This is a genomic window from uncultured Methanobrevibacter sp. (assembly GCF_947169325.1).
Classification (GTDB): Archaea; Methanobacteriota; Methanobacteria; order Methanobacteriales; family Methanobacteriaceae; genus Methanocatella.
Genome location: NZ_CAMVPN010000007.1, coordinates 1 through 54287, shown reverse-complemented (window position 1 = coordinate 54287; position 54287 = coordinate 1). Strand labels below are relative to the sequence as shown.

The window sequence follows — 54287 nt, the reverse complement described above, 5'->3', positions numbered from 1 at the left end:
TTTGGAATAAAGGCTCACTTCAATATACTTCAATGTTCCGTCATCGGTTTTAATTCTAACGACTGCTTCGTAGTTACTTCTTTTTTGGTCCATGACCTTGAGCATTTTTTCAATAATTGGTCTGTCTTCGGGAATGACCAAATCGAAGATGATATTGTAGTATTCGTCGTTTTCTTCACGTGCACGGTTAATGATATTGTAAACACCTTGGGTCCATGAGTATCTGTCTTTAATCTTATAGTAACTTCCTGTTTGTGAGAAGTATTCAATAAGGCTGGCTTTCTCATCGTATTTGTCATCGTCTGATATGTGCAAATTGGTTTCACGATTGTCCCTATGGTCTGAAATTAAAATCAATTTGTCCATGTCATAAAGAATTGTGACATTTGAAAATCTGGCCAGTTTTTCATGGAAATGATAATAAAATCTCATTTTCTTAATGTTTTTGGTTTCAAAAACTTCTTTTAAAGGCTCTTTTAAAACGCTATAAAAACCGGGGGATGTTTTACTGAGTAAACGTCCCGCAACATCGCTCTGTTTGATATGTCCTCGTATAAGGGCGCTCAATCCGAGCCGGTGGACAATAAAGTCTTCACCGTTATTAATCGGCACGAAAATGTCTATATCGTTATTAATTAGATTTAATGTCTTTTCAAAGGGAGTGTATGGCATTTCAAATTCCTGAGGAACCTGTTGAAATAGCTCACTTTCTTTAATATCGTAGATGTTTACTTCTTCAACATCTTCTAGCTTACGATATGTTTTTTCGATTCTCATTAGAAGTCACCTCCTGTTTCGCGATGGTAATCAAGGGTATGGTCAAAGTTCACTGGGAATATTATTCTGAATCCAGTTCCAACTTCACAGTCTAAAATTTCTAGTTCTCCATTAATCTGTTTTGTTAAGTTTTTAACTATCTCCCCACCTAAATTGTGATTTATTAGGGAGTTAGGGTCTTTTACACCAACTCCGTTGTCTTTCAGTACTAATTCACATATGTATTCATCAATAAACCTGATTGTTTTGGATATTGTTTTGTTTTCCATGTCAGGGTCTGGAAATGCATGTTTGATAGCATTCATTGTCAATTCATCAACAATTAAAAGCAATGGGGTAATTACGTCCATTGAAAGATGGATTTCTGGGTCAACGTCTGAAGTGAAGTTGATGTCATTTGCTCCGAACAGCATATGCAATGTGGAGTCCTGGTCCTTCATGTAGTCTTCAAGGTTGATGTTGATGAAGTCTTCTGTATTGTATGTCTTTTCGTGAAGTAGCGCCAGTGAAGATAAACGGGCTTGCATGTTGTCTAAAATACTGTTTGGATTATCTCCATAAGCTCTTCTTTCAAGATTCAGGAAACTGTTCAATACCTGAAGGTTGTTTTTTACCCTGTGGTGAACTTCTTTAATCAGTATATTTTTGGTCGCATTTGACTTTATCAGTTCCTGCTGCTTTTTGCGTGAAAGGGTAATGTCTGTTAAAAATCCAATGCTGTGCTCCTGGTTTCCATATTTGAAACGTTCAATAAATAATTCACATATTTTCAAATTGTCTTCATCACCATTGACCTTATAGGTGAATACCTGATTGACTTCGTTTAATTCGCCTTTAATCAATCTATTAATTTCTTCCCGGACATTTTCTTCGATAATGTTGTCAAGAATCTTTTCATTATGGATATATTCGTTTTTTGGAATTTCAATCATTTTATAGAATCCTTCACTGAACTCGTAGCGTTTGCTTAAAGGTTCAACAAGCAGGGACAATTTTGAGTTATGATTGAATCCGTTCAGCATGAAGTCGACCGGTCGAGTCATGTGTTTGTGGGAGTCAACACTTATGTCCTTGAACAATCCGTAATGGCTGATTTCTTCGCCGTTTTCATCAAATTTTGAGTAGAGATATGTGTCGAGGTATTTGATGTGTCCTCCAGGGGTCTTGATACGTATGATGTTTTCGTAGGTGTCGGTTTCAGGGCTCATTGTATCAAGCAATTCTTCCACCAAAGGTTTGTCTTCAGGTATTACCAGATCGAAGATGATGTTGTAATAGGCATCGCTTGTCTCTTTTGACCGGTTTATTATATTATATATTCCAGGCGTCCATGTAAACTCATCATGGGTTTTGTAATAGCTTCCGGTTTGTGAGAAGTATTCTATTAAAGTGGCTTTGTTTTCTTCCTCTTCTTTTTGCTGCTCTTCTGGAGATTTATCATCTGTATCTGCTTTTTTCAAATCGGAAATTGCAAATATTTCATCTTCGTCCCGAATTATATGAATATTTGCAAGGGTTCGAATTTTATCGCTGAGGTAATAAAAAATTCTCATGGCTTTGGTTTCACCAGTTTCATAAACCTCTTTAAAGCTTTCACTAAATATTTCATAGTAAAATGGGGATACTTCGCTAAATAAACGACCTTCAACATCTTCTAATTTCAAATTCAGTCTTTCAAGAAGATTCCATCCAATCCTTTGAACAATAAAGTCTTCGCCACCATCTACAGGTAAAAAGACGTTAATGTCGGAAGGAACGTGCTTCATAACATTGCTGAAACGAACTTTTTCAGGTTCCTTTACGGGGGGAACGTCAATGAAAACCTCGTTAGGGTCAATATTATAAACTCGTATCTCCTCGATGTCTTCTAATTCTCTATATTGTTTTTCAACATGCATGTGAATTACCTAAGTTTATAATTTATATGATTAATATTTTGACTTATATTATATTTAATATTATATGAATATTCAATTGAAATTATCAAAATTTAGGTGTCTTGAAATGAGTATATTCATGACAATCGGATTTTTGATATTTAATTAAATATTAAAACTATTATTAAATTGATGTAAATTTGAATATTTTACAATGTTTTGAAAATAACATGAAGAAAAATATAAAAAGGATTATATACTCACATGCTAAAAATAATATTTGATGGTTCCCTCAAAGATTAAAGAATTATTTAGTAACAAAATATTTATTTTCATTTTCACATTTTGCGTGGAATTGGTATTCAACTATCTTTTTGAGTGTATGCGTATTGGTGGAAATTATATATTCGTGGACATGGCTTTGGCCCCGACATTCGGTTTGATGTTCGGTCCAGTAGGCGCTTTTGGTTTTGCATTTGCAACATTAACGGGGGAACTGATTGAGGGAATCGGATTTCCAACCCCTATCATTGATTTTGCAACCACATTCTTTATTTCAATATTGGCGTATAAATTATGGTACAACATTCTTACCCGCAAAAAGATCGACACTCCGAGATTTAATTCAACATACAATATTGTAAAGTTCTTTTTAATAACAGTAATTGTTTCAATCGTATACTTTGCACTGTTGGTTATTTCATTCTCACTTTATCCTGGTCTGAATTATACATATTCAGTCACTGATGTGAATTTCAACGTGCCTTACATTTTGAATATCATCACGTTTTCCATAATTGTGGGATTGCTGCTGATTAGTTCTTTCAATATACTTAAAATACCTTTACAGACTCCAAAAAGAAGGATTACAAAAGTTAACATTAACATGTATTATCTTTTAGCAGTGCTTTTGATGTGCGTTTTCTATATCATGTTTAAGGAATTCATTGTGAGCATCAGGTTCATAAAGCATATTTTCTACTTCATTTTAATAGTAACTTCGCTACTGATAATTTTCAACACTTTTGACAAGGAAATCAAACCGACAAACGACAATTATTCGATTATTGAGGAAATCATATTGATATTCCTAATCATTATTACAATAACAATAGGATTGAATTTCGGTTATTTCAAGATGTTGATTTTGTCATTTGTTCCGGTGCTGGGCTCTACATTTGAGGATCCCTCATATCAATTTTTACTTATCATTGCATTTACAAGCGTGCTGACTTTATTAGTTTCTTTAATTCATATAAAGGTAATTGAAAATAGGATTACAAATCCTCTTTATGACTTCATTGATTTTGCAGATAATTACTTTAAAACTAAAGACAGAAACGAATCCTTGGATAAATTAAAGAAGTACATTGACAACGAGGATAGTACTGGAGTTTTAGCCAGATCATTTATAAGGATATATAACAGTATCAAAACCAATTTGGACCAGCTTCAGATTGCAACTTCTGAAAAGGAAATATTCGAAACGGAATTTGATGTGGCAAGAGACATTCAATCAAATATGTTGCCAACGGATTTCGAGGAATTTTCACAAAAGGAATTATTTGAAGTTTATGCATATATGAGTCCCGCAAGAGAAGTTGGAGGGGATTTTTATGATTACTTTAAAGTTGATGACGACAACGTTTATTTTGTCATTGGTGATGTAAGTGATAAAGGGATTCCTGCAACATTATTCATGGTTAAAACATTGTATTTAATTAAGAATCATTCGAGATTCAATGAGAATCTATCACAAATGATTGGAGAAGTAAACGATTTGGCTTATGAAAGAAACAATGAGGAATTCTTTTTAACAACATGGATTGGCAAATTGAATCTAAAAACAGGAAAATTGTCTTATGTAAATGCTGGACATAACCAACCGTTAATCAAACATGACTCCAATAGTTTCGAATACATGGACACCCATCCGAATTTGGTCATTGGTGGGATGGAAGGAATATCCTATGTTGAACATGAAATTGATTTAAATGCAGGTGACATGTTATTCTTGTATACTGATGGAGTTACTGAAGCTAATGAAAATTATAATGAATTTTATGGAGAAGATCGTTTAAGGGATATTCTCAATAAAAATAAGGATGAAAAATTAAGCGGTATAATAAATGAAGTCAACAGGGACATTGATAAATTCTGCAATAACAGTGAGCAATTTGACGACACATCAATGTTGATTATAAAATATAATGGAAGGTTAGAAAATGATTAGTAAAGAGCTTTTCAAGTCACGAAAATTTATTGTGTTATTTTCCATGGCAGTAAATATAATCCTTATTTTAATTGGATCATTCTGGTTTGAAAGTAATTCTATGCACTTGGAACTGTCCATTATTCTGTTGTTAAGTTTATTGTTGGGTCCTTTTTCAATATTGGGATTTGCCATAGTTGAAATTGTATATTGGATTTTGTTTTTAGACATGAGTAATGTTCCAACAATCCTATTAAGTTTCACATCTCTGTTGGTATTGGGTATAATGCCTTGGAAATTATGGTATTCCTTAAATTATAAACAACGTTATGGAATACCAAGTTTAAACAGTTTTTATAGCTTTTTCAAGATAATAGATATTGCATTAGTCATGGTCTTGCTTACATATCTGTTCTTTAATCAGATATTCAATTTAACTGTCAGTTTAAATCTTGAAAGTTATTTCATGATAATTACATTCGGAATAGTCTTGCTATTGTTGGGAATTGGATTGTGTGCTAAGTTCAATATTGCATTATACACTCCAACGGTTCAATTTAAAGAATACATTCCTGAGAAATTGTATCGTCTATTCTTCATAAGTGCATTAATTCTTTTAATAGTTACATTCAGAACTCCGAATGTATTCTGTTTTGGTTTAATCTTAATATTATTAATAATATATCTATTCAAACCATTTGATGAAGGCATTTTTAAAATAAACAGTGTTGGAAAAATTACAATATTTTATAATCTGTTCTTTTCAATATTTCTTATTATAGCATTGATTCCTACAATATTATTGATTTCATTTACAATAATCGGATTTTATAATTATTATGATTTTGCATCCGAATTCTTTAATTATCTGCTGATTTTATCCGGATTCCTATTGGCTATTTTCATACCTTTGCTAATTTATTTCCTATTTTTGGACAACCAGCTCATAAGACCAATCAATCAGTTATCCAAATATCTGTCTGAAGAAATAAATGATGATGATGATTTAAAAAGGTTAGTTGTCAATTTAAATTCTATTACTGTAAGCAATGAAATTAAATCATTGTCTGAATCCCTGCTTAATATGGAGCGGGAATATGTCGATTACAGTGCAAATTTATTGGATGTAACCAAAGAAAAGGAAAGGTATGAAACAGAACTCAAATTGGCTAATGAAATTCAACATGCCATGATTCCAACCGATTTCGAAAAGTTCGACGATAATAATAATGTCCGTCTTTGGGGATTAATGAAAGCTGCACGTGAAGTCGGCGGAGACTTTTATGATTATTTCAAAATTGATGAAGATCATATTGGATTTGTAATAGGTGATGTCAGCGGTAAAGGTGTGGCCACCTCATTAATAATGGTAAAATCCATGACATTAATCAGGGATTATGTTTGCCATTATTCAGATTTGTCAGAGGCATTACATGAGGTCAACAACGAACTCTGTAAAGATGATATTGGAGATTTGTTTGTTGGTTGTTGGCTTGGAAAACTTAATACAAAAACTGGCGTATTGTCTTATGTTAATGCTGGACACAAAAATCCATTAATTAAGAAAAATGATGGTGATTTTGAATTCTTGGATGTTAAACCGGGATTGCTTTTAGCAGGAATGGAAGATATGCATTATGAGGAGAATGTTATTCATTTGAACCATGATGATATGTTATTCTTGTATACTGATGGGGTTACTTTCGCAAACGATGGAAACGGATTGTATGGTGAAGAAAGGCTACAAAAAATATTAAATCAGAATAAGGATAATGAAATAGATGTTATCTTGAAATCCGTTGAAAAGGACATCAACGAATTCTGCAACAATCATGAACTTGTTGACGATACTACAATGCTTATTATTAAAATGAACTGATTAGATTGATTTTAGATACAGACAAACTATTGAAATTCTGTACTGGTGTGTTGATTAGATGGAATAATTGAAGGGATTTAAAATATCTTTTCAATAGTTAGAATGTTTTGATTGTTTTCATACTTGTAGTCAAGTCTGTCTGCATTTTTCCTAACTATTGTCAAACCCAATCCTCCAATGTCTCTTTCGTCTGCATTGAGAGTTAAATCGGGGACTGCTTTATTCAATGGATTGAACTCCATTCCATTATCTATAAAATTCACAATTATCCTCAAAGGATCTTCTAATAGACAATATTGGATTTTTATTTCTCCTTCTTTTTCATATGAATAATTACAGATATTTACAAATATTTCTTCAATTATCAACTCTAATTGTAATTTTGATTTCATTGCAATATTTTTATCTTCGAGATATTCTTCAATTTTTAACATAATGGAATCTAAATTCTCTGAATCGGATTTCAGAATAATTTCTTCCATATCTAATCCTCCATCTTGTTCTAAATCATCATATAGTAAAACATTAAAGAAACTTATGTCCTCTTCCTCCCTTAAGATTCTAGGAGGCTTTACTTGAGCAGGTGAACATCCTCTAGCAACTTTCAATTCTTTATATAACAAATAAGTTTCGGGTTGCAGGAAACGAAGTTCTGTTTTTCCAATAATTCCTTTTTCCATTTTATTGAATAAAAGAGGGTCAGTTCCACATAAATTCTCATTTAACCTTTCCTGAAGGTTTTCTTTTGTTACATCATCAGGCAAATCTTCTATTTCCATTAAATAAACGTATTTCATTGGTGATGAGGTAGAATCTGCATAAACGGAAAAGTCTATTAAATCGAATCCGAATTCATTTTCAGTTTTATATGCCGCTTTTCTTAACTTTTCTTCGTTGATTTTCTCACCAGCCAAACTTAAGCATTGGTCTAACCTATATAAAAATTCAATTATTGGTGTATGGTTATGCATTCCAATACAACGAATAACATCCTTCATCCTGTAACGATAAAATCCGGATAGGTTGGTTGTAATGACTTCATATTCCTTTCCTTCCTCTAGTTGGTCCAGAGTCACGACTTTACTGTAGTCTCCATAATTTACCAATGGTAAAAATTCATAAAACATGCTGTCTGGTATGAGCATTGAATCCGGATTGTTCAGTTCAACGAAAAGTGAAAAAATGCCTTCAGATGCAGTCAGTCCAATAAATGCAAAATTAAAGTCAGGGCCTGTGAACTCTTTTATTTTTTTAATGTAATTTGAAAAACCCCCACTTCCGCATCCTATGAGAAGAGACATCTTTGGCCAAATTTTAGGAACAGTAGGTTCGTCAAAACCTTCTTTAAATATTTGTCTTAGTTCCTCCGCCCTTTCAGGCATTGGTTCAATTTTACCGAGTAAGCTTTCACGTACTTCTTTTGGCATTTTTATGGATTCATCAATAGTTCCATTTTCAATATCTTTAACTAATAGTTCCCAATTACGTTTAATGTAACGTAGAGTTTCTAAAAACAAACTAACGAAACTGGTTACTGTAAATGGAATGTCCGGATTGATTAATGCAAAACGGGCATGAATGTAACGGATGTCTGTTTTAGGCTTCGGCTTCAGAGCTTCAATTGGGGATGTGACAAAATCAGGCAATTGGTCTCCAAATTCTCCCATTATCTTACCTGAAATGGAACCATAAGTATCGCCGGATGGTAATGTGGATATGGAAGTTTCAGTTAAGTTTAAAAAAGGATATTTAATCCAGTCAATACCTACTTTTTCGGCAAATAAATTAAATAGATAAGCATAATTATATTTAAAATTGATTTCTTTATTAAGGGAAGATGCGGGTATCCTTTTAGGATTTCCCATTGTGCCTGATGACTTTGCATAGTGAACTATTTCATAGGAAGTCAATAAATTTTTTTCTCCGTTTTCAGTCATTCTGCGGATATAATCAACATAATTATCATAATCGGTTATAGGAACCTTATTCTGATAGTCTTCAATGCTTTTAATGTTTGCAAAATCATATTTTTGACCATATTCGGTTTCCTTGTTGTCTTCGATAATTTTCATCAATAACTCTGTATTATATTTCATTGGGTCTTGTGTCATGACATCTAATGATTCACGAACTTTGGCACCCTCTGAAATGCATTTTAAGTAAAATTGCTCCGTAAGGGATAATTCAGACATATCGATTTTGATTGAATCCATTATTCTGACCTCAAAATTACTCGATTGTTAATATGTCTACAAAACCAGTTGATTTAAATACTTCCATCACAATGTCCTGAACATTTGTAACTTTCATTGATCCTTGTTTGTTCATTGTTTTTTGAGCGGATAAGATTACTCTAAGTCCTGCACTTGAAATATAAATCAATTCGGACAAATCAAAAGTCAACTCTTCGATATCCTTCAATTCATCATTGAGCATTTCTTTGAGTTCAGGAGCAGTTTTTGAATCTAATCTGCCTACTATTTTAATGTCTAATTTTTTTCCGTCTTTTTGTATTTCCATATCCATAATATCACAAATTTATTTTTTTAGGAATGACAATCTTGTTGTTATTCAATTTAATGTTATGATTATAATTTATGTCTTCTGAAAAGTTCTTGATAATTTTAATTCCATGAAACTCCTTTTTTTCTAGGTAATCCTTTCCAATATCGAAAGGAACACCATTGTCCTGGAAATAAACAATGACTTCTTCAGTATTTTTATAACGAATTCTTATATTGATATATTTGTTTTCATTAGATTTATATGCATGGGTAAAAATATTTTTTCCCATTTCTTCTAGAATCAGTTCTATTTTCAATTTGGTTTTGTCATCTAAATTATTATCATACAATTTTTCATCAAGGTTTTCAACGATATCCATCAGCTCATCTTCAGATTCAATATATGCCACATAAGTGTCTTCAGATGGGAATTGGTCTTCGTCTATGATTACAAAATCCTTCAATGATTTAGGGAACTTTTTAATCTTCAATTTAATTATGAAAGGTAAACTAAGCAATGTGACAATTTCGCATAATACAAAGCTTATCCAAATGCCGTCGCCTCCAATCAGGAATGCGAACATGGTTGAAAATGCTGAAAGGAATAGGAAACTATGGGCAAAACCTATGTAATTGGCAATTTTAAGCTGTTGTGTTGCATTATAAAAGTTTAAGAAAACATAACATAATCCTGATAAAGGCAGGGACCATGCAAATATTCTGATGCCTCTAATTGCAGTGCCATACACGTCTGGATTATTTCCAAATGCATAAACGAAATAAGGGGCAAAAATATACAGAATCACTGCAGTAATGGAAACGAGTATTAATGCATATTTAATGGACAGTCCCAATAGCTGTTCTAAGTGTGTCTTATCCTTTTCACCATAGAATATTCCTCCCAGCGCAAGGGTGGTTGTTCCAATTCCGACGCCTATGCTGCACAACAGCAGATAGACATTTGATTGCACGGACAGTGCACCTACAAATATAACTCCTCCAACTATCGCCCCTAAGTTATTTGTAATTATTGTACGGAGCATATTGTAAACTTGATTTAATGCACTTGGAAGTCCTGTTTTTATTATTTCGTATAGTTCAGGTTTAAATTCTGGTTTTTTATGGAACTTATATGAACTTTTTTTAGAAAGAAAATGCATCAATAGGAACAACACTGTAATTATTGCACTTAATGCAGTAGCAAGGCCAACGCCAAAAATATCTGTTTTCAATATCAATACAAATGCCAGATCTAAAATCAAATTTGATAGAAACAATATTAAACCTGCATATAGGCCCAATAATGGATATCCATCGATTCGGGAGTAATTGACGAAAATGTATAAAAACATCGCAGGCAAAGTTGCCAATGACAACCCTTTCATTAATGATACTGTTGCATTGAATGATTCGCCGGAAGCCCCCAATATTTGGACAACATCTGTTGAAAACAATAAGAGTAAAATGGTTAAGATTATTCCTACAATGGCTGCAACGATACATGTGACTGAAAAATTGTTGTTCACTCTCTTTTCATCGGCCATATGATTGGATGCAACGATGGAACCTCCATATGCGAAGACATATGCTATTGTCAGGTAACCGTAGATAATGGGCATTGTCAAACCTGCTGCTGCAAGTCCGATTTTGCCAAAAAAATTACCGATTAGTATTCCATTTAGAATAATGCCTAAGATAGTGCATACAACAGAAAACACTGTTCCAAATAAAAAGTTTTTAAAAACTGAATTTAATAATTTATTGTCATTGCTTAATAAATTCATAATCTTCCCTTTTACAATAGTATTTTTGATTTTAAAATATATAATGTTACTTATAAAACGGAATCGCCGGCAAAAATGTTTTGCCGTTTTGTTTTGATTTTAATTAACTCAATTGCATTTAGATTAAAATGCTGCTCATATTAATTTCAATGTTTTTCACTATTTGGCCGTAATATTGGAAAAGCTTTTTAATTAGTATCAATAAAATATTAATGGTTGAATATTTTCTAAAATTTTCAAATATTCATGATTAATTTTATAGGTGTTATTAAATGACTTGTAGTATTTTAGTTGGTGGAGCATGGGGTGACGAAGGTAAGGGAAAATGCATCACCTACCTTTGTGACAATGACAAGCCAAGCATTATCGCTCGTGCAGGAGTGGGGCCTAATGCAGGCCACTCTGTTGAATTCAATGGGGAAAAATATGGTTTAAGATTAACCCCATCAGGTTTTGTACATACCGGCGCCAAACTCATGATTGGAGCTGGGGTTCTTGTCAATCCGGATGTTCTGTTTAAGGAATTTGAGGATTTGAAAAAGTATAATGTAAAAGAAAGGATGTGCGTTGACCCTAGATGTGCAATAATTTCTGAAGACCATATCAACAGAGATAAGAGTTCTGAGCATTTAGCTAAAAAGATCGGAAGTACAGGTTCAGGATGCGGACCTGCAAACTCAGATCGCGTAATGAGATCAATTGATGTGGCAAAGGATGTTCCTGAACTTGAAGATTACATTACTGACGTATCAGTTGAAATCAATGAAGCCATTGACAATGGGGAAGACGTATTCATTGAAGGCTCACAGGGATTCGCCCTTTCACTTTATTACGGATCATATCCTTTCGTAACAAGTAAGGATACCACAGCATCAACATTTGCAGCTGATGTTGGGGTCGGACCAACTAAAGTCGATGAAGTCATCAATGTGTTCAAATCATACATTTCCCGTGTCGGAGAAGGTCCTTTCCCAACTGAAATGACTCAGGAAGAAGCTGAAAGCAAAGGTCTCGAAGAATACGGAGTTGTAACCGGAAGACGCAGAAGAATCGGTTACTTTGACATGGAGCTCGCTAAGGAATCATGCAGAATCAACGGAGCAACCCAAATAGCTTTGACATGTGTTGACAGACTGTTCGATTGCGCTCGTGTACAGGACTACAGTGAGTTATCCGCTGAAACCAAAGCTTTCATTGAAGATATTCAAACTGAAACCGGTGTTCCAGTCACTATCATCTCAACCGGACCTGATTTGAAGGACACAATCGATTTAAGAAAAGAATTATTATAATTCTTTTTTCACTCTTTTTTTAAATAGTCGCATTCATCAAAGTGCTTTTTCATTTTCAAGTAGAATTCTTCACCGGTAAAGTCAAAATTGGTGTTGAATGATTTGTGTGCCAGATTGCAGTCTGTTTTTAGATTAAATCTGAAATCCGGACATTTGGCGAAAAACTTTTCAAAACAAGTTTTGGAATGTTCTGGAATTTCAACATCTTCAAATGAAATCTTATTGATTGTCATGTCCATGGCGCAGTACAATACTGTAAATTGCAGCGCTGATGCATAGGCGTCATAATACTCGCCGTAATCAAGATTGACATCGAAATAAATCATGAAATTGACCATCGCATGTGAAATCCATATCAATGAATTCGGCTCGAATCTTTCCAATTGCAGATCTGTGAAGCTGAAGATTAATTTTTCCAAATCATCACTGTCATTGTCCTCACAGTATTTGACAAATTCCTTGAAGGAGTAATTGGATAAATATTTGGTATATGCATCTTTTATTTCATCGTCACAGGGATATTTGGAAATCTTTTTCAGTTCTTTTCGTGTCAATATTTTTGGATAGGTAAACATAGCAATCAGTTCTTTCATCGATGATATTAGGTTTGGTGTTATTAATGTTAATGTTTTTGATAATTATATAAATTCAGATTTCCAATATATTAATCATGTACCAGGATATGATAATCATCAGGGGAGCCAGTGTTCATAATTTGAAGAATATCGATGTGGATATTCCTTTGGGTAAAATTGTAGCCATCAGTGGAGTTTCAGGTTCAGGAAAATCTTCGCTTGCTCTGGGAGTATTGTACTCTGAAGGCTCACGCAGATACCTCGATGCCCTTTCAACATACACCCGAAGAAGAATCACACAAAGCGCAAAGGCAAAAGTGGATTCAATCCAATATGTCCCTGCCGCCTTGGCTCTTCACCAAAGGCCAAATGTTCCAAACATTAGGTCCACATTCGGAACATCAACAGAACTTTTAAACTCCCTGAGATTATTGTACTCAAGATGCGGCAATTATACATGTCCAAACGGGCACCTGCAGGAGCCGACCTTGAATGTTGCCCGTGAAATTCCAATAAAATGCCCTGAATGCGGTGTGGAATTCTATGGTTTGGGCGCTGAAGAATATGCATTCAACTCCGATGGGGCATGTCCGACCTGCAGCGGAACTGGTTTAATAAGGGACGTTGATGACAGCAAACTTGTTTTGGATGATGCAAAAACATTGGAAGAGGGTGCAGTTGCAGCCTGGAATCAGTTCGGGATATCCTGGATGTATCATGTTGCCGGAGAGCTGGGCGTTAGGGTTGATGTGCCATTCAGGGATTTGACTGAAGAGGAAAAGGACATTGTCTATAACGGACCTGCAGTCAAAAGATACATTAACATCCCCTCAAAAAACGGCAAGCTATTTGAATTAAATGCCGAGTATAGAAATGCACACAAGGCAATTGAAGAGGCCCTTAAAAATGCTCAAACAGAAAAGGGATTGACAAAGATTAACAAGTTTTTAACCACAAAAGTCTGCAGTGACTGCGAAGGCACAAGATTAAATTCAAAAGCAAGACAAACCCTTTTGGGTGGAATCAATCTTGCTCAGGCATGTCAGATGAACCTTCAGGAAATCGTATTGTGGATTCCTGAGGTAATCAATGATTTGCCCGAGGAGATGAAAGGGATGGCACAGGATATTGCAGAGGAGTTCATGGACAACGCAAATATTCTGCTTGATTTGGGATTGAGCTACATTTCACTTGACAGGCCTTCAAACACATTATCAACAGGGGAACTGCAAAGGGTTCAGCTTGCAAAGACATTAAGGAATCGCACTACAGGTGTGCTCTATGTTTTGGACGAGCCGTCAATAGGCCTTCATCCAAATAATGTGGACGGATTAATCAGTGTCATCAAAAGACTGGTTGAGGATGGAAATTCAATTGTTCTGGTCGATCACGATACTAGGATATTGTCAATTGCAGATTATATGGTTGAAATGGGGCCTCATGCGGGAGCAGACGGAGGAAATGTGATTGCTAAAGGATCACTTGATGAAATAAAGCAATGCAAATCATCTCAAATCGCTGCGTTTTTAACAAATTCTGAAAAGATAATCATTAGAAATAAAAGTGATGAAATCTTTGAAAAGGGATGCATTTCTCTTAAAACCAATGAAATCCACAATGTTAAGAATATGAGCATCAGCATTCCTAAAGGCAAGCTCACAGCGGTAACCGGAGTGTCTGGAAGTGGAAAGACAACTTTACTTTTGGAAGCACTCTATCCTGCAGTCAAATCCCAAATTAACGGTGAAGATTTGCCAAATGATATCAGGGACATTGATTGTGAAGGCATTAAAAAAATAGATTTGATTGACAGCGTTCCAATCGGTCAGAATGTCAGAAGCACCGTTGCAACCTATTCGAAGGTGCTTGACGATTTAAGACGGGAATTTGCAAAGCTGACAGATGAATATAAGATGTCTGATTTTTCATATAATACAGGTAAACTGAGGTGCGGGACCTGCAACGGCACTGGAAGCGTATCTATGGATGTTCAATTCCTACCTGATGTTGAAATAACCTGTCCTGACTGTGACGGGTCACGATATGATAAAAAAGCAGAGGAAATAAAATACAACGGATTGTCCATTGCGGATATTATGGCACTTACCGTTGCTGAAGCTCTGGAGGAATTGTTCGGCCTTGAGAAGGTAACTAAAAAACTGCAGAAACTGTCCGATTTGGGTTTGGGTTATTTGACTTTGGGCGAGTCCACTCCAAGCCTGTCAGGCGGTGAAGCTCAAAGGCTGAAATTGGCTTCTGAAATTGGAAAGTCACAGAAAAATTCAGTTTTCATATTCGATGAGCCTACAATAGGTCTTCATCCGCTGGATGTGCAATTGTTAATCAGCGTATTGGACTATCTGATTGATAATGGAGCTACAGTCATTGTCATCGAGCATGATCTTGACCTGATAGCCAATGCTGATTATATTATTGATATTGGAATCGATGATGACTATCGGGGCGGTGAAATTTTAGCTTCAGGTTCTCTTGAAGACATTATCGCATCTGAAAATAGTTTAACAGGCAAATATTTGGCTGAAAAGTTTTATCGGTAATTTTAATGATATTTGATGATTAATATTGGGCATGTAGTTTTCAAAATTTTTAAATATAACAATTGTTAATATTATTAATCAGTGTGATATTATGGATTTTTTAAGGCAAACTGATGTTATCCAATGGTGTGATGGTGAATACAAAACCATCAAGGAAAATAGTGTTGACGATGAATATACTTATTTGTTTATTGATTATCTGCCTCCAAGAAAGTTTTCAACATATCCAAAGGACCTGGAGGACTTTGCAATCGGATACTGTCTTGGTGAAGGTTTAATCAAAGATTATTCTGATATAGAATCAATAAGGTTGGACGGAACAAATGTATTGGTTTCAACAAAACTCACCCACAATCCTGAAGAGGACCTTGAACAGGAAGGAATTGTTCAGGAGAGAAAAGGAAACTGTGAACACGCCTGTGTCTGCAGACTTCTGGAATATCAGGGTGTAAACTCTGACAATGCAGGTGGAATCAGATCAGAACTCAAAACAATCGAACCGAATACCTCCGATTTGAAGATAGATGCAAGCCAAATTATTAAGGACATCAGGCATCTGACTGATGAGGCTAAAATCTGGCAAAAGACTGCTGGTGTTCATGTGGCGCAGCTGAAATATGAAGACAACATTATCATCCGTGAAGATGTCAGTCGTCATGTTGCGGTGGATAAAGTAATCGGAGCCGCTTCAAGGGAAGGTTATGATTTTTCAAGATGTTACATTTCATATAGTGGAAGGATGCCTGCTGACATGCTGATAAAAGTCATTAGGGTAGGTATTCCAATAATAATTTCAAATGCTGCTCCTGCATCATCAGGTATTGATGTGGCTCGTGCAGGAAACATTACGATGGTTGGTTTTGTCAGAGACAATAGATTTACAATATTCACTGCCCCTGAACGTGTGGATTTAGAAAAATAGATGATTTAAAGTTCATCCAGTGAAAATGAACTCAAATCCAATAAGTCAAAAGTCAAGATTTTTGGAGCAACGGTAACTTTACCGACTCCAGTCACTATTTTATATGCTTCAAATGCTTCAAGACAGCCAATCAGATTTGGTGTAGGACCAATGACTGGCGGAACCCCGGAAGTCACGTTTTTCAAAGCATTGATTGTTTCATCATCAAGCTCTTTTCCGACTGAAGGCAAATTGAACATTTCCTCATAGGTCTTGTCGCTGTTAGGCAAGAATACTGTAATCTGACCCATAGTTCCGTGGATTGCACCATGGATGTATGGGATTCCTTTTTCTTTAGCAGCCCTTGATACTATTACTCTTGTAAGTACATTGTCAAGAGCATCGATTACGATATTTGAATCTCCAATGACTTTGTCAATGTTTGTCTGGTCAACATGTTCGTTGAAAGTGGTGACATTAACATACGGATTTATCAGTCTGACTTTTTCTTTAGCAACCGCACTTTTGTCAAGACCCAAATCAGCTATTGAAGCAAGAGTCTGTCTGTTTAAGTTGGATAGATCAAATGCGTCTTTATCAACAAGGACAAGTTCTCCAATACCCATTCTTGCAAGCATTTCAATGGTTTGGCCTCCGATTCCTCCGCAGCCTATGACTGTGATTTTTGCGTCTTTGAATCTTTCCTGTTCGCTTCTTGTTACTATGCTCATTTGACGGGAAGCTATTTCCCAGTATCCGTCACCTATGTATCTTGTTGGCATTTTTTCACCTAAATATTTCTCCTTAGTTTTGGTAATATTTCCATAAGTCTGTCTAGTGCAATTTCATGGCTTTCCAAATCATGGCCTTTAATCAGTCCATCCTCAAATATTTCAATATTCTCAACTTCAAGTTTTTCGGGACTTTCGAAAATGACATTATCGATTTGTCTTTTTGTATTTTCAAGGTTTACTGTAAACGGAAGTTGGTATGAAAATGAACCTTCCGAGAAGTCGATGTCAATGTATTCATCATCATCGATTTTCGATAAATTTAAAGCAACTTTTTTAAATCCTTTGCTTTTTAATTCATCGTTAATGTCATTATATTTATCTTCAGTTAATAATTCATTAATGTTGTCCACTTCAATAATACCAAGTTCCTCAAAATCCCTGACCTTGACGATTTCACAGTTGGTATTGTGCAAAATGTAATCTTCACAGTAGCTGATTTTTTCAATGTTTTCCCTGCAAAGATGAGTGCCGGTCGGAATTCTGGTTGCAAGGCATGTTGTTGACCTTGAATATGGAATGTTATTTTCATTCAAGTATTTGTGTATTTCCTTTGAAGTAAGTTTTGCTTTAATAAGGGGAGTCTTGAAGTTGTGTTTATATGTAATCAATATTCCTGGTCTGTCAATTACAAGATCACTGATGTTGTTTCCGTCACAAATAAAATCAAAGCCTTTTTCTTTGGCTGTTTTCTTGATTTTGGAATACATCATGCTTCTGCAATTGTAGCATCTTTTTGAGCTGTTTGCCAGGAAGTCTTCATCTTCATAAAAGTCAATGTCGATTATTTCATGGTTTATTCCAAAGGATTCTGTTGCTCTTCTGGCATTTTCAATAAATCCTGTTGGAAACATATTGTTGTCGATTGTAATTGCCAGTGTGTCTGATGCAACCTTTGATGAGAGGTAGGCTATCAGTGTGGAATCTGCACCGCCTGAAAAGCCGATGGCTACCTTTCTGTCTTTTAAGACATCACAAACAACATTGATTTTATCTTCCAAGCTCATTTTATCACACTATTTTTAAAAACATCCTTCGATGAGTTATGTTATGCTTCAATTGTTGTTTTAAATTTTTGAGATTAACTATTGAATATAACAATAGTTATTATATTATTGATTGAATATAAATGTTTTGCAGGCAATTTATTTTTTACCAATAACCACTAAAATATAATCATTTTCTTTTTTAAAGACATCAACGCTTGCAAAACCAGCTTCAAGCAGATATTTCTTCAATTCCGGAGCAGTATGGAGGCTCATTCCCTCAACACTATTCAGCCATTTCTCATCATCGGGATGATTGCCGTCAGTTCCTTGAGCTATCATGAACTGGCCGTTTGGTTTGAGGATTCGTAAAACTTCTTTAAAGGTATTTCCTATATCTGGCCAGAAGTAGATTGTCTCAAAGGCAGAGGCCAAATCGTAGCTTTCGTCTTCAAGAGGCATATCGCAGACATTTGCCTGGATGATTCGGCATCTTTTTTCATCAATTGCCTGTTTGTTTCTTTTGATGGACTCTCCAACCGAAACATCAGAGTAATCAAGTCCGTCGACATTGTTGTTGGTCAATTTCAGGAACTTTTCGATGTTTACTCCACCGCCGCAGCCGATGTCAATGATTTTGGTATCGACATTAACATTTACGCATTCAAATGCAAATTCAGAGATGTTCCTGTGGTTTTCGTTCATGTTTTTGATTGTCTCGATGCCCTTCTCACCGTGGGGTCTCATGCACTGGTCAATTTTTTCAGCCGTCATATTCAAACCTTTCAATATTTTTCTCGCATGTTTTCATATTTGTGAACATTCAATAATAATTTATCTATGGGGGACATTTTTTTTCATTATCAATATTAGTTGATTACTTTTTTTAATTAGTTTAAAACTTGTTTTTTAAAAAATAGATTGTCAAGATTTGTTAAAACTAAATTTAAGCCAAAAAACAAATATTTATATAAGATTAAGACAATTAAATAAGTTTAATAAATCATTGTGGAGGTTGGCTTGATGACAACGTCTAACCCGATTCAGATACTTATTGCTGAAAGTGCCAAAAATCGAAAAATGGTCAATATAGACATTATCAAAAGTCCGATGAAATATGAAATAATCAGTTTGCTCAGACAAAACGAAATGAACTTTGATGAGATTGTCAAAAACACGGCAAAATCAAAAGCAGTGGTTTCCCTGCACCTGAAAGACTTAAGGGAAGAGGGAATCGTTAAATACAGACCCGATCCAACAGACAATAGGAAGAAGATATTTTTCCTGAACTCAAAGATGTTGGGCTCTATCGATTCAAACACCATCAAATCAAACGATAGGACAAAAAGACTAATTCAAAATTTCATCAAGGAAGGGGAAATTGAATATAATCTGATGCTGGTGCATACATTCAAAACCATTCTTATGGAGTATGGAATGGAAATCAATCCGATAATGCGCACTATAGGAAATCATATTGGGGATTACATATTTGCACAGGTTTATGATCAGGATTTCGAACATTTCCTGTTCAATATCTCCAAATATTGGGCTGAAAACAATCTGGGTTTTCTGACATTTGAAGTTAAAAATAATCTGCAGATTACCTGCAGGCAATCCTTCGAATCGGCAAAGCTTGAAAAGACTGGTCTTCCCGAGTGCCATTTGGAAGTGGGAATGTTTGAATCGTTGTTCTACAATTTCTTTGGTTTTGATGTTAGGATTGTCGAAACGAAATGTTATTCCATGGGGGATGAATTTTGCCTCTTCGAGGTCGAACCTTAAGTTTTAATACTTTTTCAATCAAATTATAAATCGGTGATAAAATGGATAACAAAATTATCGCAATTATTATAGCAGTTATTGTCATTGTCGTTGCAGGAGCCTATTTTGCTCTAGGAGGAGGCAGTGATACTGTAACTATCGGTTACTTGCCTTCAGACCATGATGCGGCACTATTTGTTGCAGACGCTCAAGGCAAGTTTCAGGAAAACGGAATAAACACCAAACTGGTTCAGTTCAACAACGGTGGAGATCTCATGACTGCCATGGCCAGCGGTGAAGTCGATGTAGGTTATGTTGGAATAACACCTGTGCTGTCTTCAATTGAAAAGGGAGTTCCGGTTAAAGTGATTTCTTCCGCTCAGACTGAAGGATCAGGCATTGTTGTTGCAAAAGATTCTGGAATCAGTTCAGTGGCAGACCTTGCTGGCAAAAAGGTGGCTACTCCTGGTGAAGCTTCCATTCAGCACATGCTGCTCACATACTATCTGGACCAGAACGGAATGTCCATGGATGATGTTAAGGTTTCAGCAATGAAGGTTCCTTCAATGAACGATGCACTAAAAACCAATAAGATTGATGCAATGATTACATTTGAACCATACGTGACAATTGCAGAGGAAAACGGTGCAACAAAACTGGTCGATTCATCAGAGATATTGCCGAACCATCCATGCTGCGTTGTTGTGGCTTCAGACAAGTTCCTCCAAAACAATCCGAACGAAACCGCAAAGATTCTTGAAATCCATAAGAATGCAACAGATTTCATCAACAACAACACTGATGAGGCTGCAGGTCTTTTGCCTGATGATATCGTAAGTGATGTTGAAGTTGAGAAAAAGGCATTGGCTGGTTTCCCATTGATATCTGGTTTGGATGACAGTTTCAAACAGGACGTTATGGACTTCATGGATTTGGAAGTCGATTTGGGAGTATTGAAAAAGCCGATTTCTGAAGATAAGATTTTCTGGGAAGGTAGTTAACTTTCCCTACCTAATTTTTTTCAAAACTTTTATATAGTTCTTTAATTATTACTTTAATTAGGGATTCAATATAACAATTGTTAATAAAATTGAGAGGTAATTTATTTATAGTGTACTTGAGAGAGTATTAACTGTAATAAGTTAACTTATTATTTCGGTGATTATAAATGAATAAAAAAATTACATTTGTTTTAGTGTTGGCACTTGCTGCATTTCTTGTAATGGGTTCAGCCAGTGCAGGTCTCTTTGACTTTTTAGGTGGGGGAGATGACACTGTAAAAATAGGCTATTTGCCATCTGACCACGATGCAGCATTATTCGTTGCAGACGCTCAAGGCAAATTCGCTGAGAAAAACATTACAACTGAACTTGTACAATTCAACAACGGTGGAGACTTGATGACTGCTATGGCTAGTGGTGAAGTCGATGTTGGATATGTGGGAATTGCACCTGTATTGTCTTCTGTTGAAAAAGGTGTTCCTGTAAAAGTTATTTCTTCCGCTCAAACTGACGGTAGTGGAATTGTAGTAACCAAAGATTCAGGAATCACTTCTGCAGCTGACTTGAAAGGAAAATCAATCGCAACTCCTGGTGAAGCTTCAATCCAATATGTATTGCTTACATACTACTTAAAAGAAAACGGATTATCTACTGATGATTTAAACATTTCAGCAATGAACGTTCCTTCAATGAATGATGCTTTAAAAACAAAACAAATTGACGGAATCATCACTTTCCAACCTTATGTAAGTATTGCTGCAAACAACAGTGACAATGTTGTTTTAGAAGATTCTGCTGATATTTTACCAAACCACCCATGTTGTGTAGTTGTTGCATCTGATGACTTCATCAAAAACCATGAAGATAAAGTAAAAGATATCGTTGCTATTCATGAAGATGCTACTAAATTCATAAACGATCAAATTGATGCTGGCAATGCAAGTGCAGTAGTTAAATTACTCCCTGAAGACATTGTAGCTGATGCTGATTTAGAAGCTCTTTCATTAGAAAGTTTCCCATTCATATCTGGTATTGATAATACCTTCAAAGCAGATGTGGATGCATTCCAACAACTTGAAGTGGATATCGGTATTTTAAACAGCACTGTAACTCATGACAAATTGTTCTGGGAAGCATAGTTAAATAACTATGCTTTTATTTTATTTTTTTGTGGCGTTTAGTTTTTTTCGTATTCTTCTTTTAAAAGTTTCATTATTTCTTTTGACTTGCCATTTCCGATTCTTGAAATCATTCTGTCGTTTTCAATGACTCTGTCCATATAGTATTTCCTTTTTTTGTCATCGACAATCTTATATCTTGAAACATTTACAAGACATTCGATAATGCCTGAAAATGCTCGGTTAAAAGCTTTAATGCTTTCATCATTAACGACAACCTTTTCGATTTTACCTTTAATCATGAAAATGCTTTGGTCATTGTCGATAGGAGTATTTTCCGGCTTCTGCTCGTCAATGTCAACGACATTAACGACAATGTATGATCCAGCATCCCTTAAAACGGCAATGTCAGTGTCGTCTGTATAATATTCATCCGGAAGCTTGTCGATTGTTGATTTTGTAAAAATCATCGGGTCCTGTGTGACATTAACGACGTACTTTTTGGTTTTTTGAATGTTTTCCAGGGTTTTTGACCCTTCAAATATCCTGCATCCTACGTCATTGCCGCCGAAATATTTCAATCCTATTGCAGCTGAGTTCTTAACTCCTTCAGGACTTATTGTTGTATAAATGCATTCATATCTTTCTTCTGTTGTAATTCCAATCTTTTCTAATGTTTCATTCATTTAATCCACCCTGTGTGGGAAATGCTTCAGCTATTCTGTTCAAGTTATTAAAAATATTAATTAGTTTATCTACAACTTCCTCCAATTCGTCATTTTCAATTTCTCCAAGTGCATTGATGTATTGAGGAAATGTCTGTTTTCCGTTTTCAAAAAAAGGATAATATTCACCGAAATTAACCTCTTCCCGGTTTAAATCGTCAATAACATCATTATAAAATCTTTCCAAATCATCGGCGCTTTCATTCATCAATGTCGATGCTTCGCAGATGTTATCCAATTTCTGAAAAGCAGTGTTCAAACGAATCAGAGAAATAGTGTAAAGTTCCAAATCAATTTCGCCGTTCATATAATCACTGATAGTGTGAATAAAAAAAGAAAAAAAAGAGATAATTTCTCATGTGAGAAATTATAATTTGATTTTAATATCGAGTGCAGATGAACCTTCTTCGTAGACGAAGATTGGGTTTATGTCCAACTCTGAGATTTCTGGGAAGTCGAGTGTTAATCTTGCTACTCTTTTGATAGCTTCTTTAACCTCTTCAACATCGCAAGGTGCTTCTCCTCTGTATCCTGCCAGTAATTTGGATACTTTGGTTGATTCGATTTGTTCATCGATTTCCTGGGAACTCATTCCTTTTGCAAGGTTGAATGACACGTCTTCAATGAGGTTTACGTAGATTCCACCCATACCGAATGCAATCATAGGTCCGAACTGTTTGTCACGGATCATACCTACGATGACTTCTTCACCGGAATCCATCATCTTTTGCACTTCTACACCGTCAGGCACGATGTCAGGGTGTGCCGCTTTGGCGTTTGCAATGATTTCATCGAATGTAGCTTTTGCCTCTTCAGCTGAGGAGATTCCTACTTTTACACCGCCGATATCGGATTTGTGTAAAATCTTGTCTGATGCGATTTTAAGCACAACAGGGAATTCCATTTCCTCTGCAAGTTTTGCAGCTTCATCAGCACTTGTTGACAATTTGATTGGTGCTGCTGAAATTCCATATGCTTCAGCTACTGCATATGCTTCGCTTCCAAGCAAGGTGTCTCTGCCGTCGGCTTTTACTTTGTCGAATATTGCAGCTACTGCATCCTTGTCCACATCATCGATTTTTTCAATGACGTCATCGTATTCTCTGGATTCGAGTTTTGCGTATCTTGTCATTGCTTCAAGTGCGGTTACTGCGGTTTCTGGGAATACGTAGGTTGGCACTCCGTTTTCTCTTAAAGCGTCATTTGCAGCTTCAAAGGAGGGTCCTCCCATATTCACTACAATAATCGGTTTGTCGAATTCTTTTCTCTCTTCAAGGATTGCATTTGCGATTCCGTCAGGGTCTGCTGATGCGGTAGGACAAACCATTACGATTAGGCTGTCAACTTCCTCTTGGCTCAACACGATTTCAAGGGATTCTTTGTATCTGCTTACAGGAGCGTCACCTAATACGTCGATTGGGTTTTTTGCACTTCCTTCTTCGGTAACGCATTCTTTAAGTTTTGCAGTGGTTTCTTCGTCGAACTGTACAAGTTGCAACCCTGCCTTTTCCATTGCGTCGACGGTAAGTACTCCTCCACCACCTGCGTTTGTGATAATCGCTACATTATCACCTTTAGGCAGCGGTGCTTTGGAGAATGCAAGACCTAAGTCGAAGAGTTCTGCCATTGTTTCAACACGCATGATTCCGGATTGCCTAAATGCGGTATCGAATGCAAGGTCACTTCCTGCAAGAGCTCCTGTGTGTGAGGATGCTGCTTCTGCACCTGCGGAACTTGAACCTGATTTGAGAACGATAATCGGTTTTTTGTGTGCTGTTTCCCTCATGGTTCTTACAAAGTCTTCGTCATCTGAAATGGATTCGAGATAACAGATGATTACATTGGTTTCGTCATCTTCTGCCAGGTATTGGAGCAGCTCGATTTCGCTTACTCCTGCCTTGTTACCTAAACTGATTACTTTACTGAATCCGATTCCGGATGTTACACTCCAGTCGATGATAGCTACCATCATAGCTCCACTTTGTGAAATGAATGCCATGTTTCCTGTTGGTGGCATCATCTGTGAGAATGATCCGTTTAACGGAGTGTGTGAATCGGTTATTCCTAAACTGTTTGGTCCAATAATGTTTATGCCATATTTTTCACCAAGGGCGGTTAATTCAGCTTCCAGTTTAGCTCCTTCTTCGCCGACTTCCTTAAAACCAGCGGTAATGACTACCATATTTTCAACGCCGACTTCACCACATTCTTCAACAGCGGTGTTTACAAATACGGAAGGGATTGTAATGATTGCTAAATCTACTTTTCCCGGTACGTCTTTAATATTTGCATATGCTTGTTTTCCTAAAATCTCTCCACCTTTTGGGTTTACAGGATATATTTCTCCTTCAAACCCATCATTGATGAGATTATCCACAATACTGTATCCTACTTTTCCAGGGGTATTGGATGCACCAATAACGGCTACGGATTCAGGTTTAAACATTTTATTGAGATCTTTCATAAGTTCTTCTCCTTATAATTTTTGTTAACATTATATCCAATCTATAATGATAAATAATTAACAATTATTATAATCTAATTTATGACCATATTAATATTTAAACATGTTGATTGAACATCATGCTAAATTCTTATTGAATGAATTTGATGATTATCACTTCTTTTTTAAATAATTTGAAAAAATAGAATGGTTTTTATTTATTGACAGATTTTTAAAATTTTTCCTTTAAAATGATTTTTCGGTTAAACTATTTAATACATGATTAATATAACTATATATAATTAATAAATTTGTGATATTTTAAAAATTTTAAAATATCTAATTAGGGGATATTATGAGCTTAATTATCGCTTACATGGGTAAAAAAGGATGTGTAATGACCGGAGATAAAAGAAGAATAGGATATTTCGGTGATAAAGAGAATTTACAAACCTTAGAAAATGAACTGTATGGTGGTAAAATCACCAATGACGAGGAATTTGCAAATCGTGCAGAAGAGCTGGGCATCTCAATAAAAATCACAGACGATGCAAGCAAGCTGAAGATAGTTGGAAACTGCGTTCGGGGTGAAGTGAGTACCAAAGGAACATTTGAGACAAAACGAAGAAGGATTTACGGGACAACCAACGGCTATCAGCTGGTTGAACTGTTGGGTTCAGAGACCAAATCACGTAAGGCCGGTGAAAAGGGAATAATCATTTTTGGAAATAATTATGCAAAGAAATTGGCTCAAAATCTCATTCAAAAGAAATGGAAAGCTTCCCAAAGCCTGAAGTATATGGGTGAGGTCTTTGAAGATGTTTTAAGTGAAGTCGCTTCTCAGACTCCTACAGTTGGCAAGAAATTTGACACTTTAATTCAACAGCCAACCTACAGCGCTCCAACCGCACAGCAGCATCTTAACATGACAATTGACCATGACATCAAAGTCCTAATCAAGTTCAGACAGGACCTGACTGAAAAGCTGGTTCAGCAAAACATTGAAATTGAAATGGCCGAAAAAATCATCGACAATGGAGACATTGGAAGAGTGGTTTCAATTGACGGAAACATGCTGTTTGTCCAGCTTAACGACAAGACACAGGCAATGGACGGAAACTGGCAGCAAAAGGCAGCACCTGGTCAGAATGTATTGATGTTTACAGAAAGTGACAATGTCAAAATAGGCGACAAGGTCGTTATCAAAAATGAGGATTTATGCCTTAAAAAGGACAAATCACCTCTAAAATGTGATATTATTTTATGTTCATTATGATAGGGGATCTAAATGAAAATTACGTTTTTAGGTAGTGGTGGCGGAAGGTTTTCTGCCATTTCACAGCGAAGGATGACAGGAGGGTTCAGGATTGATAATCTCGGCGGAAAGAATTATCACATTGACCCCGGACCTGGAGCTCTTGTGAGAACTTACCAATTCGGATTTGATCCCCGCAATCTGAGCGGCGTTTTCGTAACTCATGCACACACAGACCATTACAACGATGCTGAAGTGCTCATCGAAGCCATGACACGAGGAATGACAAGGGATTTCGGAACAATCATAGGTAGTGACAGCGTCTTGAACGGTTTTGAAGAGTGGGGACCATGCATTTCAAGCTACCATCAATCCAAGTCCGAAAAGGTTGTCCTAAAGGAAGGAGAATTTGTCGGTGTCAATAACATCAGGGTAAAGGGCACCAAGACAGAGCATGGAGACCCCACCGGCTGCGGATTTCAGATAGACTACAACGGATTTAAGGTCTCATATACTTCCGATACGGGATATTTTGAAGGCTTGGCAGATGAGCATAATGGCGCAGACATTTTAATAGCCAGCGTGCTGAGACCTGGAAACAGACCTATCAACGGTCACATGTGCACCCGCAATTTCATCGACCTGATTAATGAGGTAAAACCTAAAGTGGCTGTGATGACCCATTTGGGCCTCAAGATGATATCAAACAATCCTGTCACTGAGGCCAAAAAGGTTTCAAAGATAACCGGAGTCAAGACAATCGCAGCATTTGACGGATTGTCATTCAATGTCAATTACAACAATCCGAGAAGATTCAGGCTGATTTCCCTGAAAGATGTCGAGTCACCGAGCCACAGCACAAATCATAAGATGTTTAAAAATGAGAGGAAAAACTCCTATCAGCTCGCATTTAAGAACAACGAGTTTGATGAAGTTTCTTTCATGAAAAAACGTTAATGTTCCAAGTTGGAAGGATGAATGAATCCTGAGCGAATCATGTGGTCTGCAAGGACAATTGCAGTGCTTGATTCTGCAACAACTGTCACTCTAGGGCAGATGCATGGGTCATGCCTTCCTTTAATTTCTATTTTTTCGTTTTCCATTGTTTCCAGATTGATTGAATCCTGACATTTGGAAATTGATGGGGTAGGCTTTACTGCAATTCTTGAAACAATCGGCATGCCGTTGCTCATGCCGCCGATAATGCCTCCTGAATTGTTGGTTTTTGTTGTGATTTTACCATCTTTTATTTGGTATTCGTCGTTAATCTCGCTTCCAGTGTGGTTTGCAACGTCAAATCCGAGGCCGATTTCAACTCCCTTGACCGCACCGATATTCATCAGAATCCTTGCAAGGTCTCCGTCAAGCCTTTCAAATACCGGTTCTCCCAGGCCTGATGGCACATTAACAGCTATTGTTTCGACAATTCCTCCTACAGAATCACCTTCCTGTTTTTTAGCAAGAATTAATTCTTCCATTTCCTTTGAAGCATTCAAATCAGCGCAGCGCACAGGATTTTTCTCTATATTTTCAATGATGGCGCTCAATTCCTGAGGCTCTGCTTTAATGTCTCCAATTTGAGTCACATGGGAAACGATTTCAATATTTTGTGTTTTGAGGAGTTTTTTGGCAATTGCGCCGCCGATGACATGGCCGATTGTTATCCTGCCGCTTCCACGGCCACCTCCATTGTAGTCGTAGTTTCCGTATTTGGACATCCATCCGAAATCACCATGGGATGGGCGGGGCGTGCTTTTAAACATTGAATAGTCTTTGGAATGCTGATTTTTGTTAAAGATGACTCCGCAGATTGGTGTTCCGTCAGTCTTTCCTTCAAAGATGCCTGAAAGAATCTGAACTTCATCGGCTTCCTTTCTTGGTGTTGTGACACTGCTTGTTCCAGGTTTTCTTTTATCCAGTTCCTTTTGAATATCTTCAACGCTTAATTCAAGATTAGCGGGACATCCATCAACAACGGCACCCACAGCCACTCCGTGACTGGCACCGAAACTTGTTATTCGAAATTTTTCTCCAATTGAATTTGACATTTTAGGCCTCTTTTTGGTAATTAATGTAATATTTGTATTCTAAACATTTAAATTTTCATAAATGTTTTTACTTTGCTCTAAAGTCAGGCCTGCTTTAACAGTCTCAATATTAGTATTAAGTGTGAAGTCAGCATTGTTTTTCATAATTTAATAAAAATCAACTTTTAAATTTTTGCATATGTTTTTGCATTGTTCTAGTGTTAACCCTACTTTAACGGTCTCCATTTCAGTATCTAGGATAAATCCTCTGTCATGTTTTATAATCTCCTTTAAAAATTCATTATATGCCATTAATATTTCATTTGTATTGAATTTTACTTCTTTTTTTAATTTTTCAATGTCATCTCCGCATTGTATTAAATCGAAAATTTTAATCAGTCCTTTTTTCCGGGCTGAGTCTCGTTTTACATCTTCTTCGGTTGGATTTTTAAATGACAATGTGATTTTATAAGGGGAATTGATAATTCCATTGATTACTAAATCTTCATTGGGATTGTCATTTCCAAATAAGTTTCCGGTTAAATTCCTAATTTTATTAAATTTTGTTGTCAAATTATAAAATTCTGTAATTGTTAGCGCTCCCTTTTCTAAATCATGGTCGAATTGTAAGTTTATTTTATTTACATTTTCAATGAATCTTATTCTGTCTTTTTTAAAAATATTATATAGGTATTTGTATGTTTCATAATTGCCCAAGGTCCCTCCATTATCTTGATGTTTTTCAATGTTATCTTCCATTTCTCTGAGGTTTTCTTCCATGTCTTCCAAGTCTTTATTGTAGTCTTCTATTGTTTTGAATCTCATTTAATGCATCCATTAATTTTCTTTATTTTAGATTTAAAATATATTATGTGACTATTTTTTAAAAATATTATATAAATTTTGTTAAATTCTTTTTCTAATCTTAATTATTGCTTTAAAGCAATTTTACAGACTCAGAACAATTTTACTGTCTCACATCAATTTTACATTGTCACGACAATTTTTCATAGGGGGAACAATATGTCAATTATAAATAATTTCAAATCAAAATTATAATCAAGTGATAATTATGCAGTTTCCAACAACAAGAATGAGAAGATTAAGAAAGAATGCTAAAATCCGAGATATCGTGCGTGAAACCAAACTTGAAAAAGAGGACCTGATTTACCCTATCTATTTCAAGGAAGAGCTCCAAGCAATGGAAAAGGAGGAAATCTCCTCACTTCCTGGGGAGTTCAGATATTCCCTTGACGCAGGCGTTGACTTTGCAAAGCAGCTTGAGGCAAAAGGATTGAAGTCAATCATAGTATTTGGAATTCCAAAGGAAGAAACCAAGGATGAAATAGCGACTCCAGACTATTCGGCAACAGGCATTGTGCAGAAAGCCATCAGAAAACTCAAAAAGGAAACAAACCTTGTGATTATAAGTGATGTTTGCCTGTGCCAATACACTTCTCATGGCCACTGCGGCATGATTGTTGAAAATGATGATACTGATGACGGAATTGAAATTTTAAACGACGAATCACTTCCATACATCGCAAAGGTTGCATTATCTCATGCCGAAGCCGGAGCAGACATTGTTGCACCGTCAGACATGATGGACGGAAGGGTCGGTGCAATCAGACAGACTCTGGACGATGAAGGATATGAAAACGTGATGATAATGTCATACTCCGCAAAATACGCTTCAGCATTTTACGAACCCTTCAGGGTTGCGGCATGCTCATCTCCTCATGCAGGTGACAGGAAATCATACCAGATGGATCCGGCAAATGCCGTTGAAGCCATAAGAGAATGCGAGCTTGACGTCATTGAAGGCTGCGACTTTCTGATGGTAAAGCCGGCACTTCCGTACCTGGATGTTGTTCGCATGGTACGTGATGAATTCATGCTTCCTCTGGTTGCATATAACGTAAGCGGTGAATATGCAATGCTCATGGCAGCTATAGAAAAGGGATTTTTAACAGAAAGGGCAATTTTGGAATCCCTGCTTTCAATAAAAAGAGCAGGAGCAGACCTGATTATCACTAACTTTGCACCATATTTACTTTTCAACGAGTTGATTGAATGAACCCTGATGAAATTGCAAAAATAGCACAGATTGCCTCAGCACTTGAGGTCAGCGGTTATCCAAAACCTGGAAATGTCCATAGAACCCGAGACTATGACGACATGGAGTTTGAGGACTTCGTGATAAGCGGCATTGTCATCGGAGACACAATCCGTGAAGCATGCAGTGATGTGGACATCGAAAACCCTGAACTTGGAAAATACATTCTCCAGGCAGTGGCCGAAACCGACAGATGGATTAAGAACAACACCAACCTCGGAATCGTGATGATGACAACACCAATTGCTGTTGCGGCCGCAATAAGTTCCGATTTTGATGAGATAAGGGAAAATGTCAAGGTGCTAATGGCAAACACCTCAGTCGATGATGCATGCGATTTATATGATGCGATAAACATTGCCGATGCGGGAGGAATGGGCGACCAGGACGAATACGACGTTTCAAGCGACAATGCAAAAAACGAGCTGAGGCAAAACAATCAGACAATGTTTGACGTTTTGAAAATCTCAGCGCCATGGGACATGCTTGCCCGTGAGATGACCTCCGACATGCCTGCAGTCTTTGAAATAGGATATCCCACATATCATGAACTTAAGGATGAAAAAACCAAAAACGAAGCATGTGTTTTGACATTCCTCACAATACTATCACAGGTTCCCGACACACTGATTTCAAGAAAATACGGCTCAGATGAGGCTTTGAAAATATCAATGATGACAAGGGATCTTTTAAACCTCAAGGATGCTGATGACTTTGGTGAAAGGTTAAAAGAGTTTGACGATTATCTGTTTAAAAACAAGTACAATCCTGGAACCACTGCCGATTTGACAGCAGCATCCATTTTTGTAAGCTATCTTAAATCCAATTTCGAATAAGTTTTTTAAGGGGGGGATTATTCTATCCCCCCTTCAATTATTTCTTTTGTAAGTTTTGCTGCGGATTCAACCATCTTCGGACAGAATTCCTTAAACAGTCTGTTTTCAACTGCAAATTCAACCCCTTCTTTTGTTCTGATGTCGCATCCAAGAAGCTCGTTGCAGATGTAGGAACCGTTTTCATTTTCAAATTTATCCAAAAATCTTTCACAGGCTTCATTTGACTTTTCCTTGCTCTGGCCGTATTTAAGACCCAATGCCATCAGCGCACCGGTGCAGGCTCCGCAAACCTCTCCTTTTCTCATTCCACTTCCAAAACATGCTCCAATCTTCAATGCCTGCTCTTTTTCAAGACCCAAATCTGGGGAAAATGCCGCAAACACTGCTTGTGAACACACGTAACCCTCTTCAAATAGCCTTACGGCTTCAGTAATTTCGCTCATGATTAATATTTTTTTAATTCATGGTAAATATATGTTGATTTTTCCAGTTAGGCACTATATTTATTAATGTTTTCAAACATATATTATTATATTATTAATCTTAAAATTATGGTGTTTAAATGAGTGAGGATATTAAAAAAACCATTAGTGAATTGCATATCTATGAAAAGAAACTTTTAAAAGAACTGGAAGCCAATCCTGAGGCAACTCCTGAAGAGATTGCCAAAAACACTGGTATGGACATCAAGTCAGTAATGAGTGCTGCAGGTTCCCTTGCATCAAAGGACATTATCGAAATGCACAAGGACGTTGAGGAAATCTATTCATTGACTGATGACGGAAAGGAATATGCCGAAAAGGGACTTCCTGAACGTAGGATATTGAATGCCTTGGCTAATAAAGACAGGATTCACATGAAAGATTTATCCACAGAAACCGGTGTTGACAAAAAGGAAACAAACATCGCTATCGGTTGGCTTCGCCGTAAAAACTGGGCAAACATCGATAAGGGAATGGTTACAATCACAGATTTCGGTAAGGATTTTGCATCCAAAATGGATGTGGATGAGGAAACTCTGGATTACCTGAAGGCAAATGCTGACGGGGTCCGACTTTTCACTGATGATTTGCTCAACGGAGTCAAAAAATTAGCGGGCAGGAAAAACATTTTAAACGTCAAAAAGGAAACCTCACATTCCTTTAAAATACTGCCTAAAGGTGAAGCTATTCTTGAGGAAGGATTCATTATCAAAGAACAGGCCACTCAATTAACACACCAGCATCTCAAGGATGGGCAATGGAAAGATTTAGAATACCGTCCTTATGACATTAATGCAGAAGCTCCAGTCATCTTTGCAGGCAAAAAGCACCCTTTAAGAGTAATCATTGACGAAATCAGGGACATCTTTTTGGATATGGGATTTGTTGAAGACAATGGTGAATATGTCGAATCAGCATTCTGGAACTTCGATTCACTTTTCCAGCCACAGGACCATGCGGCCCGTGAAATGCAGGACACATTCTATCTCAAAAATCCTCTCACCTGTGATTTGCCGGACATGGACCTTGTGAAACTCACTGCAGAAACCCACGAAACCGGAGCAGATACCGGATCAATTGGATGGCAATACGATTGGAGCGAGGACATTGCACGCCAAAGCGTCTTAAGGACACACACAACAGGAATCTCAACAAAACACCTTTTTGAACATGAGCCTCCAATCAAGATGTTTTCAGTCGGAAGGGTATTCAGGAGAGAAACCTTCGATTACAAGCACCTGCCTGAATTCCACCAGGTTGAAGGACTGGTATGCGGTGAAGGAATCAGCTATCAAAATCTTTTAGGTGTTTTAAAAGAGTTCTATAAAAAATTAGGATTTGAAGTAAGGTTCAGACCTGCCTACTTCCCGTACACTTATCTCTCTACCGAAAGTGAGATTTATCTCGAGGAAAAGGAAAGCTGGATTGAGCTTGGAGGTGCCGGAATGTTCAGGCCAGAAGTGCTCAAACCGTTAGGCATTGACCAGCCTGCATTGGCATTCGGTATGGGTATAGAAAGGCTTGCAATGATTAGATACGATGTGGAAGACATCCGTATGCTATACAAAAGTGACATCAATTGGCTTCGTGAAGTTCCTCTTGATAAAGGAGTCAGATTATAATGTCTATCAAGCTGGTTTCTTGGAACGTCAATGGTATAAGGGCAGTTTCCAAAAAGGAGGAATTCTGGAGCTGGTTTGAAAACAGTGATGCAGACATCATCAACTTTCAGGAAGTAAGAGCTACCGAAAAGGATATTCCAAAGAAATTGGCGGGCGTTGATGGATTTCATAAGTACTACAACGAAGCTGAAAGGAAAGGATACAGCGGCGTTGGCACATACTCCAAAATCGAGGCCGTTAATGTGACAAAAGGTCTTGGCATTGAAGAGCTTGACAGTGAAGGAAGGGTTTTAAAAATTGAATATCCTGACTTCATATTATACAACATCTACTTTCCGAACAGCGGGATGGAATCCAAAAGACTTGATTTCAAGGTTGCATTCTGCGATGCGTTGCTTGAGGAGCTCATTGAACTTAAAAAGCAAGGAAAGAATCTGGTCATAACCGGAGACTACAATATCGCCCACAATCCAATCGATGTATACAATCCGAAAAACTGTGAAGGAAAATCAGGATACCTGCCTGAGGAACGCGCATGGCTGGACCAGTTAGAAGAAGCAGGATTCATCGACACTTTCAGGATGTTTGACGAAGGCGAAAACAACTTTACATGGTGGAGCTACAGAACCCGTGCACGTGAAAGGAATGCAGGGTGGAGACTTGACTATTTTTATGTAAATGAAGAAATGAAGGACAACGTAAAAATAGCTGAAATATTGTCCGACGTTTACGGTTCAGACCACTGTCCAGTGACTTTAGAACTCGAATTTTAAAAAAATAGTTGTTTTGGTGAGTTATAATATTGTATTAACATCACCAATATCATCAACAATTGTAATGTCCAGTTTATGTTTTTTGATGTATTCTCTGTCATCTTCTGTAACGTCAGAGTTTACAAGAATAGCACTTAATCCCGCATTGACGGCACCCAAAGCGTCTGCTTTGAACTTGTTTCCAATCATCACTGATTTTTCAGGATTTCCATGCATTTTTCTTATTGCAACATCATAAATCAGTTTGTCTGGTTTTTCCTTTCCGACCTCTTCGGAAGTAATCACCGCATCGAAAAATGAGTGGATGTTGAGTCTTACAAGCTTCTCCCACTGCTTGATGGTTATCCCGTTTGAAATTACTGCCAATCTGTAGCCCTGGCTTTTCAGATAAATCAATGTATCGAGTGTTTCTGGAAAAGGCCTTAAAAGTGCCATCTTAACGTTGTGGTATGTAATCATTCCGAGGGCTACGAGCATGGGATCTTCGTGGCCAAGCACAACCTGGGTGAGCACGTTGAAATGCTTGCCGTAATTTGACCCTTTTTCACGGATGATTGTTTTTAAAACGCCGTAGGCCTCATCCTTATCAAGAGGCAAACCGTTATCCACCATCAGTCCGATAGCTGCTTTTCTTGCTGTTTCAGCAAAATCAGAAGTGTCAAGCAATGTTCCATCTATATCAAAAAATACGACACGGTCGTTATCATCGTTATACATATAAGGATATTTATGGTTTTGAGATTATTTATATTTTTCAGAAGAATGCATCAAGACTTTGCTGGACCTCACCTCTGGACATGTCCTCCAGGTCCTTTTTTGTGTACCCGAAGGCATACATGATTCTCTCAACCGCCGGAATCAGCTGATTGTTGATGTAGTAGTCCTTGTCATATGCATATCCTTCACTGTATTCGTACGGAACGGCCCTTTGGCTTATGGATCCCTTTCCCTTCACGATTATATACTGGATGATGGTTCCACGGCTCACTTTAATGCCGTGTTCTTCTATTTTTTTTGCAGCCACGACATGTGGTCCGACTTGCTTGTACTGGTCAAGGGGCTTTGTGATTTGTGTGTGTATGATGAGTTCCTTGTTGTTGACTTCACCTTTCTTCAGTCTTTTGAGAACTTTTTTAACGGCTTTGATTGCCTTGTCCGCATCCCCTTCCCTTAGGATTGCCATGAGTATGTCTTCCTGTGTCTTTTTGACTATCGGCGCCCAGTCCCTTCTAACCAGTTCAAGTCCTTTTGCAATGATTTCCCCGTCTTCAATGACGGCATACCTTTTTTTGCTTACGAAAAATCCTCGTCTGTAAAACCCTTCGTATTCCAGTTCCATGCTTTCGGGAAGTGTGGAATTGAGGTATGTTATGAACTTTTGGGCTTGCTCTTTTATTTCGGCTTCAAGGGCTAACTGTTCCGGGCTTTCCTCTACCATATTGACACCTGATTATACTTTGTTCAATCCTCTTAATATTCTTTTGTGGGAACAATTTTATTGCCTTGATATTGTTTTATTTACCTCATAATGCTTTTAGAATACTTTTCAAATGCTCTCGCACTTTCTTTATATGTTATAGGTGCTAAAGTAAGTATGAGGTTGATAACATGGAAAAGCAAAGATTGATATCAAGTTATGATGAGGTAAACGATACCTTTGTAGGAAAAATTGACGGTCGAAATGGATACTGCGCCGACTACAGCATTTCGGAAGGAATCTTTCTTGGCATAGACAAGAACAACATTCCGACATTGGTGCTTGTCGACAACGCATCAGAGGTGTTTGACATCTCAAAACAGGTTCTGGAAAATTCAAACGTCAAGATAGGCATTGACTGTGACAGTATCTGCCTATGCTTCACAATGTTTATCGAAAACCTCAAGATCTGCTCCATCAGGTGCAGAAACAAGTTCGGAATTCCAGAGCTCAGTTTCGAAATAGATAGTAACTACTGAAGTTACTATCTCTTTAAATTTTAAATAGGACAAACTAAATAATATAATTAAAAAGTTCCAAAAATTTGGAGGATGATAATTTGAATAACCAAAACGTTAATGTCAAACCCGGAGACGAGATTGTTATTGTTTTGCCCGAAAGCGCAATAGATGGTGATGAAATAGAAATAGACCTTGATGCGCTGGGCATTGATGTGGAGTCTTTGGGAGAAAACGTTAATATTGTAGTTCAAATTGAAGGCGACGTCGATGAGGACGGGTTCATGCTTGAAGACGAGGATGAGGACGAGCTCAAAGAGCCCAACGAATGGTATTTCGACGACGACCCATATGAAATTGTATATTATGAATTCCCTGACCTGGATTAGGTGTTGATATGGATAAGGTTCCCTATTATGTTTTTGATGAGGATGATGAATCCCGTCTGATGAGTGAAAACGGCGAAGCATACATTGACGACGGGGATTTGAAGGATTTGCTCCTTGAGCTTTTGGGAGATGACGTTCCCGACGAGGAAATTCAAAAGATTCTTAAGGCAGCATCTGATGAAAATCTTTCCGAAGAGGATTTCGACAAACTCATCGATGAATTTATTTTGAAAAATAAATTGTAATTTTTGTGAAAATAGGCCTAAAAATAAAACATTTATATATAATGATAAAGTAATATTTTATTATCATTATTCTTTAGGGCTCTTTATTGCTCTCTATAATTGAACTGTTATTTTTTCTTGCGCACAGTTTTAATTGAAAGAGTCTTATTGACTGCGATTATTATTTATTAAATTATATTTATTAGGTGAAATAATGGCAATTTCTCAAGGAAAATCAACTAGAAGTCCATCCGGTGCAAGAAATGTTGCAAACCGTGGAAAAAGGAAATCAGAATTAGGAAGAGATCCTGCTGAAACTAGATTAGATGAAAAAAAATTAAGAAAAATCAGAACTCGTGGTGGAAACGAAAAACTCAGATTAGCTACCGGTAACAAAATCAACGTAACCGACGCTAACGGTAAAACCAAAGTAGTAGACATTCTCGGAGTAATCGAAAACACCGCAAACCCTAACTACGTAAGAAGGAACATCATTACCAAAGGTGCTATCGTAGAAACCCCTGAAGGTAATGCTAAAGTAACATCCAGGCCTGGTCAAGACGGTGTTATCAACGGCGTATTAATTTAAATATATCACATATTTAAATTCTCTTTTTTTTATTTTTCAACTCATTTTTTTAAAAAATTAACTATAATTATATACTTGTTTTTACATAATCATTTATTGATAATAGATTATTAGGAGATATAATGTCAGACGATAAAATCAGTATGAATCATGGTGCCGGCGGAGAAGTGATGGCCAATTTGATTGCCAGCACCGTTTTAGATAATATCACCAAAAAAAGCGTAAACGGTGGTATTAGTTTAGACGCATTGGATGATGGAGCTTCCATTCCGCTCGGCGATTGGGAAATTGTAGTGACTACTGATGGTCATACTATTGACCCTTTATTCTTCCCTGGAGGAGATATCGGTAGGATTTCCGCAGCAGGAACAATCAATGATGTTTCCGTAATGGGTGCACGTCCGTTGGCTATTTCCAACGCAATAATTATGCAGGAAGGATTTCCTATAGATGATTTGGACAAAATCATGAAATCCCTTAACGAAACCTGTGAAGAGGTTGACGTGGCCGTAATCACCGGAGATACAAAGGTAATGCCTCAGGACAAGCTTGACGGAATAGTCATGGTGACTACAGGAATCGGAATCGCCAAGAAAGGTGAAGTGATAAGGGATTCAACTTTGCAGGTCGGCGATAAGATTATCGTCACAGGCAGTTTGGGTGACCATGGAATGAGTCTCATGTCATTCAGGGAAGGTTTCGGTTTTGACACTGATTTGAAGTCCGATGTGGCTCCTATGTGGAATATTATCAAAAAAGCTTTAGATATTGGGGGAGTTACTGCAATGAAAGACCCTACCCGTGGAGGATTTGCAAACGCAATCAACGAAATGGCCTCAAAAGCGGGAGTGGGAGTTGTTTTGGAACAGGATGCGATTCCGATAAGGGACGAAGTTCATGCAGTATCTGAAATGTTAGGCATTGATCCGTTTGAAGTAGCCAACGAAGGAAAAGTGGTCATGGGAGTTAAGGCCGATAAGGCGGAGGAAATCCTTGAAGCCATCAAAGGTGAAAAATATGGTGAAAATGCAGCTATAATCGGTGAAGTTGTCGAAGGAGACTATGTGGTTGTAAACACTCCTATCGGCGGTGAAAGAATCCTTGAAGCACCTATAGCCGATCCGGTTCCTAGAGTTTGTTAGGTGATAACATGGTAAGTGTTTTTTCAAGAAGAATAATTGCATATGTGATTGATTTCTTTGTAGTTTCCGCAGTGATGTGGATATTGGCATATTTATTATCTCTGGTATTTGGTCCAATGGATGTCCTTGGAGTTTATTCAGTTTTCCCATATATTGCTCCGATATTAGGATTTGCTTACTTTGTAGTCTTTGAATGCTTTAAAGGAGCAACCATTGGTAAGGCATTAATGTATCTGGAAGTCAAATCCAGAAATGGAGCTAATATTAATTTGCCACAGGCTATTGTTCGCAATCTGACCAAAATTTATTGGATTCCAATCATTTTTGACTGGCTTGTCGGCAGATTCATGAACACTGACAGATTATTTGGAAACCTTACAAGAACTGTGGTTATAAACAGTTCTCAATAGAATTATTAGGGATTATGATTAAAAAAGTTCAAGTTCTTTGGTATTTAAACAAAGATGATTTAGAAAACTATTGCATCGACTTTAAGGAATACAAATCCCATAAGCTTGAAGGATATGAGATTTGTGATGTCGATGAGGATTTGATTTTTGATTTATGCGACAGGGATCCGGACAGGCTGGAGCCCATCGGATATTTCAAAAACAGAAAGGAGATTGAAAAATATCTCTCAGATACCATTACCAACAATGAGTATGACCTTGAAATAGGCTCTCCAGAGCTTGAAGGTAAAATTAAAAAAGCATGCGACAGCATTGAATTTTCAGGAGAGGACTACTACATTTCCATTGATGACGGCGAAAGGATTGCCTCATGGTTTGACGCATTAAGACATGAATATAACAGTGCGTCCAAGGATAACGTGTGGATTTTGGCAGTAACGGGATATGATCCTTATGATTTGTCACTGACGGGAAAGACACTGTCATTTATCTTGGCGGATATCCTGAACCTGAACGAGTCTTCCCTTGATGACATGATTCCCAACAAGGGACACATCAGCGTTGAGGAATGGAATTCAATACTGGACAAGATGTATAAGAAAAACAAGATTCATTTAGGATTGCATAGGGTGGTTTAATATGATATGTCCGATTTGCGGTTCAGTGCTTGATGATTATGCACCGTACTGTGAAAACTGCGGTTTTAATCCGGATTTGGATTTTGATGATTGGGAAGAGTAGCTACACTTCCCCTTTTTTGAATTCGCTTGGCTCGAAATATGATATTTTAGCAATGCCTGAGTCGATAAGCTCTCTGTTAATGTCAGCGCTGTCAGTGTAAACTATCGCCAATGTGCGGCCATATTTGTCTGTCGGCTGTGCATCGTCAATGTCAAGATATACTATTTTTCCAAGGCATTTGTCTTCAACAAACTTTTTTGCATCGCTGAATCCTGATTCGTTTAAGTCAGGGGTTTTCACCTGGCTCAGTTGAACCTTTCCGACACCATAGACTTCAATTGTATTTCCGTCAACCACATTAACGCATTTGCCCGCATTTTCATAATGTATTGTCCTGCCGTCTACAGTTATTGTCCCTGTCCTGTTTTCGATGGTGTTGTCATCTCCGAGAAATGCGTTTGCCAATGTCAGTGCAATGGTTATGGCAAAAATAACCAGCAGAATCAGGGAAATCTTTTGCTTGTTCATAACTAATCTCTTTTGAAGTGTTCACAATAACGTTTGTATCTGCATGACCTGCACTTGTTCGGATTTTTGGTTGGAATGAATGGCTTTGAACCTTCAAGAAGACCCTGCATTCTCTCGATTGTGAATCTTATTTCCTTTTCGACTTCGGGTGTGAATACCTCTATCCAGAAGAGGTTTGATGTTCCGCGCTCCCTAAGTGCTCCTTTTATTTTTCTTGTCTCTCCTGTCATGCTCTTGTATGCAAGGCAGTATGCCCTTACCTGGTTCATTGTTGAAAAGTATGGTGTGCGTCCAGGCTTGTCGTCGATTATCACGATTTCATCAGGCTTCATCCATATTTCATCGATGAATCCCCTTATTCCGAATTCCGGTGCAACCACAAAGCATTCCCTTGACATTAACGCCTCGCTTTTGGATGCTTCGACTGCATCCTCAAAGCTTGTAGGTGTCGCATCCTTTTTGAAGGCCTCTTCAAGCTGGTTGTGGATGTCGCTTCCATGTGTCATTTCAGGTGTGGCTGCAGTTTCTATCCCTTTCATGTATATCTGGTATTCGCAATATCCTTGCTGGTTGAGCCAACTAATGGGGAAATTGTTTTTACCTTCAATAATTTGAACACCTTTGATGGAAGGATGCTCTTTAATTGCATAACTCTTTTCGTATTCGGTAATGTTTTTTTGTTCCATAATGTTATTATGTATTTCTTAATACTTTACATTTGCTCTCTCGCAGGTTCTATAAATAGTGGTTTCGATAGATTATATTCATGCACTATGTAACTTCCAAAAGCATCCTCTCTAAAAATAATGGGATGAACCTTTACAGGGGCTGCACCCACGGATGCATCTACTGCGACTCCAGAAGCAAGAAGTATGGGATGAACCATGCCTTTGAAGACATTGAAGTCAAGGAAAACTATCTTGAGCTTTTGAAAAAGGAACTGAGAAAAAGAACTCCTTCAATGATTGGAACAGGTGCCATGACTGACCCCTACATTCCTCTTGAGAAGCATTTGGGTCATGTGCGAAACACATTGGAGCTGATTTACAGTTACGGTTTCGGATTCACCTGCATCACAAAATCAGACCTTGTTTTAAAGGACCTTGACCTGCTTAAAAAGATCAATGAAAAGGCAAGGGTAGTGATTCAGATGACATTAACGACTGCAGACGACGATTTGTGCGGAATACTGGAGCCTCATGTATGTCCCACTTCAAGGCGTGTTGAGGTCTTAAACATTCTTAAGGAGGAAAACATTCCGACAGTCGTCTGGCTGTGTCCGATTCTTCCATACATCAACGACACCGAGGAGAACATCAACTCCATTTTGGATTACTGCATCGAAACAGGCGTTAAGGGAATATTCTGCCATGGAATGGGAATGACTCTTAGAGAGGGCAATCGCGAGTATTTCTACCAGAAGCTTGATGAGCATTTTCCAGGACTTAAGGAAAAGTACATCAGAAACTACGGCGATTCATATCAGATTCCGTCACCTGACGAAAAGAATCTCATGAGAATTTTTAAAAGAAGAACCCATGAGAACAACATTCTCAACAACTTCAATGAAGTATTCAGCTTTTTGAATGAGTTTCCACAAAAGTCATACCAAAGCAAATTATTTTAATTCTGTTTTTTAAATATTAATATGATGAAATTCAGTGACTTTGATATTTCCAACGATATTTTGAAGGCCATTGACGGGATGGGCTTTGAGAGGACCACTCCTATTCAAAAGATTGCAATCCCCCTTGAGCTTGAAGGCCGTGACATTACCGCCCAGGCACAGACAGGCTCAGGAAAGACAGTTGCATTTGCGATTCCTATTCTGGAGAAGGTTTTCATTGAAGACAAATCTCCACAAGCAATAATCCTCTGTCCGACAAGGGAGCTTTGCATTCAGGTGGCAGGCGTCATCGATGAGGTCGGAAAACACATCAAAAAGCTCAAGTGCCTTGCTGTTTATGGAGGCCAGCCAATAGGAAAGCAGACAAGAGTCCTTAAAAAGGGAGTCCATATAGTGGTTGGAACTCCCGGACGTGTAATCGACCATATCGAAAGGGGGAACCTTGATTTGATAGGCATCGAAACTGTCGTTTTGGATGAGGCCGATGAAATGTTAGACATGGGATTTCGGGAGGACATCGAGAGGATATTAAGAGACACTCCTCACCAAAGGCAGACCCTGCTTTTCTCAGCGACAATACCGACTGAAATCAAAAGGATTGCAAAAAATTATCAGAAGAATCCGAAGTTCATAAAGATTGATTCAAACAGGAAAACCTCACCTAAAATCACACAGTATTCTTTCAGGACAAATCATAAGTACAAGTTCGATGACCTGTGCAAGATTTTTGAGGCTTATAATGTCAAATCGGCTTTGATATTCTGCAACACCAAATCCGGTGTTGATTTTGTCTTCAAAAACCTTAAAAAATCAGGATATTCTGCTGAAGCTCTTCATGGTGACATGTCCCAAAAGACCCGTGACAGGGTAATGAACAAATTCAGAAACGGTAATGTCAGATTTCTGGTGGCTAGTGATGTGGCTGCCCGTGGCCTTGACATAAACAATTTAGATGTCATCATCAACTATGACGTGCCGCAGAACATGGACGGATATACCCACAGGATTGGAAGAACCGCCCGTGCTGGAAATGCAGGATTTGCGTTCACCATGGTCACCAAACAGGATGAGCATGCATTCAATAACATAAAATCCAAATCTAAAATCACAGAAAAGAAGGTTCCGTCTGACAGCGAAATCGAAGCCATCAAGGATAAGGCAATAATGGATAAGGTCAAATCTTCAGTTGAGAATGACGATTTGGAGAAGTATCTAAAAATAGTAAAGGAAAATTCCTCAAAAAATATTTCAAGTGATGAGATAGCTGCAAGTCTATTAAAAATGATGAGGGAAAAGTAGTTATTTTCCGCCATCAATAATATTGAATTTTATTTTTTCGTTTTCAAGTTCACGTGTGAATGCTTTGCTCATGTCCCCTACACAGATTGCAAGAACGTTGAGCCCTTTGCGGGCTGCATTTGCAGTTGCTTGAGGCGCAGCATATTCTATGTCAATTGGCAAGCCTAATTTTTTAACGACAGCACGTGAAACTGTTCCTGCAACGGCAACCTTGTCGACTTTTGCGCCGGTGTTGGTTCCGTTTTCATAAACCTTTTTGATAAGGTCCAAGTCGCAGGATTTGGATCCGCCGTCCTTGATTGTAGGCACGTTGATTACTGTAACTTCACCGACATTCATGTCAATGAGTCCGGTAAGGTTGGTCAGGGCAACGTCCATGTTCGCTTCTGCGTCTTCAAGAACAATGCCTGTTGCATTTTCTTCTTTTTTGTGGGCGTATAATACTCCGTCTTCCATGAAAAGCCCAACAATATCATCTTTTTTAAGTTCTTCACGAGCAATAGCGGGCCATATTGTTTTATAATGATTCATTGTTTCGAGAACTGAATCGGAATATTTTCTTAAGCTGATTGCGTCCTTTTTGACTTTGTCGATACCTGATTGGGTTATTTTATATGGTGACCTTCCGTCTTTGGAAGTAATATAGCCCAATTCGATTAATGTTTTGATGTTTTCGGAAACTGCCTGTATTGTAATCCCTAATGTATTAGCCAAATCTTTTTGTTTGAGGTGTGGATCTTGTTTGGATATTTCACTTAATATCTGGAAGTGTGTAAGAGCACCTCTTTTTTTGAATGCTTTCATCATTTTTCATCCCTCTTTGACATGTGTCTCTTGATTTTTCAAGTTGATTGGAATCCCATTATATTCTATTAAAAACCATTTTTAGGTTCTAATAAGTTTTATTTTTTATAACAAGTGGATTTTTGATTTTTATTTCCACAAGTAAGTTTTAATTAAAGTTGTTTAGTGTATAAACCAGTTTATAGTTTATCTACTATTCCTGAGTTAGATATCATTCGCCAAATTATTCCGTGGGTTAATATTTGGACAATACGATTCAAATGATATTAAATCAATTCAATTGTTAATATTGGAAATTTAAATGATTTGATGTATTTGATAGTCCCATATTTTTCCGGATTAAATATTATGATAGTCAACATGGGCTTTTTCAAACCCTCCATTTTTGAGTCTAAATGGTGGTCAACTCCTCAATTGAAATTGATATAATTTATATTTTTATTTTATTATATATATAGGTAATTAATTTATAAGCTTACCATTCAACTCAGAATTAAATCTATCAAGGAACTCTGACTTTTTATCAATCGGAATGTATGCACCGCAGGCCATGGCATGCCCTCCTCCGCTTCCTCCAACTTCAGAGGCAATTTTGCGGATGATGTTTCCGAAATGGATTCCGTCATATGAAAGCAGTCTGGAGCATCTCAGTGAAACCTTAAGTCCGTCATTGTCGGTTTGGGTAAATCCTATGATTGGCTTTTTCCAGTTGCAGTGTCCCAATATCATTCCTGTCACTGTACCTACGATTTCAGGCTTGATTCCGTCACCGTCAAAGTACTGCAGGTTTTCCATTTCGATGATTTTTGTCTCATCTCCTTCAGTGACCTTTTCGATTGAGGTTGCAAGATTGTACCGGTGTGTCTTACTGATTGATTCCAGCTCGTCCAGCGCAATAATCCTGTCCCCTTTAAGGACTTCCATTGCAACAACTTCCTCATGGTTTCTTCCGCAAGCGTTCATTGCTGTTGAAAACTCTGAAGCATCCCTGAGGAAGCTTTCCTCATCCTCTTTAAGGAATGTGTATGAGTCTCCGATAATCAGCTGAGGGATGTATCTTACGTATCTTCCGGGAACGACTTTGGAAATCATCTCAACCAGTTTCTGGAAAACTTTTCCCTTCTCCTCCATTGTCAGTTCGTTCAAGGTTTTCCTGTTGTGCTTCTCATCAATTCCAAGCTCTTCTAAAATGGCCATGGTTTCCGTGGTGTTGTTTGTAATAGGCAGTTTCACGTCACTGAAATAAGAAAGCGCCACAAAAAGAGGCCTTGTATTTCGTCCGTATATGTTGAGGTCGTTTTCAATTAGTTCAAGGTATCCTCCGTCTATTGCGTCCTGCTGGATGATTTCATTAAGCCCTTCGAAATGCCCTGTCTTGGTATTCTGCATATCTCCGATTGCAGAGAGCACTCCTATCCAGCTTAAATCACTGTATCCGAATTCCTTTGCCAGAAAATAGCATAGTCCCCCGCCGCACACGTAATATGACCCGTCAATTCCGTGATGGAGAGGATTGATTTCAAGATAGGTGTAATCCTTGTCATCCTTGTAGTCAAGATCCCTTAATGGTGGATGGTGGTCAAGGATGATGATTTTCTGTCCGTTTTTGGCATTTGTCGTAATATTCTGGCCTGAGCCCAAATCGGAAAAGATTGTAAGCTCATGGGTCAGTTCAATGTCGTCAAGGACATCCAAATTCACGAATTCGATTTCATGAGGCTTGTTCTGCCTGTCTAGTATGGTTGATAGTATTGCACCTGAACAGATTCCGTCGCAGTCGATGTGGGAGTATACCTTAATGTCTTCTGCGTTTTCGATAATCTCACGTGCCTGGACGTACTGTTCGTGCATCAGTTGTGGTATTTGCATAGTAATCAGTTTCTAATCTCTTTAATCTTTATGCTAACTTCTTTTAACAGTTCTAATTTTGTGCCTTCCCATTCAACAAGGATTCTGCCGGATTTTTCATACCATTTTCCAGGGTATGCCCTTTCCTTGTCAATGGTGTATTTCAAACCTAACCTTTTAAGAGCCCTCTCGATGTCTGAAAGGGAAGGATCTGCTACGGCAATCTCCTTTGAGACCTTGCGCCCTTCGCTCAATGTCAGGTTATTGTCAAGATATTGTGGCCATATGGTAATCATCTAATCACCTTTATTTGATTTGATTTTCAAAGACTTCCAAGGCGTCCTTCACAACCAGGTCCATGTTGTAGTATTTGTACTTGGCAAGCCTTCCTAAAAATATGACGTTTTCTTCTTTTTCCATTTCAGCTTCATAGAGCTTGAACTTGTCGAGGTATTCCTGGGTAGGATAAGGATAGCATTTCTCTCCGTTGAATCCAGGATACTCCCTCATGATTGCGGTTTTTCCTTCGACTTCCTGCCAGGTAAGCTTCTTGAACTCGGTAATCCTTGTGAAGTAAGGGTCGTTCGGATAGTTGACGACTGCAACTTCCTGGAATGAATCCTCATCCAAAATCTCGTAAACGAAGTTGAGGCATCTGTAGAGGAGTTCTCCGTACTTGTAGTTGTAGAAGTAGTCGATAGGACCAGTGTAGATCAGGGTTTCATAGTTGATGCCATCGATGACGTCCTTGTAGTCGGTGTCAAGCATCACATGAATCTTGTCTGATGCTGCCATGTTTTCACACATCCTTGTGAATCCTTCCTTAGGCATTCCCTGATATGCGTCAGCAAAGTACCTGTCGTCATGGTTGAATCTGAAAGGGATTCTTGAAATGACGCTTGAGCTCAAGTTTGCCGCTGAAGTTCCCCACTGCTTTTCGGTGTAGTTTTTGAAAAGCTTTTCGTAGATGTCACGGCCTGCATTTTTCAAAACGACGTCTTCGGAGGATTTGACCTCGTCAATGTCTTCCTTGTGCTCATCAATCCATTCCTTCATGGAATCCTCATCCAAATCAAGGTCATAGAGTGCGTTGAGTGTGTCGATGCAGATTGGCATAGGCACGAGCTTTCCGTCCACATAGCTTAAAACCCTGTGCACATAATCGTTCCACTCGGTGAAGCGGGAGAGATAGTCATGGACGGTCTTTTCAGTGGTATGGTAGATGTGCGGTCCGTATTTCTGAACCAGAATGCCGTCGTCATAAAAGTCATATACGTTTCCACCAATGTGGTTTCTCTTTTCGATAATCAGGACCTCTTCGTCCAGTTCGCTTGTAATCCTTTCGGCTATTGTCAGACCGGAAAGTCCGGCTCCGACAATCACATATTTATAATCCTTCATAATCATTACTCCTTTGAGGTCAATATTTTGGTTTCAAGTGCTGTTGTCATTGTTGACATTAACATCTTGGATTTGAAATCTCTGTTGTGGATTTTCTTAAGCCTTTTCACTTTGCTTAAGAGCAGTTCGTTTTCGCTTTTGGTGAAAGGTGAGCCTTTCCAGGTATGCATCCAGTGAAGCAGATGCGGATTCAATGACACGTTCTGCACAACGCTTGAAAATCCTTCGGTTTTCTTTCTGCAGTATATGTAGGCTTCCATAAGCTCATCCAAAAGCCTGACATTAACGTTGTTGGTAATGGATTTGTCATCAGGCAAATCCCTGATGTAATAATCATAGGAAATGAAATTGTTCAGATAGACGATTCCTTCGGCGTTCAGAAGCGCTTCGAGGGTGAATGCCATGTCGTCGCCTGTGACGTACTTCTTAAAGCGCATGTCATTGTCCATGATAAGTTCCCTTTTGTAGATTTTGCACCATACTGAGGGCTGCATTTTTAAAAGGTCAGGTTCCTGCTCGATATTGTCGACATGGATGACGTCAATAGGTCCGTTCCTTGAATAGGTCACTTCCTGGGTTTTTCCATATAGGAATCTCTCAACGACATTGTCCCAGATTACATCCGGAATGTCCAGGAAGTTTGCAGACTCGAAAGTCTCATCAGGATATGCGCTTTCCAAATCGTCCTCATACGGGGAGTATGACTTCTGAACGTATCCTCCGTATTCGAATATTCTCCTGAACCTTGCAAAGGCCAAATCGACATCGTATTTCTTGATTGTATTGTAGAGGACTTCACATGCATCTGGTGTGTATCTGTCATCCGGGTCTAAAAACATGATGTAGTCGCCTGTGGCGGCTTCAATGCCTGTATTTCTTGGAGTGTGCGCTCCTCCACTGTTGGTTTTGTGATGTATTGCAACACAGCAGTCATACTTTTCAGCATATTCATCGATAATCTTGTCTGATCCGTCTGTTGAGCAGTCGTTGACCATGATGATTTCAAGATTTTCATTTCCAATTGTCTGATTGATTAGGGAGTCAATTCCTCCTTTCAAATGAGGTCCGACATTGAAAATAGGTAAGATAATGCTTATTTTATCATTCATTTGTCTCTCTCCATGTCTTGAATAATAATTCCATCATATCTGGAACGGTGTAAGTGTCAGGGTAAATGTGGGCAACATCGTATTTGTCAAGGACCTTTGCTGTAATCGGGCCGATGCAGACTGTCAATAGATTGTCATTTAAAAGTTCTGCCAGTTTTGCTTTGTCATCAGCTATTTCAAAGAAGTTTTCAACAGTCAGTGGGCTTGTAAATGTGATTGCGTCAATTTCTGAGTTTTCGATTTTACTCATCAAATCCTTTATTGATTTTTCATCCATCGGAAAGAGTGACTTGTAAGCCTCGGCTAAAATGACTTCGTTTCCAAGTTTTTCAAGCTCTTCAGGTAGTATTGGCCTTGCAGAAGCGGTTCTTGGAATTCCGATAATCTGATTTGTTATTTCGCGTTTTTTAAACTCTTCGATAAGGCCTTCTGCAGTGAAATCCTCAGGCATCAAATCGACGTTAAGTCCATTTTTTTCGGCCAGTTTTCCGGTCTTGTTTCCAATCACTGCCAATTTGCAGCTCAGGGTTTTTAAGAAATCCGGATAGAACCTGTTGAGGGAAACGATTGTTGTAGGTGATGTGAATATGATCCAATCAAGATCGTCCTTTCTTTTGACCAGATTTTTCAAGGATTCGCTGTTGACCGGTTCCAAATCAAGTGTAGGTGCAAGAACTGCACTGCCTCCCAATTTTTCAACAATCTCACAAGCCTTTTTTGCCCTATCCTTAGGCCTTGTTATTGCAACAACGGGTTTTGACATTTTATATTACCTTCATTAATTTATAATGTTATATATTTTGTTTTTGTTTGTTTATAATGTTTGTTAATTTAATTTTAATTAAAATTGCTCTGACAATGTAAAATTGTTCCAACTTCGTAAAATTGTTGTAATAGTGTTAAATTTACTTCAAAGTGAAATTTAATTAGTTAAATTTATATTTGAGTGAGTATATAGTATATTTGGCGGTGAATTTTATTATAATTTAAGCATTTGGTTGTTGAACGATATTAATTAAAATGGTGAATATATGTTAACTGATAGAGATAACATTTTCAATCCTAACATTCCGTTTGATGATGAGGATTTAAAAAAATATGAAACATTTTTAATCCATTTGAGTAAAAAATATGGTCTTGGTGAAGTTTCTTTTAAACCAAAAAACAAAAGGGACTGGGATTCTATGGCTACTTTTAATATTGCCACTCCTAATGATTGGTCTTTTAAGCAAGTTCGTAGAATTTCTCACATGATTGTTGATGATTCTCTTGAATTTTCAAGAAACGAAGGTTTGATGTATATTTTCAATAACTCTGCCACTGTACTCACTCAAGAGAGGTGATCATATGGTTCATGCATTTGTGCCTGAACATTTATTTGAATTGGCGGATTATCTGAATAATCATCAATTTAATTCTGAAAAATATGACCTTCAATGTATTAGGAGAACCATTGTCAACCGTCTTTATTATGCAAGTTATTTGCATGCCAAAGAATGGATTTTGGTTAATGGTAATTTCAATAGTTTGGATGATTATAGTGATGAATCAAGTATGCATCTGGCTATTGTATATGGTTTGCGAAAGTTACACCAATATAAACTGGCTGATGATTTCTTTGATTTCAAGGAATTGAGAAAAGACGCCGATTATGACATCGTCAGAATCATTGATGAAGATGATGTTAAAGAGGCATACGACTTTGCGAATGCTATTTTTAGCATGTTGCAGTGAATATTTTTTTTTTAAAATTTGCCAAATTGCTTTCATCTTGTAAAATTGTTTTTGTTTTGGAATTTCCAGTTGTCTTTGTAATGTTTTTTTAATTGATTGTTGCGAATGTTAACAATTATATATCATTAGATTCATATTTACTATTAGGTGATAAAATGAGCAATGTTTTGGTAGCGTATTTCTCGGCAAGCGGAGTTACAAAAGATGTGGCAGAAAGGATTGCTGGTGAAAACGGATATGATATTTTTGAAATCGAACCGGTGGAAAAATATACTCCTGCAGATTTGGACTGGACAGACAAGAATTCAAGATCAACAATCGAGATGAACGACAAGTCATTCCGGCCTCCAATCAAGGAGTCATGTGACGTTTCAGCATATGATACTGTCGTTATAGGATTTCCGGTATGGTGGTACACCGCACCGTCAATTATCAACACATTCATAGAAAGCGTTGATTTGACCGGAAAGACAATCAAGCTCTTCTGCACATCAGGAGGTTCCGGAATCGACAAATGCGTAAGCGACCTTCAGGCAGCATACTCTGAACTCGACTTTGCAAGGGGAATGAGATTCATGGGGGATGTTTCAAAAGCCAAGGGGTGGATAGAATGAATAAGAAAGTTATTGTAATCAGTTCCTCACCGAGAATAGGGGGAAATTCAGACACCTTGTGCGATGAATTTGTAAGAGGAGCATTGGACGGAGACAATGCCGCTGTAAAATACAATCTCGAAGAGATAAGGTTCCATGCATGCAAGGCCTGTATGAAATGCAAAACCCCTGAGATGAAGTGCTTCCAGGAAGACGGGCTTGCGGAAGTCCTCGACAAGATGATGGAAGCTGATGTCATCGTATATGCGACTCCAATCTATTACTATTCAATGTGCGGAACCCTCAAGAGGTTTTTTGACAGATGCTATCCTATATTCAACCAGCTGGAGGACAAGGACTATTACATCATAACATCGGCGGGAGCTTCAAACGGAAATGCTCTGATTGGAATTAGGGATTTCATCAGCTTTTCCAAAAACCCGACTGAAAAGGCAGTGTTTACCGTCATAGGCGATGCAAAGTCTCAGCCGGAACTTTTAAAGGAAGTCTATAATGCAGGTCTGGACTGCTGAGGTGGGGGCAAGTTCCCCCCATAAAAATTTTAATGATTGAACATTTCTTTTATTTTTTGATATAAAACTGTTCAAAATTCAAAGTAACTTATTTTTTAACCTAATTTTTATTAACCATGACTGCAATAACTATCATTATGAATAATAGAAAATTTTTGATATTGATATCACTGGTTTTAATGGGAATGGTTCTTGCAGGAGCAGTTTGTGCAAGTTCCCAGTCTCTTGAACTGTACGGCGTCAAATTGACTATTCCTGATGGTTATGAGGAAGTCACTGGCGATGCAGTAGATAATGAGATTAATGAATATGATGAATTCACTGTAAATGCATATTACAGGGGCTATTTGGATAATGACAATAATTATCTTGGAATTTCGGTTGAAAAATACAGCGGCGATCCAAGTCTTGACGATTTGAGATTTGAAAATGAGGTGGATAAGGAAATAGGTGGCGTTAAAGGATTATACTCACAGGATGATTTGCATCACTTCACTTATTACGATGGTGATAAGGTTGTTATGATTAGCGCCAATGACATTTCCACCATTGAGGAGGTAATGGGCGCTAATGCAACAGCCGGCGAAGCCTCAGAAAGCGCTGAAGCAAAAGTCGAATCAGTTTCATTCACAGGTGGGGATGTCAGCACGGTTTCAATGTTTGACTCTGTGGATGTCACAGGCCAAATCGTGATGGACCTATCTTCAGTTGACGATGCTGAAATGAAACTCCTTAAAAAGAATTACGAAACAAAAGAGCAGACTGAATCCAAGGACATTAAGGACAATAACGTCGGCGATCTGAAATGGAAGGTGAAAATTCCTGGCACAACCTCGGAAATTAAGGTTTCATCAGCTTCATTTGATGGAGATAAGGTGACTTTGGATGTCCACGGAAAGATATATGAATATTCCACTCCTGGAGGAAGCGGTTCAATTAATGTGGATAAGTATGATAATGCAATGGTGAAAATCATCTTCTTTGATGAAAATTCACAGGAACACTCAATAATCGCAAAATAAGAATTTAAAGTTGGGAAACTGTCGTGTTGTGTTTCCCAATCGCTGTTTTTTTTAACCATATTTGTTTTATTTCAATTTTCTGATTTTGGGGAAAGATATATATGTTGTGAAAAAATATATGTGGTTAGGTGGTGATTAAATGGTAAGCGTTACCAGGATTTATGATAAATTTCAAACTGTCATACCTTCCGAAATTCGCAGAGAATTCAATTTGAATAAATCATATAATGTTGAATGGAATATTAATGAAAATGGAAAAGTAGAATTGGAATTCATTAAAAATTTAACATTGGAGGATATGATTGGCAGATATTCTGCTAATGAAAAAATAAATTCCGTTAAATTAAAACATGCTTTTAAGAATTGTTAAATTATCGGAATTTAAAAAAATTAGGAAAGATGTTAATCTTTCCTATCCTTTAAAAGGATTTGAACTGTTGTACTCTTTGCCGTCAACAGTCAATGTAAACTCACCATAATCGATTTCACCAGATACTTCCAGACTTGAAACGGAACTGTCACCAGTTAATGTCCATTTTGAACCGTCAGCCACTTTAACTGTTGTGTTTCCGGTTGAATTTATCACTCCGGTAAACTCTGTGTTTTTCATTGTCCAAGTGAGAGAACTTATTGAATCGACAATGACATTACCGTCTATCTTTTCGTTGTCGGTATTGACTTCAGCAACCCCTCCGTTGGAGCCAGTGTTTCCCCATTGGTTTTGGCCTGCAATCTCTAAGAATGTTCCGCTGCCGAAGCTTAACTCGGTGTTGTCTAAGTTAATGACACATGCTGTGTTTGTCACGTGAAACATCGGAGCTTCCTTGTAAACAGGTGAGTCTTCAGCTATTGTGAGTTTTGAGTTTTTAGCAGTAAAGAGTGATGTTCCAACATCAGCATCCCCGCTCATGGACTGGTAGATGAACACTCCACCCAAATCTACATATTCGTCACCGTCCTGCCTGTTACCTCCGGCGTAACCTGTCAGGTCACAGTTAGTAAGTTCGATTGAGTTTTTACCTTCAATGCATGCAATCTGTGAGACATATGCAGTACCTTTGGTGTTGTCTGCAGTGATGTTTCCTGTTGAGTATATCAAAGGTGAACCTCTGCCTGAGTCCTTGCTCACACCGGTGTTGATTTCTGAGTTTGAAACGTGCACTTCACCTTCTCCACGGTCTGTAGCAAGTGCTGCACAGCTTTGACCGTCAGTGTTTATGATGACGTTTTGTGCAGTGATTTTACCGTTGTAGGTTGCATCAAGGCCTCTTGACTTGTCTGAGTGGGTAGTGATTTTAACGTTGTTTATGTTTGCTACTGTAGTTCCTTCAACTGTGCTTTGGCCAGGCTGGCCGCCGCCGTTTCCGTCAGGGGCTTGTCCGCCTTCACCTGAACCTTCACCTGATGGCATTTCAGGAGGCTGTCCTCCGTCACTACCTTGAGCTTCTCCACCACCCATGGCTTCTGGAGGCTGTCCTCCGTCTCCGCCCTGAGCTTCAGCTGAAGAGCTGCTGTTGTCAACGGTGGTTTCGGCGTTGGTTACAAAGATTCCGTTTGATCCCTTGGAGTTTGTGTTGATTTCAACGTTTGAAATGTCCAGTGTTCCGTTTGTATTTACAAGAATCGCTGAGTTGACGCCGTAAAAGTCAGCATCGTCACCGGAAGTGGCAGTGTCACCTGTCTTGTTTAAAATTGAATCGGCAAGTTTCAATGCACCTCCGTTTTTAACTAAAATCGCATTGACTTCGCTTGCATCAGCATGATATAATCCTTTGCTTTCATCTAAGATATTTAAATATGATCTTAAGATTATTCTACTAAAACCATATGTATTTGCTATGTTAATAGTTGCACTTATATATTCTTATCTCATTCTATCAAGTGAGATAATACTGGGAATATCTGACACAGCTCCCTTCTCAGGCTGGAGCTTCGGAGCATTCCTTGGAAAAACTACGATGGTTTCACTTCTTGTAAGTTTCTTTATTCTTTCAAATCTGTATTCAAAGAGACAGAATAAATAAAGCAGGGAGTGTTAATATATTAGTTTTTGATAAAACAGGAACATTAACTGAAGATCATTTAGATATAAAAGGCTTTGTTACAACAAGATTAAATGGA

Annotated in this window: 56 protein-coding genes and 1 pseudogene; 31 read left to right on the top strand and 26 right to left on the bottom strand. The window is 37.7% G+C overall.

All coding sequences use genetic code 11. The features are described 5' to 3' along the window. Together Q0W26_RS02245 and Q0W26_RS02240 are read right to left on the bottom strand one after the other, a co-directional pair. Positions 1-777: pseudogene (locus Q0W26_RS02245) on the bottom strand (hypothetical protein); the annotation flags it as partial. Further along, positions 777-2675, bottom strand: coding sequence for a histidine kinase dimerization/phosphoacceptor domain -containing protein (locus tag Q0W26_RS02240; RefSeq protein ID WP_298521898.1), 1899 nt, complete (start codon positions 2673-2675; stop codon positions 777-779). The pseudogene Q0W26_RS02245 and the gene Q0W26_RS02240, both read right to left, overlap by 1 nt. Before the next feature lie 394 nt (positions 2676-3069). Between Q0W26_RS02240 and Q0W26_RS02235 the strand changes: the two genes are divergently transcribed. Together Q0W26_RS02235 and Q0W26_RS02230 are read left to right on the top strand one after the other, a co-directional pair. Continuing rightward, positions 3070-4887, top strand: coding sequence for a PP2C family protein-serine/threonine phosphatase (locus Q0W26_RS02235; protein ID WP_298521903.1), 1818 nt, complete (start codon positions 3070-3072; stop codon positions 4885-4887). Between the two features lie 43 nt (positions 4888-4930). Beyond that, the gene (locus Q0W26_RS02230) at positions 4931-6745 is read left to right on the top strand and encodes a PP2C family protein-serine/threonine phosphatase (protein WP_298521897.1); all 1815 of its coding nucleotides are present in this window, start codon (positions 4931-4933) and stop codon (positions 6743-6745) included. 77 nt (positions 6746-6822) lie between these two features. Here Q0W26_RS02230 and Q0W26_RS02225 read toward each other — a convergent pair whose 3' ends face one another. Genes Q0W26_RS02225 through Q0W26_RS02215 form a run of 3 tightly spaced genes read right to left on the bottom strand, consistent with a single transcriptional unit; the run spans position 6823 to position 11033 of the window. Continuing rightward, positions 6823-8958 carry a GH3 auxin-responsive promoter family protein gene (locus tag Q0W26_RS02225; RefSeq protein WP_298521894.1) on the bottom strand — a complete coding sequence of 712 codons (2136 nt, stop codon included), beginning with the start codon at positions 8956-8958 and terminating at the stop codon, positions 6823-6825. A 16-nt stretch (positions 8959-8974) separates the two neighbouring features. Then, positions 8975-9271 (bottom strand): STAS domain-containing protein, encoded by a 297-nt coding sequence (locus tag Q0W26_RS02220; protein WP_298521892.1) that lies wholly within the window; start codon positions 9269-9271, stop codon positions 8975-8977. A 4-nt stretch (positions 9272-9275) separates the two neighbouring features. Beyond that, on the bottom strand, positions 9276-11033 hold the full coding sequence (locus Q0W26_RS02215) for an MATE family efflux transporter (protein ID WP_298521890.1): 1758 nt from the start codon (positions 11031-11033) through the stop codon (positions 9276-9278). A 272-nt stretch (positions 11034-11305) separates the two neighbouring features. Here Q0W26_RS02215 and Q0W26_RS02210 point away from each other — a divergent pair, with 272 nt between their 5' ends. Then, positions 11306-12325, top strand: coding sequence for an adenylosuccinate synthetase (locus tag Q0W26_RS02210; protein WP_298521887.1), 1020 nt, complete (start codon positions 11306-11308; stop codon positions 12323-12325). Between the two features lie 8 nt (positions 12326-12333). Here the strand turns inward: Q0W26_RS02210 and Q0W26_RS02205 are convergent, their stop codons facing one another. Then, positions 12334-12918, bottom strand: a complete 585-nt coding sequence (locus Q0W26_RS02205) for a hypothetical protein (protein WP_298521886.1) — start codon at positions 12916-12918, stop codon at positions 12334-12336. Positions 12919-12995: 77 nt separating this feature from the next. On the opposite strand from Q0W26_RS02205, the gene Q0W26_RS02200 reads away from it, so the two are divergent. Next, entirely contained in the window at positions 12996-15458 is a 2463-nt protein-coding gene (locus Q0W26_RS02200) for an ATP-binding cassette domain-containing protein (protein ID WP_298521883.1), read from the top strand. Between the two features lie 91 nt (positions 15459-15549). After that, entirely contained in the window at positions 15550-16380 is an 831-nt protein-coding gene (gene fdhD, locus Q0W26_RS02195; protein ID WP_298521881.1) for a formate dehydrogenase accessory sulfurtransferase FdhD, read from the top strand. Between the two features lie 5 nt (positions 16381-16385). On the opposite strand, the gene Q0W26_RS02190 is transcribed toward fdhD, so the two are convergent. The 3 genes from Q0W26_RS02190 to Q0W26_RS02180 all read right to left on the bottom strand — a co-directional run bounded on the left by Q0W26_RS02190 (position 16386) and on the right by Q0W26_RS02180 (position 18910). Further along, positions 16386-17141 (bottom strand): HesA/MoeB/ThiF family protein, encoded by a 756-nt coding sequence (locus Q0W26_RS02190; protein ID WP_298521878.1) that lies wholly within the window; start codon positions 17139-17141, stop codon positions 16386-16388. 8 nt (positions 17142-17149) lie between these two features. After that, positions 17150-18157 (bottom strand): ATP-dependent sacrificial sulfur transferase LarE, encoded by a 1008-nt coding sequence (larE, locus tag Q0W26_RS02185; RefSeq protein ID WP_298521876.1) that lies wholly within the window; start codon positions 18155-18157, stop codon positions 17150-17152. A 138-nt stretch (positions 18158-18295) separates the two neighbouring features. Continuing rightward, a complete protein-coding gene (locus Q0W26_RS02180; RefSeq protein WP_298521873.1) occupies positions 18296-18910 on the bottom strand; it encodes a class I SAM-dependent methyltransferase in 615 nt (204 codons plus the stop codon). A 249-nt stretch (positions 18911-19159) separates the two neighbouring features. Here Q0W26_RS02180 and Q0W26_RS02175 point away from each other — a divergent pair, with 249 nt between their 5' ends. The 3 genes from Q0W26_RS02175 (at position 19160) to Q0W26_RS02165 (ending at position 22040) form a co-directional block, all read left to right on the top strand. After that, on the top strand, positions 19160-19921 hold the full coding sequence (locus Q0W26_RS02175; RefSeq protein WP_298521872.1) for a V4R domain-containing protein: 762 nt from the start codon (positions 19160-19162) through the stop codon (positions 19919-19921). A 41-nt stretch (positions 19922-19962) separates the two neighbouring features. Next, complete coding sequence (locus Q0W26_RS02170) at positions 19963-20901, top strand: ABC transporter substrate-binding protein (protein WP_298521870.1); 939 nt, start codon at positions 19963-19965, stop codon at positions 20899-20901. A 167-nt stretch (positions 20902-21068) separates the two neighbouring features. Further along, positions 21069-22040 carry an ABC transporter substrate-binding protein gene (locus tag Q0W26_RS02165; RefSeq protein ID WP_298521868.1) on the top strand — a complete coding sequence of 324 codons (972 nt, stop codon included), beginning with the start codon at positions 21069-21071 and terminating at the stop codon, positions 22038-22040. A 38-nt stretch (positions 22041-22078) separates the two neighbouring features. Here Q0W26_RS02165 and Q0W26_RS02160 read toward each other — a convergent pair whose 3' ends face one another. Genes Q0W26_RS02160 through acs form a run of 3 tightly spaced genes read right to left on the bottom strand, consistent with a single transcriptional unit; the run spans position 22079 to position 25208 of the window. After that, a complete protein-coding gene (locus Q0W26_RS02160) occupies positions 22079-22705 on the bottom strand; it encodes a DUF447 domain-containing protein (RefSeq protein ID WP_298521865.1) in 627 nt (208 codons plus the stop codon). Next, positions 22698-23051 carry a hypothetical protein gene (locus Q0W26_RS02155; protein ID WP_298521863.1) on the bottom strand — a complete coding sequence of 118 codons (354 nt, stop codon included), beginning with the start codon at positions 23049-23051 and terminating at the stop codon, positions 22698-22700. The genes Q0W26_RS02160 and Q0W26_RS02155 overlap by 8 nt, the downstream gene beginning before the upstream one ends. 60 nt (positions 23052-23111) lie before the next feature. Beyond that, entirely contained in the window at positions 23112-25208 is a 2097-nt protein-coding gene (acs, locus tag Q0W26_RS02150; protein WP_298521861.1) for an acetate--CoA ligase alpha subunit, read from the bottom strand. Positions 25209-25542: 334 nt separating this feature from the next. Here acs and Q0W26_RS02145 point away from each other — a divergent pair, with 334 nt between their 5' ends. Beyond that, complete coding sequence (locus Q0W26_RS02145; protein ID WP_298521858.1) at positions 25543-26463, top strand: DUF2121 domain-containing protein; 921 nt, start codon at positions 25543-25545, stop codon at positions 26461-26463. 12 nt (positions 26464-26475) lie between these two features. Beyond that, a complete protein-coding gene (locus Q0W26_RS02140) occupies positions 26476-27399 on the top strand; it encodes an MBL fold metallo-hydrolase (protein WP_298521856.1) in 924 nt (307 codons plus the stop codon). Here Q0W26_RS02140 and aroC read toward each other — a convergent pair. After that, on the bottom strand, positions 27396-28490 hold the full coding sequence (aroC, locus tag Q0W26_RS02135; RefSeq protein ID WP_298521854.1) for a chorismate synthase: 1095 nt from the start codon (positions 28488-28490) through the stop codon (positions 27396-27398). The genes Q0W26_RS02140 and aroC overlap by 4 nt on opposite strands. A 147-nt stretch (positions 28491-28637) precedes the next feature. Then, positions 28638-29294, bottom strand: a complete 657-nt coding sequence (locus Q0W26_RS02130; RefSeq protein WP_298521852.1) for a hypothetical protein — start codon at positions 29292-29294, stop codon at positions 28638-28640. A 247-nt stretch (positions 29295-29541) separates the two neighbouring features. Here Q0W26_RS02130 and hemB point away from each other — a divergent pair, with 247 nt between their 5' ends. Together hemB and Q0W26_RS02120 are read left to right on the top strand one after the other, a co-directional pair. Further along, a complete protein-coding gene (hemB, locus tag Q0W26_RS02125; RefSeq protein ID WP_298521850.1) occupies positions 29542-30546 on the top strand; it encodes a porphobilinogen synthase in 1005 nt (334 codons plus the stop codon). Further along, positions 30543-31421 carry a triphosphoribosyl-dephospho-CoA synthase gene (locus Q0W26_RS02120; RefSeq protein WP_298521847.1) on the top strand — a complete coding sequence of 293 codons (879 nt, stop codon included), beginning with the start codon at positions 30543-30545 and terminating at the stop codon, positions 31419-31421. The genes hemB and Q0W26_RS02120 overlap by 4 nt, the downstream gene beginning before the upstream one ends. 17 nt (positions 31422-31438) lie before the next feature. Here Q0W26_RS02120 and Q0W26_RS02115 read toward each other — a convergent pair whose 3' ends face one another. Continuing rightward, positions 31439-31864, bottom strand: coding sequence for a C-GCAxxG-C-C family protein (locus Q0W26_RS02115; RefSeq protein ID WP_298521845.1), 426 nt, complete (start codon positions 31862-31864; stop codon positions 31439-31441). A 119-nt stretch (positions 31865-31983) separates the two neighbouring features. Here Q0W26_RS02115 and Q0W26_RS02110 point away from each other — a divergent pair, with 119 nt between their 5' ends. Next, complete coding sequence (locus tag Q0W26_RS02110) at positions 31984-33525, top strand: phenylalanine--tRNA ligase subunit alpha (protein WP_298521843.1); 1542 nt, start codon at positions 31984-31986, stop codon at positions 33523-33525. After that, positions 33525-34298: an exodeoxyribonuclease III gene (locus Q0W26_RS02105; protein WP_298521841.1), complete on the top strand. Its 774-nt coding sequence runs from the start codon at positions 33525-33527 to the stop codon at positions 34296-34298. Before Q0W26_RS02110 ends, Q0W26_RS02105 begins: the two co-directional genes overlap by 1 nt. Positions 34299-34319: 21 nt before the next feature. Here the strand turns inward: Q0W26_RS02105 and Q0W26_RS02100 are convergent, their stop codons facing one another. Next, positions 34320-35015 carry a TIGR02253 family HAD-type hydrolase gene (locus Q0W26_RS02100; RefSeq protein ID WP_298521839.1) on the bottom strand — a complete coding sequence of 232 codons (696 nt, stop codon included), beginning with the start codon at positions 35013-35015 and terminating at the stop codon, positions 34320-34322. Positions 35016-35052: 37 nt separating this feature from the next. Continuing rightward, entirely contained in the window at positions 35053-35736 is a 684-nt protein-coding gene (locus Q0W26_RS02095; RefSeq protein ID WP_298521837.1) for a DNA polymerase domain-containing protein, read from the bottom strand. 170 nt (positions 35737-35906) lie between these two features. Here Q0W26_RS02095 and Q0W26_RS02090 point away from each other — a divergent pair, with 170 nt between their 5' ends. The 8 genes from Q0W26_RS02090 to Q0W26_RS02055 all read left to right on the top strand — a co-directional run bounded on the left by Q0W26_RS02090 (position 35907) and on the right by Q0W26_RS02055 (position 39728). Further along, positions 35907-36254 carry a hypothetical protein gene (locus Q0W26_RS02090; RefSeq protein ID WP_298521835.1) on the top strand — a complete coding sequence of 116 codons (348 nt, stop codon included), beginning with the start codon at positions 35907-35909 and terminating at the stop codon, positions 36252-36254. Positions 36255-36334: 80 nt separating this feature from the next. After that, positions 36335-36622 (top strand): hypothetical protein, encoded by a 288-nt coding sequence (locus Q0W26_RS02085; RefSeq protein WP_298521833.1) that lies wholly within the window; start codon positions 36335-36337, stop codon positions 36620-36622. Between the two features lie 8 nt (positions 36623-36630). After that, the gene (locus tag Q0W26_RS02080) at positions 36631-36867 is read left to right on the top strand and encodes a hypothetical protein (RefSeq protein ID WP_298521830.1); all 237 of its coding nucleotides are present in this window, start codon (positions 36631-36633) and stop codon (positions 36865-36867) included. Positions 36868-37060: 193 nt separating this feature from the next. After that, positions 37061-37435: a 30S ribosomal protein S8e gene (locus Q0W26_RS02075; protein WP_298521828.1), complete on the top strand. Its 375-nt coding sequence runs from the start codon at positions 37061-37063 to the stop codon at positions 37433-37435. Between the two features lie 122 nt (positions 37436-37557). Beyond that, the gene (hypE, locus tag Q0W26_RS02070) at positions 37558-38577 is read left to right on the top strand and encodes a hydrogenase expression/formation protein HypE (RefSeq protein WP_298521826.1); all 1020 of its coding nucleotides are present in this window, start codon (positions 37558-37560) and stop codon (positions 38575-38577) included. 8 nt (positions 38578-38585) lie between these two features. Next, complete coding sequence (locus tag Q0W26_RS02065) at positions 38586-38987, top strand: RDD family protein (RefSeq protein WP_298521823.1); 402 nt, start codon at positions 38586-38588, stop codon at positions 38985-38987. A 14-nt stretch (positions 38988-39001) separates the two neighbouring features. Then, positions 39002-39625, top strand: a complete 624-nt coding sequence (locus Q0W26_RS02060; RefSeq protein WP_298521820.1) for a hypothetical protein — start codon at positions 39002-39004, stop codon at positions 39623-39625. Position 39626: 1 nt separating this feature from the next. Further along, complete coding sequence (locus tag Q0W26_RS02055) at positions 39627-39728, top strand: zinc-ribbon domain-containing protein (protein WP_298521818.1); 102 nt, start codon at positions 39627-39629, stop codon at positions 39726-39728. Here the strand turns inward: Q0W26_RS02055 and Q0W26_RS02050 are convergent, their stop codons facing one another. Both Q0W26_RS02050 and Q0W26_RS02045 read right to left on the bottom strand, forming a co-directional pair. Beyond that, on the bottom strand, positions 39729-40196 hold the full coding sequence (locus Q0W26_RS02050; protein WP_298521816.1) for a thermonuclease family protein: 468 nt from the start codon (positions 40194-40196) through the stop codon (positions 39729-39731). Positions 40197-40198: 2 nt separating this feature from the next. Further along, positions 40199-40882, bottom strand: coding sequence for a PD-(D/E)XK nuclease family protein (locus tag Q0W26_RS02045; RefSeq protein WP_298521814.1), 684 nt, complete (start codon positions 40880-40882; stop codon positions 40199-40201). Positions 40883-41007: 125 nt separating this feature from the next. Here Q0W26_RS02045 and Q0W26_RS02040 point away from each other — a divergent pair, with 125 nt between their 5' ends. Then, positions 41008-41823, top strand: a complete 816-nt coding sequence (locus Q0W26_RS02040; protein WP_298521812.1) for a radical SAM protein — start codon at positions 41008-41010, stop codon at positions 41821-41823. 21 nt (positions 41824-41844) lie between these two features. Further along, on the top strand, positions 41845-43122 hold the full coding sequence (locus Q0W26_RS02035; RefSeq protein ID WP_298521810.1) for a DEAD/DEAH box helicase: 1278 nt from the start codon (positions 41845-41847) through the stop codon (positions 43120-43122). Here Q0W26_RS02035 and Q0W26_RS02030 read toward each other — a convergent pair whose 3' ends face one another. The 6 genes from Q0W26_RS02030 to Q0W26_RS02005 all read right to left on the bottom strand — a co-directional run bounded on the left by Q0W26_RS02030 (position 43123) and on the right by Q0W26_RS02005 (position 49047). Then, entirely contained in the window at positions 43123-43926 is an 804-nt protein-coding gene (locus Q0W26_RS02030; protein WP_298521901.1) for a winged helix-turn-helix transcriptional regulator, read from the bottom strand. It abuts the gene before it with no gap. A gap of 462 nt (positions 43927-44388) precedes the next feature. Continuing rightward, positions 44389-45795: a single-stranded-DNA-specific exonuclease RecJ gene (gene recJ / locus Q0W26_RS02025; RefSeq protein WP_298521807.1), complete on the bottom strand. Its 1407-nt coding sequence runs from the start codon at positions 45793-45795 to the stop codon at positions 44389-44391. Between the two features lie 5 nt (positions 45796-45800). Then, on the bottom strand, positions 45801-46070 hold the full coding sequence (locus Q0W26_RS02020; RefSeq protein WP_298521804.1) for a signal recognition particle subunit SRP19/SEC65 family protein: 270 nt from the start codon (positions 46068-46070) through the stop codon (positions 45801-45803). A 10-nt stretch (positions 46071-46080) separates the two neighbouring features. Next, the gene (gene glf, locus Q0W26_RS02015) at positions 46081-47175 is read right to left on the bottom strand and encodes a UDP-galactopyranose mutase (RefSeq protein WP_298521802.1); all 1095 of its coding nucleotides are present in this window, start codon (positions 47173-47175) and stop codon (positions 46081-46083) included. Between the two features lie 5 nt (positions 47176-47180). Then, a complete protein-coding gene (locus tag Q0W26_RS02010; RefSeq protein ID WP_298521799.1) occupies positions 47181-48284 on the bottom strand; it encodes a glycosyltransferase in 1104 nt (367 codons plus the stop codon). Continuing rightward, positions 48277-49047 carry a uroporphyrinogen-III synthase gene (locus tag Q0W26_RS02005; RefSeq protein ID WP_298521796.1) on the bottom strand — a complete coding sequence of 257 codons (771 nt, stop codon included), beginning with the start codon at positions 49045-49047 and terminating at the stop codon, positions 48277-48279. The genes Q0W26_RS02010 and Q0W26_RS02005 overlap by 8 nt, the downstream gene beginning before the upstream one ends. Before the next feature lie 268 nt (positions 49048-49315). Between Q0W26_RS02005 and Q0W26_RS02000 the strand changes: the two genes are divergently transcribed. The 6 genes from Q0W26_RS02000 (at position 49316) to Q0W26_RS01975 (ending at position 52536) form a co-directional block, all read left to right on the top strand. Further along, positions 49316-49627: a hypothetical protein gene (locus Q0W26_RS02000; protein WP_298521793.1), complete on the top strand. Its 312-nt coding sequence runs from the start codon at positions 49316-49318 to the stop codon at positions 49625-49627. A 4-nt stretch (positions 49628-49631) separates the two neighbouring features. Further along, the gene (locus tag Q0W26_RS01995) at positions 49632-50018 is read left to right on the top strand and encodes a hypothetical protein (protein ID WP_298521790.1); all 387 of its coding nucleotides are present in this window, start codon (positions 49632-49634) and stop codon (positions 50016-50018) included. Positions 50019-50173: 155 nt separating this feature from the next. Then, a complete protein-coding gene (locus tag Q0W26_RS01990; protein WP_298521787.1) occupies positions 50174-50632 on the top strand; it encodes a flavodoxin in 459 nt (152 codons plus the stop codon). Next, positions 50629-51144, top strand: coding sequence for a flavodoxin family protein (locus Q0W26_RS01985; protein ID WP_298521784.1), 516 nt, complete (start codon positions 50629-50631; stop codon positions 51142-51144). The genes Q0W26_RS01990 and Q0W26_RS01985 overlap by 4 nt, the downstream gene beginning before the upstream one ends. A 137-nt stretch (positions 51145-51281) precedes the next feature. Beyond that, the gene (locus Q0W26_RS01980; RefSeq protein WP_298521781.1) at positions 51282-52166 is read left to right on the top strand and encodes a hypothetical protein; all 885 of its coding nucleotides are present in this window, start codon (positions 51282-51284) and stop codon (positions 52164-52166) included. 139 nt (positions 52167-52305) lie between these two features. Then, positions 52306-52536, top strand: a complete 231-nt coding sequence (locus tag Q0W26_RS01975; RefSeq protein ID WP_298521779.1) for an AbrB/MazE/SpoVT family DNA-binding domain-containing protein — start codon at positions 52306-52308, stop codon at positions 52534-52536. A gap of 42 nt (positions 52537-52578) precedes the next feature. Here the strand turns inward: Q0W26_RS01975 and Q0W26_RS01970 are convergent, their stop codons facing one another. Beyond that, positions 52579-53877 carry a hypothetical protein gene (locus Q0W26_RS01970; protein WP_298521777.1) on the bottom strand — a complete coding sequence of 433 codons (1299 nt, stop codon included), beginning with the start codon at positions 53875-53877 and terminating at the stop codon, positions 52579-52581. Between the two features lie 127 nt (positions 53878-54004). On the opposite strand from Q0W26_RS01970, the gene Q0W26_RS01965 reads away from it, so the two are divergent. After that, the gene (locus Q0W26_RS01965) at positions 54005-54190 is read left to right on the top strand and encodes a hypothetical protein (RefSeq protein ID WP_298521775.1); all 186 of its coding nucleotides are present in this window, start codon (positions 54005-54007) and stop codon (positions 54188-54190) included. The last annotated feature ends 97 nt before the right edge of the window (positions 54191-54287 follow it).

Bases quoted from the DNA above. Each gene is read 5' to 3' on its own strand.
- Q0W26_RS02055 (WP_298521818.1), top strand. From the start codon at position 39,627: ATGATATGTCCGATTTGCGGTTCAGTGCTTGATGATTATGCACCGTAC.
- Q0W26_RS02215 (WP_298521890.1), bottom strand. From the start codon at position 11,033: ATGAATTTATTAAGCAATGACAATAAATTATTAAATTCAGTTTTTAAA.
- Q0W26_RS02010 (WP_298521799.1), bottom strand. From the start codon at position 48,284: ATGAATGATAAAATAAGCATTATCTTACCTATTTTCAATGTCGGACCT.
- Q0W26_RS02200 (WP_298521883.1), top strand. From the start codon at position 12,996: ATGTACCAGGATATGATAATCATCAGGGGAGCCAGTGTTCATAATTTG.
- Q0W26_RS02115 (WP_298521845.1), bottom strand. From the start codon at position 31,864: ATGAGCGAAATTACTGAAGCCGTAAGGCTATTTGAAGAGGGTTACGTG.
- Q0W26_RS02160 (WP_298521865.1), bottom strand. From the start codon at position 22,705: ATGAATGAAACATTAGAAAAGATTGGAATTACAACAGAAGAAAGATAT.
- Q0W26_RS02220 (WP_298521892.1), bottom strand. From the start codon at position 9,271: ATGGATATGGAAATACAAAAAGACGGAAAAAAATTAGACATTAAAATA.
- Q0W26_RS02165 (WP_298521868.1), top strand. From the start codon at position 21,069: ATGAATAAAAAAATTACATTTGTTTTAGTGTTGGCACTTGCTGCATTT.
- Q0W26_RS02050 (WP_298521816.1), bottom strand. From the start codon at position 40,196: ATGAACAAGCAAAAGATTTCCCTGATTCTGCTGGTTATTTTTGCCATA.
- hypE (WP_298521826.1), top strand. From the start codon at position 37,558: ATGTCAGACGATAAAATCAGTATGAATCATGGTGCCGGCGGAGAAGTG.
- Q0W26_RS02140 (WP_298521856.1), top strand. From the start codon at position 26,476: ATGAAAATTACGTTTTTAGGTAGTGGTGGCGGAAGGTTTTCTGCCATT.
- Q0W26_RS01990 (WP_298521787.1), top strand. From the start codon at position 50,174: ATGAGCAATGTTTTGGTAGCGTATTTCTCGGCAAGCGGAGTTACAAAA.
- Q0W26_RS02005 (WP_298521796.1), bottom strand. From the start codon at position 49,047: ATGTCAAAACCCGTTGTTGCAATAACAAGGCCTAAGGATAGGGCAAAA.
- Q0W26_RS02210 (WP_298521887.1), top strand. From the start codon at position 11,306: ATGACTTGTAGTATTTTAGTTGGTGGAGCATGGGGTGACGAAGGTAAG.
- Q0W26_RS02230 (WP_298521897.1), top strand. From the start codon at position 4,931: ATGGCAGTAAATATAATCCTTATTTTAATTGGATCATTCTGGTTTGAA.
- Q0W26_RS02065 (WP_298521823.1), top strand. From the start codon at position 38,586: ATGGTAAGTGTTTTTTCAAGAAGAATAATTGCATATGTGATTGATTTC.
- Q0W26_RS02170 (WP_298521870.1), top strand. From the start codon at position 19,963: ATGGATAACAAAATTATCGCAATTATTATAGCAGTTATTGTCATTGTC.
- Q0W26_RS02095 (WP_298521837.1), bottom strand. From the start codon at position 35,736: ATGGTAGAGGAAAGCCCGGAACAGTTAGCCCTTGAAGCCGAAATAAAA.
- Q0W26_RS02105 (WP_298521841.1), top strand. From the start codon at position 33,525: ATGTCTATCAAGCTGGTTTCTTGGAACGTCAATGGTATAAGGGCAGTT.
- larE (WP_298521876.1), bottom strand. From the start codon at position 18,157: ATGAGCTTGGAAGATAAAATCAATGTTGTTTGTGATGTCTTAAAAGAC.
- Q0W26_RS02120 (WP_298521847.1), top strand. From the start codon at position 30,543: ATGAACCCTGATGAAATTGCAAAAATAGCACAGATTGCCTCAGCACTT.
- aroC (WP_298521854.1), bottom strand. From the start codon at position 28,490: ATGTCAAATTCAATTGGAGAAAAATTTCGAATAACAAGTTTCGGTGCC.
- Q0W26_RS02100 (WP_298521839.1), bottom strand. From the start codon at position 35,015: ATGTATAACGATGATAACGACCGTGTCGTATTTTTTGATATAGATGGA.
- Q0W26_RS02060 (WP_298521820.1), top strand. From the start codon at position 39,002: ATGATTAAAAAAGTTCAAGTTCTTTGGTATTTAAACAAAGATGATTTA.
- Q0W26_RS01975 (WP_298521779.1), top strand. From the start codon at position 52,306: ATGGTAAGCGTTACCAGGATTTATGATAAATTTCAAACTGTCATACCT.
- Q0W26_RS02080 (WP_298521830.1), top strand. From the start codon at position 36,631: ATGGATAAGGTTCCCTATTATGTTTTTGATGAGGATGATGAATCCCGT.
- Q0W26_RS02130 (WP_298521852.1), bottom strand. From the start codon at position 29,294: ATGAGATTCAAAACAATAGAAGACTACAATAAAGACTTGGAAGACATG.
- Q0W26_RS02110 (WP_298521843.1), top strand. From the start codon at position 31,984: ATGAGTGAGGATATTAAAAAAACCATTAGTGAATTGCATATCTATGAA.
- Q0W26_RS02035 (WP_298521810.1), top strand. From the start codon at position 41,845: ATGATGAAATTCAGTGACTTTGATATTTCCAACGATATTTTGAAGGCC.
- Q0W26_RS02040 (WP_298521812.1), top strand. From the start codon at position 41,008: ATGAACCTTTACAGGGGCTGCACCCACGGATGCATCTACTGCGACTCC.
- fdhD (WP_298521881.1), top strand. From the start codon at position 15,550: ATGGATTTTTTAAGGCAAACTGATGTTATCCAATGGTGTGATGGTGAA.
- Q0W26_RS01985 (WP_298521784.1), top strand. From the start codon at position 50,629: ATGAATAAGAAAGTTATTGTAATCAGTTCCTCACCGAGAATAGGGGGA.
- Q0W26_RS02020 (WP_298521804.1), bottom strand. From the start codon at position 46,070: ATGATTACCATATGGCCACAATATCTTGACAATAACCTGACATTGAGC.
- Q0W26_RS01980 (WP_298521781.1), top strand. From the start codon at position 51,282: ATGAATAATAGAAAATTTTTGATATTGATATCACTGGTTTTAATGGGA.
- Q0W26_RS02190 (WP_298521878.1), bottom strand. From the start codon at position 17,141: ATGCCAACAAGATACATAGGTGACGGATACTGGGAAATAGCTTCCCGT.
- Q0W26_RS02155 (WP_298521863.1), bottom strand. From the start codon at position 23,051: ATGAACGGCGAAATTGATTTGGAACTTTACACTATTTCTCTGATTCGT.
- Q0W26_RS02000 (WP_298521793.1), top strand. From the start codon at position 49,316: ATGTTAACTGATAGAGATAACATTTTCAATCCTAACATTCCGTTTGAT.
- Q0W26_RS02235 (WP_298521903.1), top strand. From the start codon at position 3,070: ATGGCTTTGGCCCCGACATTCGGTTTGATGTTCGGTCCAGTAGGCGCT.
- Q0W26_RS02075 (WP_298521828.1), top strand. From the start codon at position 37,061: ATGGCAATTTCTCAAGGAAAATCAACTAGAAGTCCATCCGGTGCAAGA.
- hemB (WP_298521850.1), top strand. From the start codon at position 29,542: ATGCAGTTTCCAACAACAAGAATGAGAAGATTAAGAAAGAATGCTAAA.
- Q0W26_RS01965 (WP_298521775.1), top strand. From the start codon at position 54,005: ATGTTAATAGTTGCACTTATATATTCTTATCTCATTCTATCAAGTGAG.
- Q0W26_RS02090 (WP_298521835.1), top strand. From the start codon at position 35,907: ATGGAAAAGCAAAGATTGATATCAAGTTATGATGAGGTAAACGATACC.
- Q0W26_RS02205 (WP_298521886.1), bottom strand. From the start codon at position 12,918: ATGAAAGAACTGATTGCTATGTTTACCTATCCAAAAATATTGACACGA.
- Q0W26_RS02030 (WP_298521901.1), bottom strand. From the start codon at position 43,926: ATGAAAGCATTCAAAAAAAGAGGTGCTCTTACACACTTCCAGATATTA.
- Q0W26_RS02175 (WP_298521872.1), top strand. From the start codon at position 19,160: ATGACAACGTCTAACCCGATTCAGATACTTATTGCTGAAAGTGCCAAA.
- Q0W26_RS02145 (WP_298521858.1), top strand. From the start codon at position 25,543: ATGAGCTTAATTATCGCTTACATGGGTAAAAAAGGATGTGTAATGACC.
- acs (WP_298521861.1), bottom strand. From the start codon at position 25,208: ATGAAAGATCTCAATAAAATGTTTAAACCTGAATCCGTAGCCGTTATT.
- Q0W26_RS02180 (WP_298521873.1), bottom strand. From the start codon at position 18,910: ATGACGGCTGAAAAAATTGACCAGTGCATGAGACCCCACGGTGAGAAG.
- Q0W26_RS01995 (WP_298521790.1), top strand. From the start codon at position 49,632: ATGGTTCATGCATTTGTGCCTGAACATTTATTTGAATTGGCGGATTAT.
- Q0W26_RS02240 (WP_298521898.1), bottom strand. From the start codon at position 2,675: ATGCATGTTGAAAAACAATATAGAGAATTAGAAGACATCGAGGAGATA.
- glf (WP_298521802.1), bottom strand. From the start codon at position 47,175: ATGAAGGATTATAAATATGTGATTGTCGGAGCCGGACTTTCCGGTCTG.
- Q0W26_RS02045 (WP_298521814.1), bottom strand. From the start codon at position 40,882: ATGGAACAAAAAAACATTACCGAATACGAAAAGAGTTATGCAATTAAA.
- recJ (WP_298521807.1), bottom strand. From the start codon at position 45,795: ATGCAAATACCACAACTGATGCACGAACAGTACGTCCAGGCACGTGAG.
- Q0W26_RS02225 (WP_298521894.1), bottom strand. From the start codon at position 8,958: ATGGATTCAATCAAAATCGATATGTCTGAATTATCCCTTACGGAGCAA.